At 49.2% G+C, this 57,671-nt stretch carries 46 protein-coding genes and 1 riboswitch (1 of these 47 running past the window's edge); of the genes, 25 read left to right on the top strand and 21 right to left on the bottom strand.

Features of this window, described 5'->3' with window-relative positions:
* Nucleotides 1-30 precede the first annotated feature (30 nt).
* The 7 genes from C7B65_RS17010 to C7B65_RS17045 all read left to right on the top strand — a co-directional run bounded on the left by C7B65_RS17010 (nt 31) and on the right by C7B65_RS17045 (nt 9,965).
* A complete protein-coding gene (locus C7B65_RS17010; protein WP_146135834.1) occupies nt 31-1,770 on the top strand; it encodes a hypothetical protein in 1,740 nt (579 codons plus the stop codon).
* A 588-nt stretch (nt 1,771-2,358) separates the two neighbouring features.
* Nucleotides 2,359-3,408: a glycosyltransferase family 2 protein gene (locus tag C7B65_RS17020; protein ID WP_073070403.1), complete on the top strand. Its 1,050-nt coding sequence runs from the start codon at nt 2,359-2,361 to the stop codon at nt 3,406-3,408.
* Nucleotides 3,409-3,461: 53 nt separating this feature from the next.
* Nucleotides 3,462-3,647 carry a hypothetical protein gene (locus C7B65_RS17025; protein WP_073070402.1) on the top strand — a complete coding sequence of 62 codons (186 nt, stop codon included), beginning with the start codon at nt 3,462-3,464 and terminating at the stop codon, nt 3,645-3,647.
* 294 nt (nt 3,648-3,941) lie between these two features.
* Nucleotides 3,942-4,388, top strand: a complete 447-nt coding sequence (locus C7B65_RS17030) for a Fur family transcriptional regulator (protein WP_073070401.1) — start codon at nt 3,942-3,944, stop codon at nt 4,386-4,388.
* 424 nt (nt 4,389-4,812) lie between these two features.
* Nucleotides 4,813-6,819 (top strand): hypothetical protein, encoded by a 2,007-nt coding sequence (locus C7B65_RS17035; protein WP_073070400.1) that lies wholly within the window; start codon nt 4,813-4,815, stop codon nt 6,817-6,819.
* Between the two features lie 43 nt (nt 6,820-6,862).
* Entirely contained in the window at nt 6,863-8,578 is a 1,716-nt protein-coding gene (locus tag C7B65_RS17040) for a DUF3685 domain-containing protein (protein WP_219898624.1), read from the top strand.
* Between the two features lie 571 nt (nt 8,579-9,149).
* The gene (locus C7B65_RS17045; protein WP_073070399.1) at nt 9,150-9,965 is read left to right on the top strand and encodes an SPFH domain-containing protein; all 816 of its coding nucleotides are present in this window, start codon (nt 9,150-9,152) and stop codon (nt 9,963-9,965) included.
* On the opposite strand, the gene folP is transcribed toward C7B65_RS17045, so the two are convergent.
* Nucleotides 9,958-10,833: a dihydropteroate synthase gene (gene folP, locus C7B65_RS17050; protein ID WP_073070398.1), complete on the bottom strand. Its 876-nt coding sequence runs from the start codon at nt 10,831-10,833 to the stop codon at nt 9,958-9,960. The genes C7B65_RS17045 and folP overlap by 8 nt on opposite strands.
* A 100-nt stretch (nt 10,834-10,933) precedes the next feature.
* On the opposite strand from folP, the gene C7B65_RS17055 reads away from it, so the two are divergent.
* Complete coding sequence (locus C7B65_RS17055) at nt 10,934-11,356, top strand: hypothetical protein (RefSeq protein WP_073070397.1); 423 nt, start codon at nt 10,934-10,936, stop codon at nt 11,354-11,356.
* Between the two features lie 224 nt (nt 11,357-11,580).
* Here the strand turns inward: C7B65_RS17055 and C7B65_RS17060 are convergent, their stop codons facing one another.
* The 5 genes from C7B65_RS17060 to C7B65_RS17080 all read right to left on the bottom strand — a co-directional run bounded on the left by C7B65_RS17060 (nt 11,581) and on the right by C7B65_RS17080 (nt 16,702).
* On the bottom strand, nt 11,581-12,033 hold the full coding sequence (locus C7B65_RS17060; RefSeq protein WP_073070396.1) for a hypothetical protein: 453 nt from the start codon (nt 12,031-12,033) through the stop codon (nt 11,581-11,583).
* 66 nt (nt 12,034-12,099) lie between these two features.
* Nucleotides 12,100-13,641 carry a nickel/cobalt transporter gene (locus C7B65_RS17065; RefSeq protein ID WP_073070395.1) on the bottom strand — a complete coding sequence of 514 codons (1,542 nt, stop codon included), beginning with the start codon at nt 13,639-13,641 and terminating at the stop codon, nt 12,100-12,102.
* 10 nt (nt 13,642-13,651) lie between these two features.
* A complete protein-coding gene (locus C7B65_RS17070; RefSeq protein WP_073070394.1) occupies nt 13,652-13,996 on the bottom strand; it encodes a hypothetical protein in 345 nt (114 codons plus the stop codon).
* A 2-nt stretch (nt 13,997-13,998) separates the two neighbouring features.
* Entirely contained in the window at nt 13,999-15,354 is a 1,356-nt protein-coding gene (locus C7B65_RS17075; RefSeq protein WP_073070393.1) for a tetratricopeptide repeat protein, read from the bottom strand.
* Nucleotides 15,355-15,430: 76 nt separating this feature from the next.
* On the bottom strand, nt 15,431-16,702 hold the full coding sequence (locus C7B65_RS17080) for a DUF4331 domain-containing protein (RefSeq protein ID WP_083582773.1): 1,272 nt from the start codon (nt 16,700-16,702) through the stop codon (nt 15,431-15,433).
* 302 nt (nt 16,703-17,004) lie between these two features.
* Between C7B65_RS17080 and C7B65_RS17085 the strand changes: the two genes are divergently transcribed.
* From C7B65_RS17085 to C7B65_RS17095, 3 genes are all read left to right on the top strand, one after another.
* On the top strand, nt 17,005-17,916 hold the full coding sequence (locus tag C7B65_RS17085; RefSeq protein ID WP_073070392.1) for a cation diffusion facilitator family transporter: 912 nt from the start codon (nt 17,005-17,007) through the stop codon (nt 17,914-17,916).
* Nucleotides 17,917-18,015: 99 nt separating this feature from the next.
* Nucleotides 18,016-18,402, top strand: a complete 387-nt coding sequence (locus tag C7B65_RS17090) for a P-type ATPase actuator domain-containing protein (RefSeq protein WP_280523188.1) — start codon at nt 18,016-18,018, stop codon at nt 18,400-18,402.
* Nucleotides 18,403-18,640: 238 nt separating this feature from the next.
* Nucleotides 18,641-18,853, top strand: coding sequence for a hypothetical protein (locus C7B65_RS17095; protein WP_181314419.1), 213 nt, complete (start codon nt 18,641-18,643; stop codon nt 18,851-18,853).
* A 69-nt stretch (nt 18,854-18,922) separates the two neighbouring features.
* Here the strand turns inward: C7B65_RS17095 and C7B65_RS17100 are convergent, their stop codons facing one another.
* The gene (locus C7B65_RS17100; RefSeq protein ID WP_073070391.1) at nt 18,923-20,047 is read right to left on the bottom strand and encodes a tautomerase family protein; all 1,125 of its coding nucleotides are present in this window, start codon (nt 20,045-20,047) and stop codon (nt 18,923-18,925) included.
* A gap of 153 nt (nt 20,048-20,200) precedes the next feature.
* On the opposite strand from C7B65_RS17100, the gene C7B65_RS17105 reads away from it, so the two are divergent.
* The 6 genes from C7B65_RS17105 to pgmB all read left to right on the top strand — a co-directional run bounded on the left by C7B65_RS17105 (nt 20,201) and on the right by pgmB (nt 30,735).
* The gene (locus tag C7B65_RS17105) at nt 20,201-20,995 is read left to right on the top strand and encodes an alpha/beta fold hydrolase (protein WP_073070517.1); all 795 of its coding nucleotides are present in this window, start codon (nt 20,201-20,203) and stop codon (nt 20,993-20,995) included.
* A gap of 394 nt (nt 20,996-21,389) precedes the next feature.
* A complete protein-coding gene (locus C7B65_RS17110; RefSeq protein WP_143162026.1) occupies nt 21,390-21,704 on the top strand; it encodes a hypothetical protein in 315 nt (104 codons plus the stop codon).
* 218 nt (nt 21,705-21,922) lie between these two features.
* Nucleotides 21,923-23,935 (top strand): molecular chaperone HtpG, encoded by a 2,013-nt coding sequence (gene htpG / locus C7B65_RS17115; protein ID WP_181314420.1) that lies wholly within the window; start codon nt 21,923-21,925, stop codon nt 23,933-23,935.
* Between the two features lie 204 nt (nt 23,936-24,139).
* A complete protein-coding gene (locus C7B65_RS17120) occupies nt 24,140-24,973 on the top strand; it encodes a DUF2382 domain-containing protein (protein ID WP_073070389.1) in 834 nt (277 codons plus the stop codon).
* Between the two features lie 355 nt (nt 24,974-25,328).
* Nucleotides 25,329-27,740 carry a sucrose synthase gene (locus C7B65_RS17125; RefSeq protein ID WP_073070388.1) on the top strand — a complete coding sequence of 804 codons (2,412 nt, stop codon included), beginning with the start codon at nt 25,329-25,331 and terminating at the stop codon, nt 27,738-27,740.
* 37 nt (nt 27,741-27,777) lie between these two features.
* A complete protein-coding gene (pgmB, locus tag C7B65_RS17130) occupies nt 27,778-30,735 on the top strand; it encodes a beta-phosphoglucomutase (protein WP_073070387.1) in 2,958 nt (985 codons plus the stop codon).
* A 330-nt stretch (nt 30,736-31,065) separates the two neighbouring features.
* Here the strand turns inward: pgmB and C7B65_RS17135 are convergent, their stop codons facing one another.
* Nucleotides 31,066-32,184, bottom strand: a complete 1,119-nt coding sequence (locus tag C7B65_RS17135) for a class I SAM-dependent methyltransferase (RefSeq protein WP_083582771.1) — start codon at nt 32,182-32,184, stop codon at nt 31,066-31,068.
* A gap of 228 nt (nt 32,185-32,412) precedes the next feature.
* Nucleotides 32,413-32,574: a hypothetical protein gene (locus C7B65_RS27885; protein WP_181314421.1), complete on the bottom strand. Its 162-nt coding sequence runs from the start codon at nt 32,572-32,574 to the stop codon at nt 32,413-32,415.
* A 35-nt stretch (nt 32,575-32,609) separates the two neighbouring features.
* A riboswitch (Glutamine riboswitch) is annotated at nt 32,610-32,687 on the bottom strand.
* A 155-nt stretch (nt 32,688-32,842) separates the two neighbouring features.
* On the opposite strand from C7B65_RS27885, the gene C7B65_RS17145 reads away from it, so the two are divergent.
* The 4 genes from C7B65_RS17145 (at nt 32,843) to C7B65_RS17160 (ending at nt 38,255) form a co-directional block, all read left to right on the top strand.
* Entirely contained in the window at nt 32,843-34,957 is a 2,115-nt protein-coding gene (locus tag C7B65_RS17145) for an AAA family ATPase (protein ID WP_073070385.1), read from the top strand.
* A 416-nt stretch (nt 34,958-35,373) separates the two neighbouring features.
* Nucleotides 35,374-36,048 (top strand): YkgJ family cysteine cluster protein, encoded by a 675-nt coding sequence (locus tag C7B65_RS17150; protein WP_073070515.1) that lies wholly within the window; start codon nt 35,374-35,376, stop codon nt 36,046-36,048.
* Entirely contained in the window at nt 36,029-36,589 is a 561-nt protein-coding gene (locus C7B65_RS17155) for a Pvc16 family protein (protein WP_073070384.1), read from the top strand. Before C7B65_RS17150 ends, C7B65_RS17155 begins: the two co-directional genes overlap by 20 nt.
* Nucleotides 36,590-36,596: 7 nt before the next feature.
* A complete protein-coding gene (locus C7B65_RS17160) occupies nt 36,597-38,255 on the top strand; it encodes an eCIS core domain-containing protein (RefSeq protein WP_073070383.1) in 1,659 nt (552 codons plus the stop codon).
* Nucleotides 38,256-38,329: 74 nt separating this feature from the next.
* Here C7B65_RS17160 and C7B65_RS17165 read toward each other — a convergent pair whose 3' ends face one another.
* The 4 genes from C7B65_RS17165 to C7B65_RS17180 form a co-directional block, all read right to left on the bottom strand.
* Entirely contained in the window at nt 38,330-39,742 is a 1,413-nt protein-coding gene (locus C7B65_RS17165; protein ID WP_073070382.1) for a 1-acyl-sn-glycerol-3-phosphate acyltransferase, read from the bottom strand.
* Nucleotides 39,743-39,852: 110 nt separating this feature from the next.
* A complete protein-coding gene (locus tag C7B65_RS17170) occupies nt 39,853-41,181 on the bottom strand; it encodes a recombinase family protein (protein WP_073070381.1) in 1,329 nt (442 codons plus the stop codon).
* A gap of 43 nt (nt 41,182-41,224) precedes the next feature.
* Entirely contained in the window at nt 41,225-41,584 is a 360-nt protein-coding gene (locus C7B65_RS17175; RefSeq protein ID WP_073070380.1) for a VOC family protein, read from the bottom strand.
* Between the two features lie 22 nt (nt 41,585-41,606).
* Complete coding sequence (locus tag C7B65_RS17180) at nt 41,607-42,200, bottom strand: hypothetical protein (RefSeq protein WP_106254076.1); 594 nt, start codon at nt 42,198-42,200, stop codon at nt 41,607-41,609.
* An 87-nt stretch (nt 42,201-42,287) separates the two neighbouring features.
* Between C7B65_RS17180 and C7B65_RS17185 the strand changes: the two genes are divergently transcribed.
* A complete protein-coding gene (locus C7B65_RS17185) occupies nt 42,288-43,487 on the top strand; it encodes a sigma-70 family RNA polymerase sigma factor (protein ID WP_073070378.1) in 1,200 nt (399 codons plus the stop codon).
* Nucleotides 43,488-43,709: 222 nt separating this feature from the next.
* Nucleotides 43,710-44,834, top strand: a complete 1,125-nt coding sequence (locus tag C7B65_RS17190; protein WP_073070377.1) for a DUF1822 family protein — start codon at nt 43,710-43,712, stop codon at nt 44,832-44,834.
* On the opposite strand, the gene C7B65_RS17195 is transcribed toward C7B65_RS17190, so the two are convergent.
* From C7B65_RS17195 to C7B65_RS17205, 3 genes are all read right to left on the bottom strand, one after another.
* Entirely contained in the window at nt 44,831-46,651 is a 1,821-nt protein-coding gene (locus C7B65_RS17195; protein WP_083582770.1) for a peptidoglycan D,D-transpeptidase FtsI family protein, read from the bottom strand. The genes C7B65_RS17190 and C7B65_RS17195 overlap by 4 nt on opposite strands.
* Nucleotides 46,652-46,656: 5 nt before the next feature.
* Nucleotides 46,657-47,154 carry a hypothetical protein gene (locus tag C7B65_RS17200; RefSeq protein WP_073070376.1) on the bottom strand — a complete coding sequence of 166 codons (498 nt, stop codon included), beginning with the start codon at nt 47,152-47,154 and terminating at the stop codon, nt 46,657-46,659.
* 319 nt (nt 47,155-47,473) lie between these two features.
* Nucleotides 47,474-50,260 carry a sensor histidine kinase gene (locus tag C7B65_RS17205; RefSeq protein WP_073070375.1) on the bottom strand — a complete coding sequence of 929 codons (2,787 nt, stop codon included), beginning with the start codon at nt 50,258-50,260 and terminating at the stop codon, nt 47,474-47,476.
* A gap of 239 nt (nt 50,261-50,499) precedes the next feature.
* Between C7B65_RS17205 and C7B65_RS17210 the strand changes: the two genes are divergently transcribed.
* Entirely contained in the window at nt 50,500-51,633 is a 1,134-nt protein-coding gene (locus tag C7B65_RS17210; protein ID WP_073070374.1) for a quinone-dependent dihydroorotate dehydrogenase, read from the top strand.
* 196 nt (nt 51,634-51,829) lie between these two features.
* Here the strand turns inward: C7B65_RS17210 and C7B65_RS17215 are convergent, their stop codons facing one another.
* Together C7B65_RS17215 and tmk are read right to left on the bottom strand one after the other, a co-directional pair.
* Entirely contained in the window at nt 51,830-52,762 is a 933-nt protein-coding gene (locus C7B65_RS17215) for a DNA polymerase III subunit delta' (protein WP_073070373.1), read from the bottom strand.
* Between the two features lie 9 nt (nt 52,763-52,771).
* A complete protein-coding gene (gene tmk / locus C7B65_RS17220) occupies nt 52,772-53,473 on the bottom strand; it encodes a dTMP kinase (RefSeq protein WP_342353008.1) in 702 nt (233 codons plus the stop codon).
* 204 nt (nt 53,474-53,677) lie between these two features.
* Here tmk and C7B65_RS17225 point away from each other — a divergent pair, with 204 nt between their 5' ends.
* On the top strand, nt 53,678-54,025 hold the full coding sequence (locus C7B65_RS17225) for a hypothetical protein (protein WP_073070372.1): 348 nt from the start codon (nt 53,678-53,680) through the stop codon (nt 54,023-54,025).
* Between the two features lie 25 nt (nt 54,026-54,050).
* Here the strand turns inward: C7B65_RS17225 and C7B65_RS17230 are convergent, their stop codons facing one another.
* The 3 genes from C7B65_RS17230 to C7B65_RS17240 form a co-directional block, all read right to left on the bottom strand.
* The gene (locus tag C7B65_RS17230; protein WP_073070371.1) at nt 54,051-54,479 is read right to left on the bottom strand and encodes an FHA domain-containing protein; all 429 of its coding nucleotides are present in this window, start codon (nt 54,477-54,479) and stop codon (nt 54,051-54,053) included.
* 387 nt (nt 54,480-54,866) lie between these two features.
* Nucleotides 54,867-55,289 carry an FHA domain-containing protein gene (locus C7B65_RS17235; protein WP_073070370.1) on the bottom strand — a complete coding sequence of 141 codons (423 nt, stop codon included), beginning with the start codon at nt 55,287-55,289 and terminating at the stop codon, nt 54,867-54,869.
* A 222-nt stretch (nt 55,290-55,511) separates the two neighbouring features.
* Nucleotides 55,512-57,671: the 3' portion of a heavy metal translocating P-type ATPase gene (locus C7B65_RS17240; RefSeq protein WP_073070369.1), read on the bottom strand. The gene runs 276 nt beyond the window's last position; only the last 2,160 of its 2,436 coding nucleotides appear in the window; its start codon lies beyond the right edge, outside the window; its stop codon occupies nt 55,512-55,514.

A 57,671-nucleotide genomic window follows, 5' to 3' on the forward strand; every position in this document is an offset into this window, starting at 1 on the left:
ATCAGCACCCTCAAGTTCCTCAACAATCTTTTGAATGCAGCGGCGAATAGCGTAGCGCTCAATGAACCGCGACTCGCTAGCAGTGGAGGCGGGTTTAATCCACGCGGCGATATTCGTAGTGCCCAGTTTATTCGAGAGTTGATGAAGTTTGGCTTTGAGGTGGCGAAGGTCAATCCGATCGTGACCACAACAGGGGAGATGGTGATTTCAGAGTTTCTCAATACCTTATGGAGAGGTGGAGACGATCGTAAAGGGCAAGGAGGCTTGAATCAGTTCTTTGAGGGGGCGAAGAGTGGGAGCGATCGAGTGAAGTTATTGGAATTTGGCGACAGGCTGGTAGATGCCGCACAGCTATTGCAAGACTCAGGACTGCAAACTGAGAAGAAAGATGCAAGATTTCTGAGTCAACTACTGAACTTAGGAAGCAGCTACGTAGCATTAAATCCGATTGCGGCGGCAGGAGATCAACCGCTCAATTTCTTTCTTAGTACAGCATATCAACTCAGTAATACGCGGTTAACCGCACAGCAGTTAGACAGCTTTTTACAGTCGGTGACGAATCCTGATGTTGTTCTCTTTGCCAACTCCGATCGTCTCAAGACACTCAATAAAATCACTGATTCAAGTCTTCAGGATGTGAAGCGAAGCAATGAATTCATCTCCAAAACGATGGGAGTTGCCCTAACTGAGAAAGCGATTAGTTTATTCAATATCAGAGATTATAAAGGTATCAAGAATCAGACAAATCCTCTGGCATTAGTGGGCATTGATCGGTTCATTGATATTGTGGAGAAGGTAGAGGCAGTGTACAAAAATGATACTCCACAACAAATCATTACTCGTCTTCGTAGGCTTTACTACCCTGGTAATAGTGGTTTAGACCTGCTTGCAGGCATTAAGAATCAACAAGCATTTGCGCTTCTACCACATGCTCCAAACTACTTGCAGGGTTCTGCTTCCGACGTTTTTCCACCTGAGAGGAGGATAGATAAAGCGTATTTAAATGAGGTAGACAAAAGCGCATACGCTATTCTGACGGCTAAAGCAAATGAAAACGGCATAGAAGACAACCCCTCACCCTATATTGTGATTCCTGGACGCAACGAGATGATCGACATTGGGCATATGCTGTTGACGTTAGATGCGTTGCTGCATCCAGGTTCTAACGCACCTTACTCTGATCCCTACTACAATGTGCCGACCATTGACCCTGCTTCTTGGGTTGCCGATGTCAGTATTGGGTCTGTTTGGCTAACGCTTAAACAGAACGGAACTTCTCAGGAGGGAACTCCCATAAACTTGAAATTGTCATCTAGCATTCCCACGAAAGAAGAAATTGATGAGTATTACAAAGCCTCAGCTCCTGAAGCTGATATTCTTGGCGATGTCGATGGCTTTGGCTTATTTGATAGGTTCAATAGTCCAGACAGAAAAGATCAGCGTCTATCTACTCATCTAAAAGAGTATTATCTTCAAACGGGAAATGACATTAAATTTAGTATTCGTAGCCGATGGAAAACGTTTGCTGCCAAATTTCAAGCCACACCCATCGAGGCAACGTTTGATGCTGATGAATTAACAGCACCAGTAAAACAAGCATGGGTTGACCGAATCAACAGACTCAATAATCTTTTTGGCGATGGAGGGATCGCTGCGACAATTGCTCCCGTGCTCCGAAATCCGAACTGGAACTGGACTTATACAAAGGCAATGTTTGATAGGTTTGTTGAATACGTTCAGGAGCAGCTTAAGAACGAAAGAAAGCCTTGACATAGGCTTTTGAAGGTAACGCATATTTCTTTCGATTATCGTAATCTTATGTTCTCACCTATGCATGGCTTCAAAGTTCTTTCTACTTCCTTAATCTGGTGTATCCCTAGTTCAGCAGTTATACACTTTTCGGTTGTTTGGCTGGTAAAGATCTACCCTTTTTTGCTTGCATCTCCATCTTTAGGGAAAGCTGTACTAACAGTTCTATTTGTAGGCGTGTTCATTGGGTTTTTAAAAGCTCTATTTGTCAGCGCTATCGCTTCTCAAGTGGAACCCTATTTACGTTGGCGGGTGATCGTCATGACTACAATGATCTTAACTCTACTAGAGGGATGGATCTACTACCAACTTTGGACGTGGACGTTTCCTTTCGGCTAACTCAACCGAGTTCTTTGAAATCGCCTGACATCCTCTTTCAATAACTTATTTGCCAAGGTTTACAGACAGATCGATATGGAGTAGCTGGGTCAATGCAAAGCAGTTTCTCTCTCCTGCTAATCATCCTTCCATTCGCCTCAAGCCCCTTTGGTTGCCTCCAGCTAGAACGGGCACTCTAAGCCAGATATCTCTGCTCTGGCAACCTTTTCCATGTCTACGCTCATCTCTCTCATCACCACGGTCTACAACCGCTCATCTTTCCTCTGTGCAACGATCGACAGCATCCTCGCGCAAACCTACCCCCATTTTGAACTCCTAATTTGGGACGATGGCTCTACTGACAACTCAGTAGAGATTGCCCAGCACTACGCCCGCTTAGACCCACGAGTGCGCGTCCTCGTCTCCCCCATTAACCAAGGAATCTCGATCGCCACCAAATCGGCGATCGCTGCCACCACCGGGCAATATTTCGGCTTAGTAGACAGCGACGACCTACTCGCTCCGACTGCCCTAGAAGAGACGATCGCAATTCTAGACCAGTCACCCCATGTCGGGCTGGTTTACACCAACTACCACTTGATCGACGAGCAAGGACGAGACTGTGGACTCGGTAAACTGTGCCGCACCCCCTACTCAAAAGAACAGTTGCTCGTGGACTTCATGACCTTCCACTTTCGCCTCATTCGTCGCACAGTTTATGACCAAGTAGGTAGCATTGACGAGTCATTAGCGGTCGCCGAAGACTATGACCTCTGCCTCAAGCTGTCCGAAGTCACCGACATACATCACCTCGACCAAACTCTTTATTATTACCGTCGCCACTCTAATAACATCATCCGCGATCGTCTCAACACCCTGCACTGGACTCAAAAGGTGATTCGTAATGCCCTCCAGCGACGCGGACTCGATCAGCGCTATGAGCTTGACCTGCGCGTCACCGCTCACTTTCTCCTCCAGCCCAAATCCACTCTTGCACGACCGCCAGAACGTTTACCTCTTCAGACTCAAACGCTTGCCCCGATCGTGTCGATCGTCATCCCGGTCTACAACGCCGCTCCTCGCATTGCTGCCTGCTTAGAGAGTTGCTTTCAGCAGACCTACCCTCACTTGGAAATCATCGTCGTGGATAATAACTCCACGGACGACTCTTTGGCGATCGTTAAACGGTACGCCGAAACCTCTCCCCATCCCCTCAAAATTGTTCAATGCCCTATTCAAGGCGCAAACTTCGCTACGGTCAAGTCGCAGAAGCTTTGGTGACGATCGTGCAGGGGTCAAAAAAGAAGGTAAATGAAACTGAGGGAAGTCAGTAGATGGAGTTCGATTCCCTTGAAATCACGCTGAGTTCTGCACTTATCAATGCTCCGATTCAAACACTGCCGTTTGTGACTGAAATCCCGTTATTCACACCTCTTTTCAGCCAGGAGCGCTTCGTGGTTTATCGCTTTTTGGAGCAACTGGGGCAGCAAGGTTGGTTCGCACAAGTGATTCCCGGTTAAGCTCAGATTCAGCCAGGGCATTAGAACTGTCACAAGCGCAAACGTAAATTGCTATTTGATCTAGACAACTAGAAAACTGAAGAATCAAAAATAGAGACTAAGATAAAGTTGTAGCGAGTTTGCTTTAGCATGTGATAGAACTAGAGCAGGTAGGTGTCGAACTGTAATCTACCAAAAGGACGTAAAGAATATAATTGTTCAGAACCAGAAATTAAAAATATAAACATCTGTTGTTTTTAATTCTGAACCCCTCAGAGTAGATTAGGCAATAGATAGGTCAACCCCCTCTAAAGTATGCAAAGCGAAGCACCCATTTCAAAGCCCATTCGATCGCTGGATGACGCGATCGAACGCTGTCAGATTTTAGGAATGCGCCTGAGCCGTCAGCGTCGTTTTATCTTAGAGCTACTTTGGCACGATCAAGAGCACCTATCTGCCCGCGAAATCTACGATCGTCTCAATCGCCAGGGCAAAGACATTGGTCACACTTCGGTTTATCAAAACCTAGAAGCCCTCTCTGAGCAGGGTATTATCGAGTGCATTGAGCGCTCAGACGGTCGTCTCTATGGCAACGTCAGTGATGCTCACAGCCACGTCAACTGCATCGACACCAATCAAATTTTAGACATTCACATCGACCTGCCCGAAGATCTGATTCGTCAGGTAGAGGCACAAACAGGCATACGCATCACTGAATATCATATTGATTTCTACGGCTATCGCGCCGAGCAAAACACTTAGAGCTTTTGCCTGCAATTTGGGGTTGCTGAAGTCATGAGTTTGGCGAGTTCATAGCCGCATTCATCAACGCCCACACCCTTAATCTATTTGGGGATCGCCCTGAGTTGCGTGATCCCCAAATTTTAGGTTTCATCTCCTAACTGCTCCTTGGATGAAGTCAACCGAAATTTGGCTGATTTGATGGCGTAATTTTCTGATATTCGTGATTCAATAGCCTCAAACGCTCTGCAAAAATCCCTCAGTGCTGGATTGTCTTATTCAATCGCTTATCACTTTTCTGGACATTGCGCCCGGAAACCCGCTATCTCTGAGGGGATATTGAAGCAGCCACAAGCAAGTAGGGTTGAGCTTGCAAAATCGGCTCAATCAAATGCCAAAACTGACTGTAGAATAGCCAAACCTGACCTGTGAGATCGCTGAATTCATGGCTAGAAAACCCTCGACACCCTCCTGGCTTCAGGTCTTTCAAAAATCTAAATCTGAGGATGCAGACCATTCATTGCCTTCTAACCCGTCGCAGAATGACCAACTAGAAGCCGATCTAGAAGTCATTCACGAAGATGTTGAACCCTCTACTCAACCCGAAAGGCAGACTGCGGAAAATCGTTTTGTCAGACTTCAGAAAGTCGCTGCTCGAAAGATCTCATCGGGCACTCAAGGCACCTTTCAAACGTTAAGCCCGATCGCAAAGGCTTGGAAGTGGCAGCTAATCTGGTTAGGCATTCTCGGTGCCGCAGGCGGAACTGCGATCGCAGCCTTTATCTGGCTCTCAAAAGTTCCCCCAGCCGTTGACTGTAAGCAAATCTCTACCTGGTCGGCTGAATCTGAACGGCTGTTTTGTGCCCAACAAAGTGCAGAGTCAGGAAACCCAGCGCAAATTTTAGAAGCGATTAAGCTGGTCAAAGATTGGACACCAGAGCACCCGCTCTATGGTCAGGCGAAGACGCTGATGCAAGATTGGTCAAATGCCCTGTTAATTTTGGCGCGCGATCGAGTCACTCAAAAAGACCTCAAAGGGGGCATTGCGTTAGCCAATCAAATCCCGGCATCGAGCGCAGTTTATAAAGAAGCTCAAGCCGCCGTTAAACGTTGGCGAGAAGAATTTAATAAAGGGCAAATTCTCTATGACAAGATTCTTGTCGCCCTCAAAAAACAAAACTGGAATTTAGCCTCTGAGCATATCGCCTCACTCAGCTTGGTTAACGATCCCTCGTGGCAAGATCGGCTAGGTGAGATTCGGCAGCGCACCACCGACGAAAAAGTCGCGTGGCAATATCTGAAAGACGCGCGAAGTTTTGCCAAATCGACTTCGCCTGAGCAGTGGGGACGGGCGATCGCCATCACCGATCCCATCAATCGTAAAACCTTTGTCTGGGCACAAGCCAAAACCGAAGTATTGAAGTGGCGCAATACCGTCTTTGGGCTAGCGGTAGTGCGTTTAGACAAGCAGGATTTAGTCGGGGCTAGCACGCTGGTTAGCTCAATTCCGGCTAGCGTCAAACTCACCTCAGACAACCAAGACTTAATTCGCTTGATTCGGGCAAAAGAGATTTATGCCGACACTGACTATCGACAGCCTGCTTTAGAGCGCCTCGCTCCGCTGTGGCTGGCGACTCAGCTATTGAGACAAATTAATTCGCAGAGTCCTTTCTATGCTCAGGCAAAAGCACTCTTGCCCCGATTAGACCTGCAAGCTCAAGGGGTCGTGCAGCTCAATGTCGCCAGCACTTTGTCAAACGTGCAGCAGTTGCCCGTGCTGAAAATGGCGATCGCGCAAGCCAAACAAATTCCGCTCAAGCATCCGCGTCGCCTTCATGCCCAAACGCTGTTAGCCCAGTGGGTAAAAGAAGCCCAGTGGATGGAAGACCGCCCCGTGTTGCGGCAGGCTCAACAGTTGGCAAAAACGGGCAAGCTCGACCCGCTGCGATCGGCAGTGGCGTTAGCGAGTTTAGTAAAGCCTAGACGGGCACTGTCTCAAGAAGCGCAATCGAGCATTGTGGACTGGACGGTGCAGATCCAAACGATCGAAGACAAGCCGATTTTAGATGAAGCCAAAGCCGTGGCAAACTCTGGCAAATTGGGGCAGGCGATTCAAGTGGCTTCGAGGGTGCGATCGGGTCGAGCGCTCTATGGAGATGCCCAATATCTGATCGGGGAGTGGGTCTATCAGATTCAGATTGTCGAAGATCGTCCGATTCTCAATCAGGCGAGTAGTTTGGCAAACGGCGGCTATTTAACGCGGGCGATCGACGTAGCCTATCAGATTGCACCGGGACGCGCCCTTTATCGAGAGGCTCAAGGTGCAATTGCGCGCTGGTCAGTTGAGCGAGCCGCAATCTGGAGGGCACGAGAGCAAGAGGCAGCAAGGCAGCGTGACTTAGAGCCAGAGCCAACGCCAGAGACATCCCCGGAGCCAACTCCGCCACAGTAAGGAGTGTGGGATTATGGAAGTGATGGAGTAGGAGAGGGGGTCTGTGTCGCTCGATCGTCCGCCAAGTCGTTTGTTACAACTGATGCTAATCGAGGCAGACCCCATTTTGCGGTTAGGGTTGCTGACTGGGCTGGGCCGATTTGCCGATCTGCAAGTGGTGATAGCAGAGACTGGCGCATCGGCATTGAGAACTCTGGCGGATCGCAAGCGGAGCGGCACTCCGCTTGACCTGATTTTGGTTGACTTGGAGAATAGCGGACTGTCCTCGCGATCGCTCTTAGACCTTGAGTTACTGCGACAGCTCAAAACTCAGCATCCTGACTACCCCATTTTGCTGATTGGGTCATTGCCTGACACCAAGCTGATAGAAGCGGTGCAGAGAGGCGTTGAAGGATATTGTCCTAAAGGAAGCTCGATCGCAGAGTTGGTGACGGCGATTAGGCAAGTGGCGGCGGGTCAGCCTTATTGGGATATACCTTTGACGATCGCCCCTTCACCCGCGCAGTTACGTCCGTTAAGACGAGTGCGAGAAACGCTACGATCGTCCAGCCTTCAACAAATTGAAGCGGCACTGATCGAACTCAACGCCCAACTTGCATCGCCTGGGCTGTCACGGCTCGACAAAACCGTTCTCTCTGGGCGACGTAGAGAACTTAAAGCGGCTCGATGGTTGGTGAAGCGAGTCCTTTCTAGCTCAGATTCAGTGCTAGAGCCAGCGAGAATTTTACCACCTGAGTTGAGCGGGCAACGGCTGCGATCGCTTCCCTCCAGTGTTCAACTTGTGCCCGCTCAGCCTCCAGAAATGACGGCTAGAGATCTTCAGGAACGGTTGTTTGATGACATCTCCGCCAAACTGCAATCGAGCTTAGAGAATCTAACCCATTTGCCGTTAGAAATTGACATTTTCCGTGCAGAACGCAAGCGAGAACTGTTCTACATTATTTTGCGGCAGATTGAGGCGAGTTTAGACGAGCTGCGGTTTTCTCAAATTCAGCCCGGTCAGCTTGCTGAAAAACACCTCGTGATCTTGCGAGATTTGTGGCAAGCCATCACGATCGACTTCTTCGGCAGATATTACACGTTGCGCGTCAAAAACCAAGAAATAGAAGTCGTGACGGCATTACTTCAAGATGAAGAAACGGTTCAGGCAGAGATTCTTAATAAGATTCCTTTAGTCACCGATTTGTATGCTCACTTACTATTTCAGACAGCCTTAACGATCGACAATGCCGACGCTCTGATCGGCTCTCCTGAAGCGATCGCTCGTGCCGCAGATCTTTTAGAAAATCTCACGATTCAGCTTGCCAACGCGGTCGTGCAACCCTTGCTGAATCGGTTTTCAGATTTAGAAGTCATCAAACAGAGTTTTTACGATCGTCGCTTACTCTCGACCCGCGATATTGAACGCTTTCGGAATGATCTATCCTGGAGATATCGTGTCGATCGCTATGTTGCCGAACCGACCGCCATCTTTGAGAGTCAACATCGACTATTTGTGTTTACTCAGTCAGGAATTAGACAAGTCTTAATCTATGCACCACGCCGCGGTGAGCTTGAGCAATTAGCAGGTGTGCAATTAGCTGTGACTCTGGCATTAGAAACGCGAGATGCGATTTCGCCTCGATTAAAAGCCGCGATCGGGTTTGTCGGCAGTGGTGTGATCTACCTGCTCACCGATGTGATTGGGCGCGGACTGGGACTGATTGGGCGCGGCATTGTCAAAGGAATTGGGAATGCTTGGCAAGATAGCAAACGATAGACCACGATAAATAACCTGAGTTCGGGATAAGTTCCTGCTCCGTTTCAGTTCCCTTCGCCCCCTAAATCCCCCAAACTTGGGGGACTTTGAAGCAGAAAGATCGACCGCGTTCAAGAAATTGTGCCCATTCCAAGTCCCCCATCATGGGGGATTTAGGGGGCGAGACGCTCGGCATTGGACGATCAAACTATCGCAGGCTGCACAGGAGACTAGGTTCAATCGCTAGGCAGGCAATGATTAACCCGAACTCAGGTTAAATAGACTTCCTGCATGAATCTGGATAGCTCTCATCCCCAAGGAGAAGGGAGCCAGAACTCTCCTGTTCCCTCTCCTTGGGGAGAGGGCTAGGGTGAGGGCAGAGTATTTATACAGGAAGTCTAATCAGTGTAAGTTTTGACTTTTGAGTCTTGAATCGTAAAAATGTCTGTAGAATGCACGTTATAGCGTTGCATAGTCAGAAAAACCGCCTCTGATTTTGCACGATCGCGATGAAATGAGTCACTTTTTAAGAGATCTCACATTTTTCTACTTCTCTCTTTAGTCTCTAATTAAGCTCAACGGGAGCGCACATATGATTGAGTCCCTACTTGGTGCATTCACACTGATTATTCTTGGATACATGATTGGTTCTGTCAGAATCATTGACCAGGGTGACGAAGCTTTGGTGCAGCGATTAGGGCAGTATAAACGCACCCTAAAGCCAGGGCTAAACTTTGTGATCCCGTTTCTAGATACCGTTTTAATCGAAACCGTTCGAGAACAGCTCTTAGATATTGATCCTCAACCCGCGCTGACAAAAGATAACGTGCCGATCGAGGTGGATGCGATCGTCTTTTGGCGAATTTTAGAGCTTAAAAAAGCCTATTATGCGATTGAAGATTTAGAAGAAGCCCTCAAGCAACTCGTGATCACAAGCCTGCGTGGAGAAATTGGTCGGCTCTCTCTAGCGGAAGCCGTTTCATCTACCGATAAAATTAACACTCAACTCCGTAAGCCTCTTGACGAAGCGGCTCGCAAATGGGGCATTGAGGTGATTAGTGTGGAAGTGCAAGCCATTAACTTGTCTTCTGCTTTGAGAGAGTCTTTAGAGCGAGAGCAGATTGCCAAGAATGAGAAAAACGTAACGCTTACGAGAACAGAAGCAACGGTGAAATCGATCGAAGACCTGGCGCGAGCATTGCAGGCTCAACCCAACGCGCAAGACGTATTGCGTTATCTAGTCGCAAAAGATTATGTCAACGCCAATTTAGAGATTGGCAAGAGTGATAACTCCAAAATTGTCTTTATGGATCCTAAAGCCTTGAATGAGGCCATTACAGATTTGATTAGACCCTCTGAATTTGAGCAGGGTTCCGGCAATTCTTCGCGGGGAAATGACACTAATTGATGGGGCAGGGTCGCCAAATGGCATCTGCAACGCGGCAAGCGTCGTGCATTTCTGCGACATCGTGAACTCGTAAAATATCGGTGCCGCCGACGATCGCGCTCACACACGCTGCTGCCGTTCCCAAAACTCTTGTCTGTGGATCTGGCTGGTTAAGAATTTGACCGATAAAGCTTTTGCGAGATACGCCGACCAAAATCGGACACCCCAACGATCGAAAAACGGAAAGCTGGCGCAGAATTTCTAAATTCTGCGCTGTTTTTTTGGCAAAGCCGATGCCGGGATCAATGATGATTTGGCGGCGATCGATCCCCGCCGCGATCGCCGCCTGAATTCGCGCTGCTAAAAATTGCAAAATCTCGCCGGTCAGATCCTCATAATCAGTCAGCGTCTGCATGGTTTTGGGAGTGCCACGCGTGTGCATCAAGACGATCGGCACTCCCAGCTTTGCCACAGTCGAGAGCATTTCTGCGTCAAACGTTGCGCCAGAGATGTCGTTGATCAGATCGGCACCTGCGGCGATCGCAGCCTTTGCCACCTGCGATCGAGTCGTGTCAACCGAGATGGGCACCTGAGAAAATTCTGAGTGTTGCCGCAAGGTTTGAATGATGGGAATGACGCGATCTAGTTCTTCCGCTAACGTCACTTCCTCCGCATTCGGTCGGGTAGATTGTCCGCCAATATCTAGAATGTCGGCTCCACTCGTGACCATTTTTTGCGCTTGATTGAGGGCAGATTCCAGGGTGTTAAACTGTCCGCCATCGCTAAAGCTATCAGGGGTGACGTTTAAAACACCCATCAAATAAGTTTGCTGACCCCAACTAAAGGTGCGATCGCGCAGAGTCAAATCTGAGAAAAGAGAACGAGTCATTCCGTACACTTTATCCTGTCCATCGACTTACTTCTTCACAACTGTACTAAAACGTCCAGATCGACACGGTACACTGGGGAAACCCCTTGAGGAAACGTTAATGGCACGAACACACGCTGATAAAACCGAAACACCTGCACAGGAATTACCTGTGATTTCAGACACTAAAGAATCAGACCCTCAAGACACCGAAGCGATCGACGAAGCGTTACCCGAAGTAGAAGAGTCACCCCAAGTAGAAGACCCTCAAGATGTTGATAGCATTTTAAATGCTCTCAAAACCTTGTTGAGTACCGTAGAAAAGCTTCAAAAAGTGCGGCAAGAAGTGGGTGACATCAAACCTTTGCTCGTGCGAATGTTAGACGGAGAACTAGTAGCTGAAGATTTAGAGCAACTTAAAACCGGAGTTGGTGGTCTTTTTCGCTTAGTTCGCGCCTACGGTGATCACCAATCTGCCCTCGCAAAAGCGCAGCCAGCTAGAAGTCTATTAGATGAAGTTCTAAAAACGCCTAACGTTCGCTGAGAGGGAGTTTATCGAATGAAAAGCTGGCTCGATCGGCATTCAAAAGTGATTTCTATCTTGAGATAGACACTATGAGCCGAGATTGAGCCAGAAGAGAGCTTCAGCGTGAGACAGGCTGACTTCAAAGTAGCCTACGACACAGAGAACTGTGATTAAAAAGATGAGGCTAAATCGCTTCATAATTTGTTTCCTCAAACCTATTTTTTGCGGGTTGAAATTGTTGACTATTGCCAATCTTGAAAGCTAACACTGAGTCCGCTAGTTTGTTGTTGCAACTCAGCTTTGTCAAACAGCCCACTTGCGAGAACCGACTGTCCGGGGTTTAGGGTTTGGTTCATAAAAATGGGAACGATCGTAATAGGCATATTGGCATGATTAATCTGTAGTCGAACCACTTCTACTTGAATGGGAGAACTGCTGCGATTGGTGACGATGGCTTTAACCTTTGATGACAAAAACTCTTGATCTTGAACTTCTAAACTGAGGTTAGTCACCACGATCGGGGCGAGTTCAGCCATGTTTGCAAGATTGCACAATGAGGTGAGGTTGATCGTCTGATGAGTTGAGCTAACCATATAGCACAGTGAGTCTTGGGCGATCGCAAAAGGCGGCTCAGATGAAACTGCGGGGTGAGCAAACAGAACGATCGCGGTAGATGCAAGAATTTCTTTAAGCATGACTGTCTCTATTTGAGGACTTTAATCAACTAATTCTCTCGTTGCTTTTGACGTGATTTGTTCAGGTTATAAAGTGTGATCGAATAGCGCTTTTGTCGTAATGCCTAAACCAATCAGCGTCATAAATAAGGCACTCATCGCCGGAAACAATTTGCTTTTAGATGCCTGAAGGGGCAGTCGCTCAAACCAATCTTTGGCGTAGACTAGCGTTAATCCAATTCCGGTCAAAACTGCTGCTAGACCTAAACTAAACGCGGACACCAATGCCAGCCCAAAGCCGATTCGACCCAGCGCGATCGCGCTTAACAACACCACTAATGCCGAAGGGCACGGCAACAACCCACCTGAGATTCCGAGTGCTAAAATGCTCGACCAGGTGATCGGAGAACCATCAGCACCGGGCGGCAGATGAGAATGTCCGTGATTGTGATTGTGATGATGATCGTGACTATGAGTGTGATCATGATTGTGGTAATGTTCGTGACCATGATCGTGTTTCGGTTCGGACATCGATTTTTGGAAGAGTTGAGAAATGCGCGATCGACGAATCAACAAATTCAGTCCAATTCCTGTGACTAGCACACCAGAAATTACGTTTAGCCAAGGATATAATTCCTCAGTTAGGACAAACTGAGAGGTGCCAAGCGTCACTAGCCCCAACGCAAAGATACCAATGGTATGAGTCAGCGTTACGGTGAGTCCTAGAAAAAGGGCGTGATGAACTTTGCTGCGAGAACCTACCAAATAGGCACCCACGATCGTTTTGCCATGACCTGGAGACAGCGCGTGTAAGCCACCCCACACAAACGCGATCGCTAGAGCAAGCAACGTTGCAGGAAGGCTGTGTTCTTCTAAAGTGATCAGGCGAGTGAAGGCATCATTACTTCTGCCGCTCAATACCTGACTTGTTGGACTAGAAAGCTGTGTAGGCGATCGCGCGATGGATTGATGACTGGGCAAAACCGGATTAATTGTCAAAGAAATCTGGCGCTGATTGAGCGGGCTACTCAACAGATCAGATGGATAGTCTGTCAGGCGTTTTGTCAGGCTAGAAGCAATGAAGTTGCCCCCAACCGGAACGTTAGACGACACCGTGATTTCACGCCAGCCCAGACGCTGCGGGTAGGAAGTGTCTTCAAACTCGATCGTACTCGGTGATGCGTTGTTAAGCAGTTTTCCCGGCGCGGTTCCTGCGGAGTTGCGCTTTGCGCTAATCGCCCCTTCAAACCCACAAGTCAGCCGTAGAGTCTCCAACCCGCCCACTCCAGGAGGAAATTCGACACTTGAGCGATTTAGAGAGAGTGCTAGCGGCTTTTTGTTGAATCGCAGATTTAGATCAGAATGAATCTCACGGCATTTATCAGCCGGATAATCAACAGTTTCTATCGCATCTGCTTTGTGGTTGCGATCGCGATCGAGCTGACGAATCTCCTGAAAAGCTGGAATCTCAGCCATGTCTAGAACATAGTCGATCCCTACTCTATCTCGCGAAATTTGCAGCCCTGCATAGTGATTGATGGTGAAATTGCCGAGCGGATGTGCCTCTGCAAAAGGCATCCAGAGAAAGACGAGAGCGATCGCAGTTAGGCACTTTAGCAAAGTTTTCATAACAATCTGATTAGTTGAGAAGAGATAAGTGAGTACGCTTCGGTTCCTTAAACAGCAACTCAGGCTCTGAGGCTGACAGCACTTCGAAGCCTTTTACCTTAGCCAGCTCTGCCTCAGTCAGTCCCCCATATTGTTCGTTTGCCTCCGAGGTCATAAACACATAGCGCTCTATTTGAGTACCTGCAATACAATCCATCACAAACACCCCAGGCGCACTCTGAATTAGATAAGTGAGATTTGTCCCTGCCACCTTGAGGTCAAACTCTAGTTGCCACAGATCCTCGATCGTTTGAATTTCGCCAAAGATCACTGCAATGTCAGACGGGCTGTTAAATCCATAAAAACGTCGTTGCATTGTTACTCCACTTCAGAGGGTGATAGGTTGGCTAAAGCTTGACGCGCCTCAGCCGCATATTTGTGATGAAATTGAGGATTGAGACGCAGCGCCTCGCTCAGTTGTTGAATGGCAGTCTCGCGATCGCCGCAGTGCAGTGCAATTATGCCGTGATGAAACCGCAGCAGCGCGTCCTCGGTGCCATAGCGCGTCGCTTGCTGAATTGCTCGTTGTGCGGCTTGCCATTGCCCATTTGCGGCGGCTGCCCAAGCTAAGGTATCTTCGGCATAGATATCATCTCGAAGGGCAACTTCTCGTTGAGCAATCTCTAACGCTTCGGGTAAGTGGATACGGTGGTCGAGATAGTAGACGGCTAAGGCACGATCGTAGATGCCTTTAACCTGACTCAGACGTGCCACCACTTCGATCAGTTCTGCGGTGGCGGCGGCTCCCTGCCAGTCTCCAAGCGCTTGTTGAGCGTCTGCCTTATATGCCAACGTTTCGACGATGGGCACCCGATCGATCCCCTGATTAGCGGACTCTAGCGCTGGTTGCCAGCGATGCTGTGCAGCATAGAGTCGAGCCAGCCCTGTAAACGCAGCCACATCGTCAGGAAAGAGAGCGATCGCTTCTCGATATCGCTGCTCAGACTGGGTGAAATCGCCAGCTACAAATGCCAAATCTCCAGCCCGAACATGAAACCAAGCACGAGTCTCGGCTGGGTTTGTGTAGAACCCGTCCATTTGCTGCATGGCTGAGTCCATCAGTTGCCGCGCCGATGATAAGTGTCCGGTTAACTCTAAATATCGGGCAAGTACCGCACTGTGACCTGAGTTTTCATCTGATTCATCAGTCATTTGCAAGAATTGACGGGCAGATTCATAGTCGCCCAACTCCATCTGAATCGAGGCTTTGAGAGCGGCTAAACTGACATCTCCTAACGCCGATTTTTGAGCCTCGGTGACGACTTGCAAAGCTTCTTGAAACCGATGCTGAGAGAGCAACGTTGAAGCGAGAAGCATCGAAGCCACTCCATTTTGACGGGGTTGAATTGCCAACGATCGTCGGGCTGCTTGTTCGGCACGGAGCAAGTCTTCTACATCTGCCCGTTCTCGAAAGCGCTTGAGATATTGATCAGTCAGCAATCGCAAAAGCAGAAAGGAATCAGGAGATTGGCGCACCTGCTGCTCGTAGTTGTTGATGATCCGATCGCGCTCTAGATAATCGGGAAAAACCAGATCTGAGGTCTTTTCAACCTGCGGCTGACGGACAGAAAATGGCTCTCCACCCATATTTAACGAGAGTGTAGATGGCTGTCCTAATAACAACACAATTAAGCTAACTAGTCCCCAAAATAGCCCTAGCGATCGTCGAGTCATAATACCAATTTGATTTGTGAATGTAACAAATTCACATGAGGGCACGACATGCCGTGCCCCTAGCGCGATCGTTCCTCTAAAGGGGGTTGCCTAAATAAGGAAATTTGGGCAGAAAGTTGGCATCATTGGCACCCACGTTGTCACTGGTCAAGGCAGGAATGGCACCGTCTTTAATTCCAGTCACTGCGTCACCAAAAACAACTGATGCCGTCACATCAATCACGTCGTCTTTGGGTCGTCTGCCGCCAAAGTTTTGACCTAACTGAGTGCCAAAATAGCTCCCGGTTGGTTTAGACAAGTCGGCTTTGATAACATCAGGAATCGCGACAGAAATAACTGCATCTGCAATGCCTTGGGGTCGTCCGATCGTTTTCACAAACGTGCGAATAAAACTAGATTGATTGCCAGCATCGCCAGTCGGGGTCTTAAGGTTACTGTTGTTATGCGCTTTAAAGTCCATAAACAGTTCATTCAGCGCTGGAACTGCTAACCGCTCAATCTGGGCATAGTTGCCGCTTCTGAGTTTAGGAGTCTGAACGCTGGTGGTCATCCACGCCCCAATTTTCCCTTTTCCTAGAAGATGTCTGGGTAGCTCGACCACGATCGAGTGAACATTAAACGGAGCAAGCGTATCTTGGGCTTGACCCGGCGGTCGAAACGAGACGACTGTAAGCGGTGGGCCAGGGTTGGGTTGAAGTTGATAGTTACGATCGGGCAAAATCTTAAAGAACTGCTCTAGATCAAAGAAGAAGGGATCTTTGCGCGTTCCAACAAAAACTTTCAACCCCTTGCGGGTCGAAAACGCCTGATTCAAAGCACCGACACCCGTTGCGCCTACCAGCGTTGACTCAGTTCCAACTTTGCGAGGGCGACCGGGGCCAAACACCGACACAGATTGCTTGCGTCCTCTGCCATTCACCCGAAATTGCAGCACTAAATCTTCAACATTGTCACCCGTATTATCAATCTTAAATTGATAGAGAACAGCAGGGTCAAATGGTCTGACCTCACCCCGCGTGATCAAGGGGTCAAAGTCCATTGCTAAGACAACTTTGTTGGGATCGCTAGGACTCTCAAACACATACAGATCGGTGAGATCGGCGGCGGTCAGCTTGTTAGCTAAAAAGGTCGTATCTTGGTGATCCGAAGCCCTAGCAGGAAGGGCTGAGTTAAAAAACATCGTCAACAACACGATCGCACCGATTCCAGTGATGCGAACCCAGCGTTTAGTCAGTTGCTCAAGGGTCTGCCTAATAAAGGCAACCACACGATCGCGGGCGCAGTTCTCTAGGAAAGAGCCGCTCTGATTAATCAGGGTATAAACGATACCCCGAACACTAATTCTCATAGTTACCCTCTTTAACACTCTTCATCTTTGATGTGAACTCGGAAACAGCATTCTGAAAACATTCTCAGAAAAAAGGTCGCTGTTCTAAGAAGACATACGCAGGTATATACGCGGACGAATCTAAGTTGGATTCGTAAAAAACGAAGAGGTTTGTAAAAAATCGACGAAAACGATCAGCTCTAGAATTTGCTAAGTTGATGATTTACTCAACCTAGAATGCTACCTGAGATAGATGAACTAAAGATTTGTGAATGAACCAGAAGTTTGATTTTTGTTGGCAAATCTCACAGTAGGCTACGGGAATGAGTACAAAATCTGCCCGTTCTTATATTGTTCTGTCGATCGTCGCCGCGATTGTCACGATCGCCCTAAAAACATCGGCTTACTTCCTAACCGGATCGGTCGGCTTGTTATCAGACGCACTTGAATCGGGAATCAACTTAATTGCAGCACTTGTCGCGTTTTGGGCCCTCTCCTTTGCCGCTAAACCGCCCGATGCCGAACACGCCTTTGGGCATTCTAAAGCTGAATATTTTTCGAGCGGGTTGGAAAGTGCCTTAATTATGGTGGCTGCTGTTGGCATTGCCATTGCTGCATGGGGAAGACTGTTTGACCCACAGCCGATCGAGCAAGTCGGGTTAGGACTTGCACTATCACTAGCGGCGACTGCGCTCAACGGCGGCGTTGCTGTTATCTTGCTACGAGCGGGGAAACGGTTACGATCGATTACTTTACGTGCCGATGCCCATCATTTGTTAACCGATGTCTGGACTTCAGCAGGGGTGGTGATTGGAATCTTGGTTGTGGAGTTAACGGGTTGGCTGGTTCTTGATCCGATCATTGCGTTAGTTGTTGCAGCAAATATTATTTGGGCAGGATTTCGGCTCCTTCGCGAAACGGGTTCGGGCTTGCTGGATCGATCGCTACCTGCCGATGAACAACGAGTAATCATGGATCTCCTCATGCCCTACCAAGAAAAGGGAATTCAGTTTCATGCGCTGTTAACACGAGTTGCCGGATCGCGTCGCTTCATCTCCTTTCACGTCTTAGTGCCCGGAGAATGGACAATTCAGCGAGGTCATGATTTGTGTGAAGAAGTTGAGCTGGCGATCGCGCAAACCCTTCCCGGAACTCATGTTCTCACGCACTTAGAGCCATTAGAAGATCCGTTATCCTGGGATGACCAGACCTTAGATCGAACCTCTAGAAATTAGCACCACAAGCATTGACAAAATCTTGACTCGCTTGCCAATGCTCTACATATATTTAAAAACGTCTGAACATCTATTCAGATATTAAGATAATGCGGTACTATGATGAATCAATTCGGTGTTCTCACAATCAAAACGACCAAATTGTTTGGCGAGTCGTCGATCGCTCGGATTTTAGAACTGGTCGAAAACGCCAGCAGCAAGAAAGCCGAAACTGAGAAATTTATCCGCAAATTCGCCAAAGTTTATACTCCGATCGTGGTCTTTCTTTCATTAGCAGTGGCAATCATTCCGCCCTTGTTGATGACTAATCCGATCGATGCCGATCGCTTTCATTGGGTTTATAACGCTTTAGTTCTACTTGTCATTTCTTGTCCTTGTGGGTTAGTGATTAGTATTCCGCTTGGCTATTTTGGTGGTGTTGGCGGTGCGGCTAAACGCGGCATTTTAGTTAAAGGCTCAACCTACTTAGGAACGTGGATTTATTAAGGTGTAACTTCTCGCCATCTCCCTAAGGAGCTACGGTGTACACCAATCTTTGTCGCTGCGTTTGGGTCGGCTTCAGCCCCCTAAATCCCCCATTCTGGGGGACTTTGAGCTAAGACTCTGGTTTCAAAGTCCCTCACTCGTGGGGGATTTAGGGGGCAAAAGTCTCGGCGATGACAAATCAGAGGACTTTTACAGGTTATTTAATCCACGATCCTTAGACACACTGGCAGTCGTGATCATGACCGATGCTCCATCCAAAATTGCCGAGGCGATTCTAATGGGCAGAAAGACCCACAGAATTGTGATTCAAAACATTGTCATGGCAATGGCGATCAAGGCGTTTTTCATCTTGCTGGGTGCATTCGGGCTTACAACGCTGTGGGAAGAAGTGCTTGCGGATGTGGGGGTTGCGCTGCTTGCCGTCCTCAATGCGAGTCGAGTTGCAAAATGAAGCATCTTTGGTGTGTTGAAACCTAGTCGCCATCACCCGATTGTTTCTCTCACTTGAGGCAGCACTGATTTAATTTTTTGAAGTATCCAGTTTTGTCCATGCCTGAATCACCTGCTGCATCGCTTTAGGAAGATGGGTTGTCTCTAAATCAACATACTGAGTCAGGCTCCCCGCGCTTTGCAGTGTGGTCGTGGGATAATCAGCTAACACTGCCTCAGTGAGATAGTTTAGACCATTAAGATTGAGAAATCGCTGCGCTTGTAGCACCTGCTGAAACTGCTCAATCTGTTGCTGAGACAATCGCTTGATCACCACTGGGCGAGAGCGAATATTAGGAGCCATAATCGACTGGGTAATGGCACCATCTGTCGTTAGCGTAATCTGTGTGACTTTGCCAGTGAAATCGCCGCTAACGATCGATCGAAAAATCACACTCGGCTCGATCGGAGGCTTATTTTCCTCTAAAATAAACGCAGGCACCAAACCGCCTCGACTGCCACTTGCGGTAGGATTTTGAGCCATTCGATTTCCGTCTTGATCGAGGTGATAAACCCAACTGCGCTTGTTGCCCGCGACAATCACCTGCCACCCTTGCAGAGCAATTTTAGTGCAGCCTCGCCCCGGCGTAAAGATGCCTAGACAGCCATCCCAAATTGCAGATTTCACCTCGGCAATTCGCAATCGAGCTACTGGAACGCGCACATCTTTTGCCACCTGGCGGAGCAACCGTTGGCTGACGATCGGGGGCAATCTAGCCGTTGACTGAGGCTCTAGCCGAATCACGTTAGCAGTTTTATCGGTGCGATAGATCCAAGTCTGCTGATTGGCACTGGCTTCGACGCGCCAGCCCTCGACTTGAGCCTGCAAGCAACTTTCGGCAGCACCTCCCAAACCCAAACAGCCGTCTGACCAGGTTTGCGGCGTAAAGCTAACAATCGTGATGTCCTGTGGCGTGATGTCCTGTGGTGGGATGTTGAGCCGCTGGGAGAGATCTTGGCGAACGGCTTGTTCGACCGATCGCGGCAACTGCACCGATGATTCAGCAGCGACCAGATTAGAGGACTGCTTAGAGACGTGCGAAGCCATTGCAGATTGGTTTGAGACTCCAGTGCTGGTCATGAGCATCAACCCGGTTAGCGCAAGGACTGCCATTTGCCGAGGAGACTTTAGTAGGGTTTGTTGAGTGCGAGTCATAACTTGAACGGTTTAGAAACATTTGAATGATGGTTCTAACTTAAATCAAGCGATCGGGGCTTCTAACTGCCGTTGCCAAATCTGTTACGCTATGTCACTTTGAAAAATAAACCGATCGGCCAGTTTGCTCGTTTCAACGTCAAAGGGGTGAGTATGCAACGAATGATCTGTGATCAGCTCAATATTATCGAACGAGGAAAAGGAACTCCATCGCTCATATTTCTTCACTACTTTGGAGGATCATCAGCCTCGTGGTCTGAGGTGATCACTCAACTTCAAGAAACGGCTCACTGCATCGCGCCTGATCTGCCTGGCTTTGGCGAGTCAGAACCGATCGTTGAACGCACTGTAGAGGCCGTTGCAGCTATCATTGCAGAAATGATTCGTCAGCTTGATCTCCAGCATTACATTCTCGTTGGTCACTCAATGGGCGGCAAAGTTGCGCTTGCATTGGCGGCCACTCAACCGCCGGGGTTACAATCACTGATTTTGCTGGCTCCTTCACCCCCAACACCAGAGCCGATCGCCGCGTCAGAACGATCGCGTCTGCTGCAAACTCACGGAAACCGATCGGCAGCCGAAGAAACCGCTCACAAGATTACGGCTCAAGGCCTAAGTGAGGATGCCTTCGAGCGAGTCGTTCAAGACAATCTCCGCAGTTCTCAAGAGGCGTGGCAAGCCTGGTTAGAATGTGGCAGCCGACAAGACATTTCAGCGGCAATAACCACTATTACGGTTCCCGTTCTCGTGATCGTGGGGGCTGAAGATGCTGTGATTCCTCAAGCGTTGCTTCAGCAAGAAGTTGTGGCACCGCTTACAGAGCGCAACTCCGCAGGAACCGCCAATGCCCAATTAGTAGTTGTCCCCAATGTAGGACATTTGCTGCCGATCGAAGCCCCTCAAGCGATCGCTGATTTGATTCAAGCCACATACTCCAATCCTGCGTGACTAGAAAAGAAAATTAACTAAAACCCAGTAGCCAACAATAGTTCCTAAAACACCCAACCAAAGATATGCCTGGTTCATAAGAAACAAGGTGATAAATTAGTCAACAAGATTCTTTAGTTCTAGAACAAAAACGAGGGGTGAGCATCTCTCAAACAGTAGAAATCGTGATTTGCATAAATCTGGTTTACTTGTAAGCAACGCTGGTTAGGATGGGGACAAGACGCTTTTTTGTAGAGAAAAGACACAATCTTTAAGGAAACTCTCCCCAATATATCCTTACTGTATTGATTGAGGTTTTTACGCAAAATCACGTATAAATACTTATCGATAAAGAACAGAAAAGTCATATACCTGAGGAGTAAGTCAGATTTATAAACAGGTGAAGATGATCGGTGTGAAAACTACTCTATTGACATTGTTAACTTTAGCGTCTCTGCTAGCTTTTCCTCGCACAGCACTCGCAGACTTTATGGCTAACAGTGGTAGCGGTGGCTACTACGATAAAAACACAAGCCAATCGTATCGCTATGAATACGAAGTATGGGCAAACAACAACAACACAGCGTATACATTAAAAGTTTGGGATTCACAAAACTATCCCAACGGTTCGCCCTATAGATCATCCAGTTTTGAATCTGCTCGTCAGGCATTAGATTACTTTGATTGCCACTACGCTCAAAAACAAGACATTTGCAGACAGATGAGATAGAAGTCACCGTCATCAAAGAAACCGTTCTCATTTTGTAATTTATGGTGGAGAGTCAGGAACCAGCAGCTTTGCTTTTCTGACTCTTTTTGGTAACAGCACACGGCAGGCTTTTAACCCGATCGTTAGTCATCGGCAACGGCTACTGATTACAATGAAAGCGATTGTGTCATCCTCACCCAAAATAGGGCTGAGGGCTTTTAAGTAACCAGGACTAGACTATGACAACGATTTTGGAACAGGGAAACATCAGTATTCATACTGAGAATATTTTTCCGATTATCAAGAAGTGGCTCTACTCCGACCACGAGATTTTCTTGAGAGAGCTGGTGTCTAACGCCGTAGATGCCATTCAGAAACTCAAAATGGTGTCTAACTCGGATGAGTTTTCGGGTGAGATCGGCGATCCAGAAATCGTGATCACGATCGATCCCGAAAACAAAACGCTTGCCGTCTCTGACAACGGCATTGGCATGACTGCCGATGAGGTGAAGAAATATATCAACCAGGTGGCGTTCTCTAGCGCTGAAGAATTCGTTGAGAAATATAAAGCCAGTGCCGATCAGCAAATCATTGGGCACTTCGGACTCGGTTTCTACTCGTCCTTTATGGTTGCAAAACAAGTCACGATCGATACTCTGTCTTACAAAGCCGACTCGCAGGCAGTGAACTGGTCTTGTGATGGCTCGACTGAGTTTAAATTGTCAGAGGGCGATCGCTCAACTCGCGGCACTACCGTTACCCTCGCACTGCAAGACGAAGAACACGAGTATGCAGAACCCTATCGAATTCGGCAACTGATCAAAACCTACTGCGACTTTCTGCCCATCCCAATCAAGTTAGAGGTGATCGAGCCACCCAAAGAAGGCGAAGAAGCCAAAGCGCCCGAACAAATCAACCGCCAAAAAGCGCCTTGGAAAGAGTCGCCCAAAAGCCTCAGCCAAGAAGACTATTTAGAGTTTTATCGCTACCTCTATCCGTTTCAAGAAGAGCCGTTGCTGTGGGTGCATCTGAACACAGACCATCCTTTTGTCGTCCAGGGCATTCTCTACTTCCCGAAGCTGAAGCCCGATGTTGATGTCTCTAAAGGACAGATCAAACTATTTTGCAATCAGGTGTTTGTCAGCGAAAACTGTGAGGAAGTGATTCCCAAGTTTCTGCTGCCGCTGCGGGGTGTGGTCGATAGCGCCGACATTCCGCTGAATGTGTCGCGGAGTTTTTTGCAGAACGATCGCACGGTGCGCCGGATCGCAGACTACATTGCTAAGAAAGTCGGCGATCGCTTAAAAGAATTGTATCGCGACGATCGAGCGCAATATATCCGATCGTGGCAAGATCTGGGCACCTTTGTTAAATTTGGCTCGATTAACGATGACAAATTCAAAAAGCAAGTCGAAGATATCCTGATCTATCGCACAACATCTAATCTGAGCGATGACATCCCGAAAGTAGAAGTGCAAACCGCAGATGGAGACGCTTGGGAAGACACTTCTAACGCAGTCAGCAACACGGTTGATGGCAAATCTTACACGACGCTAAAAGAATATCTAGAACGCAACAAAGAACGTCACGAAAATCGGATCTTCTATTGCACCGATGAAGTCACTCAGGCAACTTATGTGCAGCTTCACACCAGTCAGGGCTTAGAAGTCCTGTTTATGGATTCGTTCATTGACAGCCACTTTGTTAGCTTCTTAGAGCGAGAATATTCGCAGGTGCAGTTTTCACGAGTAGATGCTGAGTTAGATGACACGCTGATTGACAAAGAACAGGCTGAAATCGTCGATCCTAAAACCAATCAGACTCGCAGTGAACAAGTCAAAGAACTGTTCCAAAAAGCGCTCAACAAGCCGAAGCTGATCATTCGCACCGAGGCACTAAAAGGAGACGATCCTGCTAACATGCCTCCCGCGATGGTTCTTTTGCCAGAGCAACTGCGCCGGATGCAAGAGATGAATGCGTTGTTGCAGCAGCAGAATATTCAATTCCCTGAAGAACATATTTTGTTAGTCAACACGACTCATCCGATGATTCAAAACTTGATTAACCTCAGTCAGGGCGCGATCGTCACTAAAGGTCAATCGCCTTCAGCAGAACTCGCTGACATGATTTGTCATCATGTTTATGATTTGGCGCTGATGGCACAAAAAGGCTTTGACGCTGATGGCATGAAAGCGTTTGTCGAGCGATCGAACCAAGTGTTAACCAAGTTGACCGATCGGGCGGCTCACTAATTGATGATTCGCAGTTCGCAGTGCTCTGATTTTCATTGCGGACTGCAATCTGCTACGCAAACCTCCGAGGTTTTGGAAATGCGTAAGTCCTGCTTTAGATTGAGCGCCTTTAGATTGAGCGTCTTTCAGTCTTTTGGCGAATGAAGAAATAATGCTTTGTCTCTACCATCAAGGCAATAGTCTAGAAAGATGGAGAACAATCTAATGCCGTTGATTACATTAGAAGATTTTTATCCGACCTATCGAGAAGGACATTCTGACAGCAAATCTGAAATCAAAGGGTTTGAAGCTTGCACACAGACTGGCAACAAGGTTGGCACGATCGCAGATATTCTAGTAGACGATCAAGCAGGGCGGTTTCGATATCTAGTCGTCGATTTGGGGTTGTCTGGCTCTAACAAAAAAGTGTTGCTGCCGATCGGGTTAGCTCATATTAATTACACTGACGATCGCGTCTATGTAGATGGTTTGAGCAGAGAGCAAATTGAACATTTACCCGAACTCAACAATTTAGAATGGATCGACCATCACTATGAAGAACAGGTGCGAGATGTCTACCGTCCTGTGGCAAAGACGACCCAGAAAGCGGTGACTCCGAGTGTGCATCACTATGAGCAAGACCCCGATCTGTATGCGGTGAATGACACTCAGCACCAATCTTTAAAGCTCTATGAAGAGCGGCTGATTGCGAACAAACAACGGCAAAAAACGGGAGAAGTGGCGATCGGGAAACACGTTGAAACAGAAACGGCGAGGGTTTCGGTTCCGGTTGAGAAAGAGCGAGTTGTAATCGAGCGGGTGGCTCCGGTGAGCGAAACAACTATCCCGCTTGGGGCAACTGTCTTTCAGGAGGGGGAAGTGGCTCGGATGGAGGTTTATGAGGAAACCCCAGATGTTCACAAAGAAGCGTTTGTGCGGGAGGAAGTTCGCGTGACGAAGGTCGTCGATCAAGACACCGTGATGGCAGAAGAAACGCTGCGACGCGAGGAGTTAGATGTAGATACGCAAGGTCATCCAGTGATTGATCAGGAGCGATAAATTTCAGAGATTAGGTTCTGGGAGTCTATTCAAAATCCTGGGTCGGTTGTCGCGGCTCGCTACGATCGAGTCCACCAGGAATTAAACAAGCCTCCTCAAGAGTGGGCACAGACTCCTTTGCCCGCCTCTCTTTGCTAGTCTCAACTATTGTCACACCCTTCCATTCAGCAATCCGCTCACCCTCTTTCTCGGAGATGAGATGTATCCCTGATGGAAGCGGATCAAACGTGTGCTTTTTTGTTCCATAGGCATAAAAGTTGCATCTATCGATAGAGGGTGAAATTGGGGTTCCAACTTATTCTAAAGGTAGATTTCTACTGAGTTTCTACGCCCGATACTTTACACCTTTGTTTCCATGCATGAACTGGTTCACGCTGTGCTTGACAGCGACGAAAAAAAGGATCTCCATCAAGTGATTGAGGCGCTCTCCACTTCAGAAAAGCGCTACTTCCTGAGAACTGAGATTCTGCAAACCTTCGCAGATTATTGTCACCAATCTCAAAAACCTGCCTACTTTTTTCACGCCTCCTCGATCGGAGAATTTCTGCACCACACGCACGAGATCATTCTCCAAGACAGGGAAACCTGGTTTGTGCTGCGACCCTGGATCGGCAGTCAGGAGATTTGGCGGTTAAGCGCTGATTTTAGGAAGTTTGAGAAGATGACCCCCGAAGCGCTGTTAGAAGTGCGCGATCGCTTTGTTGATCGCGCTCAACCTCGCATCTTAGAACTTGACCTGCGCCCATTTTATAAAGATTCCCCGACGATTCGCGACCCTAGAAATATTGGGCAAGGGTTGGCCTTTCTCAATCGCTATTTGTGCGACGAATTGCTCAACGACTCGTCTTATTGGCTAGAGGCGTTGTTTAACGTGTTGAATCGGAGCCATTACGACACGATCAAGTTATTGATTAACGATCGCATTCGTTCAGGTCAAGAAATGGCGGAACAGGTCAAACAGGCGCTGCGCTTTTTGCGATTGCGCTCAGAAGACGAGCCTTATCGCGACGTGCATGAACACCTGCAAGAATTGGGATTTGAGCCAGGGTGGGGCAATACAGCGGGGCGCGTCTCTGACACATTGGAACTGCTCGATCGTCTCATCACCAATCCTGAGCCTGCCATTTTAGAAGCATTTGTCAGCCGCATTCCGGCAACATTTCGGGTGGTGCTCGTCTCGATTCATGGATGGATTGGGCAAGAAAGCGTGTTAGGGCGACCAGAGACGACAGGACAGGTGGCCTACGTTTTAGATCAAGCTCGAAGCTTAGAGAAAAAACTGCGAGAAGACATTCACCTTGCAGGGTTAGACTTGCTGAATATTCAGCCGCAAGTGGTAATTTTAACTCGTCTGATTCCTAACTGTGAGGGCACTCAGTGCGGGGTGCGGCTCGAAAAAGTAGATGACACCGAAAACGCCTGGATTCTGCGAGTGCCGTTTCGAGAATTTAACCCCAAAGTGACTCAAAACTGGATGTCTAAATATGAGATTTGGGGATATTTAGAAAGTTTTGCGATCGATGCCGAAGCCGAGATTCTGAAACAACTCGGCAGCAGTCCCAATTTGATTATTGGTAACTATAGCGATGGAAATTTAGTTGCATTTCTATTATCTCGTCGTCTCAAATCAATTTACTGCACCATTGCTCATTCTCTCGAAAAACCAAAGCGGCTATTCAGTAATCTCTATTGGCAAGATCTCGAAGAGCAGTATCATTTTTCCGCGCAATTCACGGCAGATTTGATTACCATGAATGCGGCAGACTTTATTGTCACGTCCTCTTATCAAGAGATTGTGGGAACTCCTAACGCCATGGGGCAATATGAATCCTATAAGTGCTTTACGATGCCACAGCTTTATCATGTGGTGGATGGTGTTGATTTGTTTAGCCCCAAATTTAATCGAGTGCCGCCCGGCGTGAACGAAAAGTCTTTCTTTCCCTATAGTCAAGTAGGCGATCGCGATGCGGGTTTGCACAGCCGAATTGATGATTTGCTGTTGGTTCGTCAAGACGCAATGGCATTCGGGGTACTTGCCGATCGCGACAAGCGCCCAATTTTAGCCCTCGCGCCCATGACCCCGATCAAAAATCTGACCGGGTTGGTAGAGTGTTTTGGCAAAAGTCAAGAACTTCAGACTCACTGTAATTTGATCATCGTCACGAATAATCTCGACTTTAATCAGGCGAGGAGTTCTGTAGAAGCCGAGGAAATTAAAAAGCTATATGCCCTTCTCGATGAATATCACCTGCACGATCGAGTTCGGTTGGCGGGGATGCGGCTGACCAGTTTAGAATTGGGCGAGATTTATCGCACGATCGCCGATCATCAGGGAGTTTATGTCCAGCCTGCTCACTTTGAAGCCTCTGGGCGCACCATTTTAGAGGCAATGATTTCGGGGTTGCCGACCTTTGCGACTCAGTTTGGCGGGGCGTTAGAAATCATTAATGACAAAGAAAACGGATTCCATATTAATCCAACGAATTTAGAAGAAATGGCTCAAGAGATCTTGAATTTTGTCACCCAGTGCGAGACCGATCCGCAACTCTGGCAAACGATTTCCGATCTCGCCATTAAGCGAGTGCAGGAGCAGTATAACTGGCAGTTACACACCCAGCAACTTCTCTTGTTGGCAAAAATTTATGGCTTTTGGAACTATGTCTCCCGCGACGATCGAGAAGCCCTATTGCGATATCTAGACGCGCTATTCTATCTACTCTATAAGCCAAGAGCCGACTTGATTTTAGAAGCGCACATGCAGCGCTAATCTCTACCATACACCTCCTCTACCCAGTGTCGTGACGATGGCTAACCCAGTTCCTACTTCGCCTTTCATCTATAAAGATTGGCTCCTAATCGAGCCGGACTTTGACCCCAATCAGTTGCATCACCGAGAAACGGTCTTTACGATCGGCAATGGCTATTTAGGAACGCGAGGCACCTTTGAGGAGGGCTATCCGCGTGCGTCACCATCCACTTTGATCAACGGCGTTTATGACAGCGTTCCGGTGATGTATACCGAGTTGGTCAATTGCCCCGACTGGTTGCCGCTCGTGGTGATTATCAACGGCGATCGCTTTCGGATGGATCAGGGCGAGGTGTTGAGCTATGAGCGGCGGCTGGATCTGCGGCGAGGATTATTGAGTCGATTGGTGCGGTGGCGCAGTCCTGGAGGCAAAACGGTTGAGTTAAATTTTGAACGGTTTGCGAGTTTGGCAGATCAGCACGTGTTAGCTCTGCGCTGTCAAATCACACCGATCGATTTTGACGGCTTTATCGAAGTGCAAGCGAGTATTAATGGCTATCCTGAAAATCAGGGGTTTAACCATTGGGAATGGCTGAATCAGGGCAAAACCGAGCATGGGGTTTGGCTACAGGTGCGAACTCGTAGCTCTCGGATTGAGCTATCAATGGCATCCGGCATCACGCTGTCAGGAGTCGAGGCATCGCAGCAGGTGTCGAGCGTTCCGGGCTATCCCACATTGACAGCAACCTTTATGGCGACGATGGGACAGACGGTGACGATCGAGAATCTGCTCACCGTGTTTACCTCGCGAGAAGTCGAGTCGCCTGTCACTGCCGCCCAAGAAAAGCTCGCCTCTCTGCCCGATTATTCCATGCTGTTGAGCGCTCACGAGCAAGCCTGGAATCAAAACTGGGAAGCCAGCGATATTGTGATTGAAGGCGACGTGAGAGCGCAACTTGCCGTTCGATACAACCTATTTCAGCTTTTGATTGCGGCTCCTCGTCATGACGATCGCGTCAGCATTCCGGCTAAAACGCTGGCAGGATTTGGCTATCGGGGGCACGTTTTTTGGGATACCGAAATTTTCATTCTGCCGTTCTTTACTTACACGCAGCCCGCGATCGCGCGCAATCTTCTCAACTATCGCTATCACACTCTTCCCGGAGCCAGGCGTAAGGCAGCATACTACGGCTATAAGGGCGCAATGTTTGCCTGGGAAAGTGCCGATACGGGCGATGAAGTCACGCCGCGCTGGGCATCGCCGAACGATCCTTATGCCGAAGATATTCGGATTTGGTGTCGCGATCGCGAGATTCACATTAGCGCTGACATCGCCTATGGTGCCTGGTATTACTGGAAGGCAACGGGCGACGATGAATGGATGCGAGACTGTGGGGCAGAGTTAATTCTCGACACGGCAGTGTTTTGGCGCAGTCGCGTAGAATGGAACACCAAACAGGAACGCTATGAGATTCGCGAAGTAATTGGCGCGGATGAATATCACGAACATGATGTGCATAATAGTGCTTTCACCAATCGGATGGCACAATGGCATCTCGAAAAAGCGATGTTTGTGTTCGATTGGTTATTCGATCACTATCCGGACAAAGCGATCGAGCTACAGAAAACCCTGCAACTTACGTCTGAGCGACGATCGCGCTGGCAAGATATCATCAATAATCTCTTCATTTCCTACGACTCGACGACAGGATTAATTGAGGAATTTGAGAACTTCTTTAAGATCGAAGATATCAATTTAGCTGACTATGAACCGCGTACCAAATCCATGCAGACCATTTTAGGCATTGATGGAGCCAATAAGCGGCAAGTGCTCAAACAGCCCGATGTGCTGATGCTGATTTATCTAATGCGTCAGTCACAAGAGTTTCCCTACGATCCTAAAATTCTCAAAGCCAATTGGGACTATTATGCCCCGCGCACCGATATTACCTACGGCTCGTCGCTAGGGCCGGCGATTCATGCAATTTTGGCCTCCGATTTGGGCGACGTGCAAGAGGCATCCGATCGCTTCTGGCAAGCCGTCTTAGTAGATATCGAAGACACGAGAAGCAACGCCGCAGAAGGCATTCATGGCGCATCTGCGGGAGGCATTTGGCAAGTGCTTGTTTGGGGATTTGGCGGCGTGCAGTTGACCGAAAATGGACCGATCGCCCATCCTCATCTTCCGCCAAACTGGACGCGCTTAAAATTTAAGCTACACTGGCGCGACCAATGGCACGAATTTGATTTGAAGAACGAAGCCAACAACGCAAACAGCGAAACAAATGCAATGACAGATTTAACCGATTCCGCATCCCTTCCTGCAATTCAAAATTCTTCAGGCGTTCAAGGATTTATTTTTGATTTAGATGGCGTTCTCACCGACACCGCAGAATTTCACTATCGGGCGTGGCAACGACTTGCAGACGAAGAAAATCTACCGTTCGATCGTCAAGCCAACGAAGCGTTGAGAGGTGTGTCTCGTCGAGAATCACTGCTTAAAATCGTCGGTGACAGACCTTATTCAGAAGCCCAACTGCAAGCGATGATGGATCGCAAAAACCACTATTATGTCGAGTCGATTCAAGACATTGCCCCAACCGATCTATTGCCCGGAGCGCGAGAGTTGCTCAACGAATTACGGCAAGCCGGAATCAAAATCGCATTGGGTTCGGCAAGCAAAAATGCCCGTCCGGTGATTGAGAAATTAGGCATCGCTGATTTAATGGATACGATCGCCGATGGTCACAGCGTAGAACGTCCGAAACCTGCTCCCGATCTCTTCCTGTTTGCCGCCAATCAGCTAGGATTGCAGCCCGATCAGTGTGTGGTCGTCGAAGATGCGGCGGCCGGAATTGAAGCGGCGATCGCAGCAAAAATGTTGACGATCGGGTTGGGCCCAGTTAAGCGGGTTGGAGCGGCAGATGTGGTTTTACCCGATCTTGAAGGCGTTCACTGGGCAGACCTGCAAGCGAAATTAAATGCAGCCAAACGACAACCCGTTTCTCAAGTGTGATCGGTGACAGCGATCGGTAGAATCGCCATCACTGCACTTTGTATACTCACCCTATTTCGCGATCGGAGTAGGGTTTTTTTGTGGGAAATCCAACAATTTTTTGACTCGTCCGGAACTTTACGATCGACGAGTGTTTTAAAGTTCACCTTCACAAACGTGTGCCCCCTGAATAACTCATTTGTTCATTCGGTCAATTTGTAAAGGAATCCGAGATTATTTCATTTCTGTTGTTGATCGCGTTGCATAAACTTCAACCGTTCAACGTACAAGGCATCAGTTAGCAATCAATCATTGGTTGCTAACTGTTTCTGACGGCTTAATCGAAGAGATCTAGACTCCTAGCGGAATCTCTTGCTGCTCAGAATTCTGTGCAGACTGATCTTGAGATCCTTCGGCAGGCTTATGAGCGACGAGATACTTACTCATAAAGTGCACCTGCGTCGAGACATCTGTGAAGCCAGCACTATGAAGACGAGCAATCAAGTCATCATTCATGTAGTGACGATAATAAGGCTCATGGAAAGTATCTGAGAAGCCAGCCATCACTGGAGCCAATTCTGGCGAATCGCTGACTTGAACTGAATCACAGATCACAAAGGTGCCACCGGGCTTAACCACTCTAAAGGCTTGATCAATCACATTCTGACGCGCTTGCGGCGGCAACTCGTGGAACAAAAACACACAGGTTACTGCATGAAAATAGTTCTCTAAGTAAGGCAATTCCTCAGCATTGGCTTGAATTAATTGAGGCAACTCTCCCGGAATCTGAGAGAGCATTTGATTTGCCTTCCTCAGATAAGCAGGCGAAAGATCGACTCCATAGAGAGATGCTTTAGGCAACATCCCGCGCAGCATTCTCAACGTGCGACCCGTGCCGCTGGCAAGATCTAGAATCTTGATCTGACGAGGCTCGATCGCGCTAAACGTCTGCAACTCTTCCTTTAATGGAGCCAAGATCCGACGACGCATCGCATCTGCCGCACCGTTAAACAGCAACTCTACCTGCAAATCATAGAGGTTTGCCGACATGTCGCTGAGATAGCCATCAGTCTGGTGATGAAAGTTTTGCACATAGTAGCTAGGGTAGCCACTCGTCTCAACATTAGATGAAAATTCCTGGTAGCGCTTTTGGTTTGCCCGCTCCCAAATCTGGGGCATATCGAGCCAGACAGCCGGATAAAACCGAAAGAAATCTTCCCAGGGGTTATCAAACAACATACTTTCTGGATAAACGCCTTTTTCTGCGTCTTGCCAGTCAGCTTCCAGAATCTGACTAAATCGTTGCTGAATTTTAAGCAGCAACTCAGGCGGAAGTGAAACTGTTCTTTTCTCGGACGGAGGAGCCAGGAGATTAAGCACTTGCGTACTCAACACTTTATGCGCCAGCCCAAAATAACTTTTGCTTTGCTGAAATGTTTGATAGGCCAGCTTTGTGATGGTGTCGGGCATGATGACTTAAGATACTGCGATCGACGACTGTAACTAAGTGTAACGAATCTCAGGAGCCAGTTTCACTCACTATTTGCAGATTTATTCACAAAAATGGCGATCGCTGAGTGAAGTGCGATCGCCAAATTCAAAAAGTTAAACCGTGAACCTTTCAAAACCTCGGAGGTTTAAGCCCCTCTGTCGGTCACAATGCTTGATGCTTGGTTGAAACCTCCGAGGTCTGCGGCTCTACTGCTCGGTGACTCTGGGTTGCTGATGCCGATTCTTATACCACTTGTACCAGCTACCATCTGTGGAGAAACCGTTAGACAACATAAAAGCAACGGTTTCGTCGCTCACGTCGATGATCTGAGACTTGTTGGGTTGATTGGGTTGGTTAAACCGTTTCATGGCGCTTACCTCTTGAAAAAGTGTAGTGAACAGGAGGCGCGTTCCTTCGGGAGAGTCCCTACTTCCGTCTCTCTAAAAGCCAAAAAACTTGGTTCCTGGAGGAGATGAACGATTCATTTCTGTATCCAATTTAACAAAATTGAGCTTGAATTGCATTACATTTGCAAAACTTTACAATTTAGCGGCTCATCCCCCTTTGATTTACGATTCGATAAGTGCAGTTGTCATTAGGCGTTATATTTAGGCTGACTTTGTAGCTAGTAAAGCGATGGCTAAACAGAAGCTAGTCCAAGTAGCGCAACTTAAGGACATGCTAAGAGCGTTGCAGCAACTGGATCACTTGCTGACCGATGCCATCTCTAGGGCTGAGATTTTGTATGGTTCAGAAGCGGCGGCTGATCCTTACCGCGGGCTTTACATTAATCGAGAAGAGATCGATCGACTGTTAGCGCGGAAGGTTGGAGAACCTACTCTGCGATCGCACCAGTCAGAACCCGATCTCGCTGAACAACTTAGTCAACTTGCTCCATTCAACTGGTTGAAACACACGTTTGGACTCTCTGAGTTTGACCTCAGCGTTGTTTTGATTTCGCTAGCGCCTGAGATTGACTTGGGGTATGAGCGGATCTACTCTTACCTTCAAGATGATGTGACCCGCAAACATCCCAGCGTCGATTTAGCTCTGAATTTGCTGTGTGCCACCACCGAAACTAAAATGCAGCAGCGCGATCGATTTGCGCCTGCTGCCCCGTTGATGCAACACGGGCTACTGCATCTGATTGTAGACCCAAATCGGGCGCAGCCACCGCTCCTGTCTTATTTTCTCAAGCTGGACGAGCAGGTGATCCGGTTTCTGATGGGGCAGCAGGGCTTAGACTCTCGACTTGCACCATGCCAACTGATTCAGCCCACCATTTCGCTAGAGGATCTGCCGCTCAACGCCCCGATCAAGCAGGCGCTGCGCTCGATCGCGCACACAGTGCAACCCTTACAGCTTTATTTTCAAGGGGTTGACGCGTTGGAGAAACGCCAAACGGCAGAAGCGATCTGCCATGAACTGGATGCGTCGCTTTTGATCGTCGATCAGGCGATCGCTGCCAGTCCTGATCTTGAGCAAACGTTGCGGCGGCTGGGTCGGGAGGCTCGGTTTCAAAATGCAGTGTTGTATCTTGACCAGCGAGAGGGATTGGACAACGCCCAATTAAGCGCGATCGAACAAGCGTTCTCGATGTTTTCAGACGAGGCTTTGCCGATGATTTTGGCAGGTACTCAATCTCAGCGGCTGTCAGGTTGTACAGCCCGCTTCATCCCTGTTAGCTTTCCTAAGATCAGCTTTGCTCAACGGCGAACTTGTTGGAGTGCTAATCTTGCGGCGCTGGGCATGGAAATTGTCGATCAGGAATTAGATGGACTTGCCGATCGTTTTCGGTTAACGCCCCAACAAATTGCGGATGCGGTACTAATGGCGCAGCATCACTCGCGTTGGCAAGCAGCACTGCAATCTCAAGAGGGCTGGGATGTTCAGCCGCCGACGATTGAGGAGCTTTTCAGGGCTGCCCGCGCTCAGTCGAGCCAGAAGTTGGAGGGGCTAACGCGCAAAATTACGCCGCGATACACCTGGAAAGATATTGTGCTCCCGGCGGATCAACTGGCGCGATTAAAAGAGATTTGTAGCCACATTCGCTATCGCCACATTGTTTATGGAGACTGGGGTTTCGATCGCAAACTGTCGCTCGGTAAAGGGCTAAACACGCTATTTTCGGGGCCGCCGGGGACTGGCAAAACAATGGCGGCAGAAATTATTGCCAACGAGCTACGGCTTGATCTCTATCAAATTGATTTATCGCAAATGGTGAGTAAATATATTGGCGAAACCGAGAAAAATCTCAATCAAATTTTCACGGCTGCCGAAAGTGCCAATGCGATTTTGTTGTTTGATGAAGCTGATTCGCTTTTTGGCAAACGGTCTGAGATTAAAGACGCGCACGATCGCTACGCCAATATCGAAGTCGCTTATTTGTTGCAGAAAATGGAAGAGTATGAAGGCATTACGATTTTGACGACGAATCTGGTTCAGAATTTAGATGAGGCGTTTACACGACGGTTACGATTTATTATTGAGTTTCCCTTCCCCGATGTGGAACATCGCTTGAACATTTGGAAAGGCGTTTTTCCTTCAGAAACGCCGATCGCGCCATTCGATTTTGAAGCCATTGCTCAACAATTTAAGTTAGCAGGCGGCAACATTGCGAACATTGCACTAGCGGCTGCGTTTCTGGCGGCTGAATCTGGGCAGAGTATCAACATGGCGCATCTGTTGCAGGCAACCAAACGAGAATTGCAGAAGATGGGACGGTTAGTAAGTGAAGAAGAATTTTTGTAAAACAAGCCGCCCAACTATAGCAATTCTAAGTAGATAGGACTTACGCATTGACAGAAAACAGTAATATGCACTCTTGATATTTGGTCTCTAAAACTACAGTTCCTACAGGCTTTCAAGTGATTTTGAACAAAAACTCAGGTTCAAAGCCGTTTCTTAGAAACGCCGTAACCCAGAAATTGCGTTAATGCACATCTGCATTTTCGGGTCAATGCGTAAGTCCTAGTAGATTGTGGGATGGGCATCTTGCCCGTAGCTAGAAGCCTGTCCCACTTTTAACTGAAATAAGATTGCTACACGTTAAGAATTAGCTAGGGAAAAGTGGAAATGTGTGCAGCGTGAATTAGACTCAAAGACAACTCCAGAAGTGTTTGTCTAAGCAGTCGCCCCAGTTTCACGTAGCCATCATTTCTTTGCCGATGAGCCACGATCGATCCCCATCAGACATACCTGATTCGAGCCAGCAGTTGGTGCAATTTTCTGACATTGCGCGCGGGCTGGCGTATCTTCATACTCGCGTGAATGCAACTGCGGGTCGTTCACTAGAGTCGGCGGCGTTTGTGTATGCGCTGATTGATCTGCTAGTCGAAACGGGAGTGATCACGGTTGAGCAAATCGACGATCGCAAGCAAGAATTCGTCGATCGTCTACTCCAGCGTTATCAACAACACGATCCGGGGGTTGCCCTGCAAGAACCCAATCAAGATAAATATACGTTTGTCCAGACTGCAAAAATTGACTGCGAAAATCGAGTCCACCTGTGCAAAGCTGCCTGCTGTAAAATGGTGTTTCCCCTGTCGCGACAAGACATTGAAGAAGGCGTGATTCGATGGGAGCTAAACAAACCCTACGTGATTGCTAAAGGCGCAGATGGCTATTGTCATCAGGTCGATCGCACGAGTTTAGGCTGTTGTGTTCATACTCAGCGTCCTATTCCTTGCCGCGCCTATGACTGCCGAAATGACGATCGCATCTGGCTCGATTTTGACAACGGCGTGATCAATCCCAAACTCGCCGATCCCAACTGGCCGCACAACTTAACGCCCGACGAACTGTCACTGCCGGAGGTTGCCGATGATTCATCACTTGGATGACACGCTGAGAGAATTGCTCCGGCAAAAAGTGCCGATCGACGACGCAGCGATCGACATCAAGTTTGAAATGCCCAATAGCGACTGGGAAACCAAGCTGACCAAGCCGACGGTCAATCTCTTTCTATACGACATTCGCGAAAATCTGGGGCTGCGAAGCAATGAGTCTTCCCTCGTTCGCAATGGCGCGATCGGCACCGAAACTCCTGCGCCGACTCGCGTTGACTTCACCTACCTGATCACTATTTGGACTAAAGACATCGCCGACGAGCATCGACTATTGGGCAGTCTCCTAAAAACGCTGCTGCGCTACCCCAATCTACCGCCAGAAGTGCTGCAAGGCGAGATGGTCAACCAATCGCTGCCGCTCCGCAGTTGGATCGCTCAACCCGATCGCACTCCCAACGTCTGGGATTTTTGGGGCGCACTCGACGGACGCTTAAAAGCCGGAATTAGCTGTGTAGTAACGCTAGCAGTTGAACCGTTCCCACCAACAGAAGTCGGTTTGGTGACGGAAACCATACTCAAAATTGGACAAAAGTGAGGGAGCGATGCGCGAACAAAGGACAAAAATCCAGTCTCGCTCCTCAAAAAGCGGATTGCGCCCGGCAAAAGCAACCCCGATTCAGAGTTCCTTGTCGCTGCGTCGGGTCGATCGTGCCCTATCTGCTACCGCTCACGGGGCGATGCAGTCAACTGTGGCGCAAAATCATCTCCTTCAATTACAGCAGCAGTACGGTAACAACTATGTACAGCGAGTATTAGCGTTATCGAGATCGGCTCCATCGGCAACAGAAGTTGCTCCGGGTGTTGAGTCGGCGATCGAGCAGTCTCGCGGCAACGGATATCCGCTACAAAACCCTGTGCGAACTCAAATGGAATCCGCGTTCGGTGTAAATTTCAGCGGAGTACGAGTTCACACTGATTTGACCGCCGATCGATTGAGTCAAGCGCTAAATGCCCGTGCCTTTACAACCGGAACCAATGTTTTTTTTCGTCAGGGCGAATATAGTCCAGAGAGTGTCAGCGGTCGGCAACTCCTCGCCCATGAACTGACTCATGTGGTGCAGCAGGCAGGGGGCACTCAGGGCAAGACAACTGTTCAGCGCAAGCCAACAACTCCAGCAACCAGTTTGGGAGCAATTCCAGCAGTCGATCGGCGGGAGATGCAATCCAACACGCTCCCAGTTCCTTCAGTCTTGACCAGTCAGCTTACTAGCCTGTTTGCGACAAATCCGGCGCTGGCAGGTGGAGCAACCGCCGCCTATCTCGTCAGCGCTACCGTCAGCTTTTCAGCGAATATCCCGATGGCAGGAAGCGTTACGGGCTATGACCTACATCGGGGGCTAAGGAGCGTGGGCGGTTGGTTGATGGGTCAAACGTCTCCGATCATTCTGCCGCTCAATACGACCGTAGCGCTGGAACTGGATTTGACTGCGTTTGGGGGCGATCGTGCCATCTACCGATTTAGCTACTACGATGTCGGCACAGGCGCTAGCTCGGTTGAACATCTGCTGATCGAAAACGTTGCCACTGTTCCCGCAGCGCCTACACCGCAACCCGTGCCAGCAGGAACCACGTTTCAAGTCGGTGGGCGCAATTTTCGGTTAGGCTCTGGCTGGTCGCAAACAGAGTTTACGCTTCTGCATCAAGCTTTGGGTTTGTTATCTGGCTCGGCGTTACAGCAAATTGAAAACGTTGAATTCCATCGGGCGGCTACGGTGGCTGGCAGTTCAGAAGCAGGAAACTATGACTCGAACACGAATACGATTACCATTCGCACAAATGCTTTCAACACTTCTCTCTCCCGCTTTGGCACCTCACCTGACTCTACCCGCATCATCCTTCATGAGATTGGACATGCACTCGACTACGCCATTCTGAATCGGGCATGGAGCCGCTACTCTAGTTCGGGGAATGCCCAGCAGCTTTTGGGCGCTCGATCGCTCTCTGGATTGGTTTATCAGCTAGATGCCAGCGGCAATTTTGCGATCGTTGCCGGGGCGCAAGCCACTGCCTATCGTCAGGCGGTTGAGAGAGATCGGGCACAAGCGGGAGGTCGATCGATGCCAACCAGCATTACCCCTTATGGCGCTACAAGCTGGGAAGAAAACTTTGCTGAAGCCTACTCACTCTTCGTCACCGATCCAGCCACCTTTCGGGAACTGCGCCCCAACACTTATGCTTATTTCACTCGACAGTTTCCTTAGGAACGCGGATTAAACTGCCCCAATCTTGAGGGATTTAGGTAGCTCTCCCAAATAGTTCTTAATGCTGACCAGGGCTATATAATCAAGCTCTCCAATGCAGTTTGCAGGTCTTGAGTCAGATCAGAAACGGCTTGTTTACCAGCGCGGCGATTGCTGTGATAAGTGTCCCAACGATCGGAGACTGAGATCGGTTGTCCGATCGTCACCAGCCCACACTGCTGACCTAACATCGGACGCTTGAAAGCATTGCCGCCTTTGATTTTGGTGATCACATCCCACATCAGCAGGGTCGTTTCGGCAAAGCGTTCGGCGGTGGGTTTTTCTAGGACGTATTTGCCAGTGACGGCGACAAAGCTCTCGACTAAGCGCATGTGCCAGATGCGGAGACTGGCTTCTTCGGCGATGCGATCGGCGAGTCCGCGTTCGAGCGGTGATAGGGTTTCTAGATGCAAGTCGTCGCGAAAGACATAATCCCACCCGGCTTGTTCAAGTTTGCGGCAGCGATCGATGACGCTTCCTTTCGGCTGAATGTTGAAATATTGTTCTGCTACTTGCAGCGCCACATTCAGCAACGCCTCTAACCGGACGGCAAACTCTGCGTTTGAGCCAGGAGAAACGCCTTCAATCTCAGATGATTGAGCGGCGGTGGTCGGCAAGGTTTGGTGATAAAAGCGCGTATAAAACTCTTCCATCACCGTTAATAAATGCTCTGCTAACTGATATAAACGCCGATAAAGATGTCCTTCTTTTTCATCGTTGGCTTCTCTCAAGATTCCGCTATCAGCTTCTAGGTCACTTAGCAGTTTCTCAAGGGCTTTCCAGGGAGGTGTGATGTAGCGATATTGAATGCCGATCGGCACAATTAAGACTTTTTCCGATCGTCCTGCTTTAATCAAATCTTCGACACACCAAAAGCCGATTTGTGCGATTCCTGGCTCTAAGGGGCTAATGGTTTCGTTGTGTCCGTTGGTTGCGCCTTCGGGAGCCGCCAAGAGCGGAAATGCACCATTGGCGAATAGGTCACGAGCCGATCGCAAGCCGACGCGATCGAGTTTGCCGCGATGGATGGGAGTGCCCCCCAGTTTGGAATAAAGCCAACCTGCCAGCGACCCTGCCCACAGCGGAATGCCGCGATCGTACATAAAATGTGCGTGGGTGGGAGGCTTGAGCCGAATGCCTTGTTGTTTTGCCAGTTTGGGCATCAAATAATGGAGCAAATAGCCCATGCAAATCGGATCTTGAACGCTAGGATGACGAAATGCGAACAGTAATCGCACCTTGCCTGATTGAAATTGCTGATAGAGATCGATTAGTTGCTCGACATTCTTAGCTTCAACGCGGGTCAGAGGCGTTTTGAGACGCATCCAAAGCGGCAGCGCGAGTTTCACCAGCTTAACTACATTGAGGTTAATATCTGGCGCGATAAACTCTAGCGGGGGTTGAGCCTGGTTGGGCGATCGCGAAGCAGATTTGCGAAATCGGGGCAAAGCGATTCTCCTGGCGTAGGGTTGAAGGTGATATCACATTAGTATTTTCCTCCAAAGTACCTAAAGCCGAATGGACAGTGGCTGATCTGCTACAGATCTCAACACAATTTTTAGAAAATAAAGACGAGTTTGAGTGTCCAGTTCGTGTTGTCGCGAATGAGTTCGATTTGCCGAATAAATTCGCGGAAGTAAAAGCGGCGTTCGGGTTCAGACAAATCGAGCCAAAATTGAGGAATGGACACCGCCTGAGCGATCGCCGTTAAATTAACAGGCGGCAATTGGGCGAGTTTGCCTTGTAGTTGAGCAATCTCGGTGCGGAGATTATAGGCGCGAAGTTCTGCGCTTTCAGAGTCGAGAATGCCACTTTCAGTCAAGCCAGGAAGCTGGGCCAAAATCGTTTGCTTGGCAGCGATCGCGCTCCCAATTCCCTGCTTAACCAGGTTGATGTCGGGCATATTGACTTCTGCAACGGCACGAGGCAAATCATCACAAATGCGCCCGATCGTGGTCTGCAAAATTTGCTCATAGGCGATCGCTTTACACGCGGGTTTGTTGGGGCAGCGAGTGGGACGCAAATACAAATATTCTTTGGTGTCTTTGCGGGTCGATCGAGATGCCACACGAGTTACGGTCATCGGCGACTGACAGGTTTCACAGATCACCAATCCCGCTAGCGATCGCGGGGCACTAGCCGTTCGAGACGGCAGACGACGATTTCGCCGCAGTAAGCGATCGATTTGAGCCGCTTCGTCACGAGAGAGAATCCCGGCATGAGCATCGGCGATCACATCCCCGGTTTGATATTCTAAATCGCCTCGATAAACAGAATTAGTGAGCCAGCGCTGCCCCGTAGAAACCGAAATCTTCTTGCCATATTTTTTCTCTAGATGCCGCACTGCACCTCGCAAAGAGCCATATAGCAGAAATTGCTCAAAGAATTCTTTCACCACGGGGGCAGTTGCCCGATCGACCACATAGCGGTTTTTGCTGCGTCGATAACCGTAGGGAGCTTTGCCGGGTGGTGGCATTGCTTTGACCCGATTGCGGGCATGCCCTTGACGAATGCGCCGACTGCGTTGATTAGTCTGCACTACTTGTAGCAAGTTGAGTAAGTCAGCCCGCAAATCAGAATCAGCGACGATCGCACCCTCTGAAGACGAAGCCTGCTCGATCGTGACTAAACGAACGCCGATCGTCTCTAGCGCTGCGAGGCGATCGCTGACTTCTGGCACTGAGTCGCCCAACTCTTCCAATCGCCGCACTAGCAAATAATCGGCGGGTTCTGTTTGACAATCCATCAAGAGTTGCTGTAACTGCGGACGGGTTGCTTTCTCGGTGGCAATATCTTGATAAACTTGATCAACTTCCCATCCCCATAAAGCGCGATCGGGCGTTGGTTCTAGCAACGGATCGCTGTAGAGATAAGCAATAATTTTCATGTATCTGGTCGTTTGATTGCTGCATTCTCTGGTTCGTTTGATCTCACGATCCTAACTCGATTACGGTGCCATCAGGATCTTGTACAAAAAGCGCCGATCGTCCCGATGCACTCATCTGAAACTCACATCCATATTTGAGAAGCTGATCTTTAGCCGCGTTCACATCCGCAACCAAAAATGCTAGATGACGATTGCGTCCCCATTTCTCGACGTTTTGCAACTCCGATCGGGCAGATAGATCGGTGATTAAGTGAATTTGAACGCCATTCGCTTCATACCAGGCTCCGGGAAATTTGAGGACACGATCAAGCTTTACCAGTCCTAAAATTGTGCCGTAGAAGTGTTCGGCTTTTTCTAAATCAGAAACGAGAATCGCCGCGTGGAGAAATTGTGTGATTTGCATAACAGATTCAAAAGCTGTGCAGTTATCTAATCACAGGATAGAACCCTGCCGGATTATTTTGGTTATAAACCGGAGTTTGATCGATCGGAGGAGTCGATCGTGTCTGAGGAATTAATGGGCTAGGCGGTTGCTCTCGGACGGGTGGAGTGGTCTGCGTAGGTTGACTTTGCTCTTTAGCTTGAGGGCGAATAATGTTAATAAACACAATATTCCGTTGGGTATCGATGCAGCCAACAATGTCAGGATTTTTCGAGCCGTTGGGCAACTGAAAAGAGTTCAGCGATGAGCCACCCGGACGCGGAAAGTCGAAATTGTTACGGCTCGATCGCGGAAACTCGTACCCACTCTGCCCCCCAGGATGCGGAAAATCAAAGCCATCCGAGATTCCCAACCGTGAGCCATTAAACCCACTTCCACAGGCGGCATCTCGATCGGCAAAATTGCGAATGCGAATCACAATTTGACTGTCCGAATTGCGAAATGATTCACTTTGTTGAAGAAGTATTGGAGGTAAGCCAAAGTCTTGTGCCCTAACAGAGGTCGAAACCAGCATTGAGGCGATCGACCCGGCTAAAAGAATAAATTTTGTCGGTGTAGATTTCGATGTAGATTTCATAGAAACGCCTTCTTTGGGTTAATACTGACTGCTAGGGCAACCCCTGACGCTTTATGCACTTGTTTAAAAAATTTCAACCTTTATCCCATGCGTTCTCGTCAAAGCCTTTTAGAAATCTTCTCAACGTTCCTCCAATTTGAGGGCGATCGCGTGTCAGTTTGGGCGATCGATGCTCGACTCCGACGCAGTATGCAGCAATGTTTACAGCAGTCCGATAACTCTGAAACCTCTGGCAATTTTTGGGCGCTTTATTGGTACAAAGTCTGGCAAGAAGACGAGGGAAACGACCCAAACTCTTTTGCTCACTTAATCGCCTATTTGCAAGAAACCTGCTATTGGTCAGCCCAGAAGACGATGACGAATTTTGCGTTGACGCAATACACGCTGCCCGACTGCTTTCAGGTGGCGATCTCCAAAGTTCAAAAAATCTTAAGCGGATTCAATCCACAGCAGGGATTCAGTCTCCAAAATTATGCCAGCGCTATTTTTGCCAGCACGATTCGAGATACGCTGCGTCAACGCCAAGAAGTTGATATCTGCACAAACTGGGCATTGCTCCGAAAAGTCAGCCAAAAACGCTTAATCGAGTCTTTGCAAAATGCTGGACTGTCTGCGGAAACGATCGCAACCTACATCCTCGCCTGGAATTGCTTTAAATCGCTCTACGTTCCCACCCAAGAAACTGCAACGCGCAAACTTCCTCGCCCCGATGAGGCAACTTGGGCAGTGATCGAGCAACGCTACAACGCCGATCGTCGTCAAGTGCCTTCTGCCCCCGCAGCCCAACCTGAAACCCTCGAAAAATGGCTGAATGTCTGCGCTCAAGCAGCACGATCGTACTTAAATCCCAACCTTGTCTCGATCAACACACCTAAAGCAGGTCAAGACACTGGCGAACTGCTAGACGATGTGCCCGAAAGTTCTAGAGAATCGCTGCTGGCTGATCTGATTGCTGATGAAGAGGATCAGACTCGACAGGATCAGCGATCGCAGCTAAATCAGATTTTAGAAGCGGCGATCGGGCAGCTTGACCCCGAACTTCAGGCAATCTTGCACCTTTATTATCGAGAAAATTGCACTCAACAACAGATGGCAGAACGGCTAGATATCAAGCAATACACCGTTTCTCGCCGTCTCACCAAAGCCAGAGAACAGCTTCTTAAAAAACTAGCGCTCTGGAGTCAAGAAACGCTGCATATCTCTCTGACTTCAGCCCTACTTCAATCTATGAGTCTGGTGATGGAAGAGTGGCTTCAACAACACTACAAACCGAGTTCATCAGTATAGCTACTTAAATCAACGTGAGTTCGACGAGTTTTTTCGCTTCGCTCTCAGCGGCTTCTGCCCCCTAAATCCCCCAAAATGGGGGACTTCAAGCCAAAGTTTCCGGTTCAAAGTCCCCCATTTTGGGGGATTTAGGGGGCTTCCCGAATTCATAATCGGAGTGAACCACTTCGGTCGAACTCACCTTAAATCAAAAATTTCTCGCGCTCGGAGTCGTCTTAAATTATGTCTGACCTTTTACTCAACCTTCCTGAAGCTGACCAGCAGCAGATTTGGCGGCAAACTCAGCCCTTTGTGATTCCACACGATCGCTGGAACGCCTATCTCAATCAACTTTCTGTCAACGCTCTGCTGCCCTGGCTGCGTCAAGAATCACCCCAAACAAAAATCTGGACAAACGCGGCAGCACTTTCCAGCATTTGGTCACTGGTGAACGGAACAGCATTCACCCTCAACGGGCTGCGATTGGTCGTGATACCAACCGAAGCGATCGACCATGACGAGCTTCGCATTCCTCAAGAGTGGGTCGATTTGCCGAGTTGGGCAGCCGACTATTATCTGGCAGTTCAGGTCGAACCCGATGAAGGCTGGGTCAAGGTTTGGGGCTACACCACTCATCACACGCTCAAGACACGAGGACATTTTGATGCCGACGATCGTACCTATTCCCTCAGCGAAGATGATTTGATTTCAGATCTCAATATCCTATGGCTCTCGCGTGAATTAGAGTTATCAGAACCGACTCGCGCCGAAGTTGCTCCGTTACCTGCGTTATCTCTAGAACAGGCAAATAATTTGCTCGATCGGCTTGCAAATCCTGCGATCGTGCCTCGGTTAGCCGTTCCCTTTCAACTCTGGGGCGCACTCTTAGAACACGGCGGCTGGCGGCAACAGCTATCTCAACGTCGTCAGGGTTTTCCTGCCCAAACCTCTGTGTTGCAATGGCTGCGGACGGGTGTTTCTGCCCTGGCTCAACAGATTGGCTGGGAGCAAATCGAGCTTCAACCCGCTCTTGCAGGCGCACGCGGGTCAGAAACGTCAACACCCACCCCAGCTTTGTCGCGGCGATTAGCGATCGCGGGTCAAATCTACGAGCTGCGAGTCATTCCGCACCCCGAAAATATCTGGCGATTTGAGCTTGGCAATACGGCTCCGGGTGGCTTGGTGCCAGGTGGCTTTAAATTACGGCTATTGACCGAAGATTTGCAGCCGTTTGAAGGCAACGAAGCGATCGCCCAAACCGCTGTCGAAGTGATCGCGATCGAGGTTGCCCTTGAAGCAGGAGAAGGATTAGTTTGGGAGACAGAGCCGATCGCAGAAGGGTTCGATCAAGAAATCTTACGCTTCTAGGGGCTGGGAGTCGGAGTCGGCATCGTGACGGGTTGGCTGGGAGGAATTTTGTCGATCGTAATCAATGTTTCAATCACCGATTTGACGATCGGAGCCGCCACCGTCGAGCCAAAAGCATCTTCACCTTTCGGTTCGTCAATCACAGCCACCACTACATAGCGAGGGGACTCGATCGGAAAAATTCCCACAAAGCTCGTAATCTTGGCAGTTGCTTGATAGCCACCGCCCGAACTTGCTTTTTGCGCCGTTCCAGTTTTTCCACCAATGCGGTAGCCCGGAATTTGAGCGCCTTTCCCCGTTCCCTTAGAAACGACCAATTCCATCATCCCTAAAACCGTCTGAGCCGTGTTAGGCGAGAAAATTTGTTTAGGCGACGATTGGTAAGGTTGCCAATAAGGTTGTCCGTTGCTGTCATAAAGCCCCTGAACCACATGAGGAATCAATAACTTACCGCCACTAGCAAGAATTCCGTGCATTTGCAAAAGCTGAATCGCCGTCAGCGAAAAGCCTTGCCCAAAGGCGCTGGTGGCAACATCAACCGGAGACTGCACAAACGAATTGTGATCTTTTAGCTGACCTCCGATCTCAAACGGCAGATCAGAGCCTGTGTTTTGCCCTAGCCCAATGCGTTGCAGCCAACGGTAATAAACATCGGGCTTCATCTGCTGCACGATATGCACCATGCCCACGTTGCTAGACTTCTGCAAAATCTCTGAAACGCTGACTGGGCCTCTAGCGCCAGCGTAAGAATAATCAAAGTTTTGAATCGGCCAACTGTCGATATAAATTTCGCCTTCATCGTTAAACACTTGATCGGGCTTAATCGCGCCTGCCTCTAACGCGATCGCCACATTCAGCGGCTTAAAAGTTGAACCCGGCTCATACAAATCAGTCAACGCCCAGTTTTTAAACCGCTCAACTTTCGCCTTGTAATATTCATTAGGGTCATAAGAAGGATCGCCGACTAATGCCCGCAGAGAGCCGTCTTGAACATCCATTACCAAGACAACGCCCCGTTTTGCCGCGAATTTTTTGACCTGTTGCTGAAGCGCAGACTGAGCCGATCGCTGAACTCGACTATCGATCGTCAACTGCAAATGCAAATCATCAAGGTGTAAAAAGCCGCCCGGAACCTGATCAGGCATGACGGTGCCCATCCCAGTTCGACTGAGACGCACCGCTTTAACCGATCGTTCCAGCAGGTTTTTATGGCTATATTCCACGCCCGCTTGCCCCACTTGATCGACATCCACATATCCGACCACATCTGCCGTTAGGTTTTGCTGAGGATAAAGTCGTTGCTGCTGTTGATTTAAATCCAAACCGTCGAGTTGCAGATCGCGAATGCGCTCAGCGGCGTTTTCTGCCAGCGAATATTCCAAGCGAATGCCACTCTCCGCCGAGTCAAACTTGCGAGTCAGGTCAGCGACCGAGCGACCGAGAATCGGGGCTAACTTTTCGGCAACGGTTGGCTTTGGCAGCTTAAAAGCGTTGGGGTGAGCATAAAGCGTGTAGACCGGATGGTCGATCGCCAGCATATTGCCATTGTGATCGACGATCGGGCGACGCGGAATAAACGGACGCAGATAAGAGGTCTGTTGCGATCGTGCCTGTTTGAGCAAATCGGGCGCTTGCACGACTTGCAATCTCACCAGATTAAGCATCAGTAAAAACGCTCCTCCCACCAAAATCGCCCAAACGATTAACAGACGGCGATAGGTAGATTTAGCCTGCGGAATGGGCATTTGCCGCAGCGACTTGACGACAGCCGCCAAGCGACGACGTTTAGAGCGAGACGGGTGGGAGGGGCTGCCCATTATTATTAATAGCCGAGTGGGGCGATCGGAGACGCTTGCGGAGCCGGACTCGCGGCAGGAGGAGGATTTCGAGCCGGGGCAGGCTTGAGAAAAATCAAGCTATCAGGCGTTTGGGGCACCAAAGTCGTACCCGGACGACCTGCTTGATCGGCAATCTTATTTTTCAAGATCTCGCCGTTGGTCGTCATCTGTCGCTCACTGCGCCGCAACTGCTCTAATTTTTGATATTCCTTTCCCCAAAGCTGTTGGGCATAAACCGTCCAGCCATAGACGAGCAGCACCGCTCCTGCCAAGGTGAATGTGGCAATCAGCGAGGCTTGCTGCACTCTGATCAGCGATCGCAGCCAGCGAGGTGGAGCATCGGGTGAAGGCAGTCTTCTCACTGCCGTCGAGTTGACCGATCGCAGCGGCACGGGCTGACGTTGGGCGCTAGCAGAATTTGCAGACGGCAATCGCGATCGATTGCGCTTAGAAGGAACCGAAGGTTTTAGCGCGGCAGACATAGACTTTAGCAGCACTCCGATAGCAACACACTCACACCCAGGTTTGGCAAAACCTGGTTTTAACGTCAGTTCGACGAGTTTTTTCGCTTCGTCAAGAGCGGCTTCTGCCCCCTAAATCCCCCATTCTGGGGGACTTTGTTTTGGCTTGAAGTCCCCCAGAATGGGGGATTTAGGGGGCGCGATGGACTGGTAACGAAGTCGTCGAATTCACGTAGTTTTACACCCGCTCCGATCGGTCACGCAATCCCAAATATAGTTTTAGAATAAACGCGACCCAGAACGCCCCTTATTGTATCTGGAGTCTTCGATTGTGGAGACTTTATTTGAGAAACTGTCCGCTTACCATCGGCAAGACCAGCCGACTCATAATCCGGCCGTCTTCTAACCGATAGAGATTAAATTCTGCACCCATCTGCCTCATCAAAGATTGACAGATGGCGAGATGCAACCCTGGCGGTTTATCTAACGCTGAAGGAGCCAGTAGATCAAGCGCCCTCCCTGCCTCTAAGTCTTCGAGCAGACGCGGCTCGATCGTGCCGTCATCGGTAATCGATAGCTCAATCCAACTGGGGTCAAGTTGGCGACACCAGAGATCAATGCGCCCTCCGGGTTGCGATCGGTGACAGGCAGTCAGCAGCAGCTCATATAGCACTAGCTCAATTTTGACAATATCGCCCGTGATCATCGGGTTATTTTCGTTGTGGACTTGTGACCAGATCTGACGCTGTTTGATCAGGGTATCGACGCGATCGAGGGCCCGTCTCAGTAAGCTGACTAGCGGAACGGTTTCTGTCCTAGCCTGCAACTGCCACTGTTCATCGCGGATGACTTGCTGCATCGGGCTGATCGCATCACTCAACTGACGCAAAATTTGCTGCTGGCGAGTCGCCACAAGCGGATCTTTGGGCGGAGTCGGAACCTCTCCTAATCGTTTGACTCCGGTTTTCACCGATCGATAGAGATCTTCGAGGCGGCGCTGCTTATACCAGCTAAGACGCTCTAGCCGTTCTCGCTGAACTTTGAGACTGTCTGACAGCATCAGATATCGACGTGACCAGGCAAGCTGCCTGACCAACGTTCCTAAAGCGTTGAAATGGCGATCGACCCAGCGGCGATCGAGATGATCCGCAATGATCAAAATAGCAGTCGGCTCGTGCTCTGAAGCCGTTCTTAGCGCCATTACCAAAAGCTGACCGATGCCAGGAGCGTTGAGCCAGTGTCGCGTCTCGGCGGGGATATCGTCGATCGACAAGGGTAATAAGCCTTCGTGCTGTAAAGCTCGATTGACTAGCGTATCGGTATAAATCGAAACTTTGAGGACGGGATGAAAGCTAAAGTGCTTTTCGACGTTGCTAAGTTGCACTAAGCGCCCTGTGCGACGACCGGGAAACCACGAAATCAAAGCCGCCATCGGAGCTTGGAGAATCTGCGTGATATATTCCAGCGCCGATCGCTCTAGCAATTCCAACTGCTGGGTTTGTTGAATCGTCGTTAACCCCCATTGAATGGTTTGGTAAATCTTTTGCTGCTGGTCATTTTGCTTTTGTAGCTGCCATTGGCGCAAAATCAAGCCGATCTGCTGGGCAACCACCTGAGTCAGCTCACACTCTGGGTGACTCCAAGCGCGAGGAGCCTCGTGACAGACCAAGACCACTCCTTCGAGCGACTGCCCTGCGGCAGTGTTGCAAACCATCAGCGATCGCACGCCCAACTCTAGCAGCAGATCGCGCCAGGCTTCTAATCGCAGATCTTCGTCTAAGGTCTCGATCGGAATGGTTGCCAGATTGCGTTCTAGCATCTGCCAATCGAGTGGGGCGAGCCGTTTGAGCGGACTAGATAGCGGACGGCGATTGTGGGGATGGCTTTGATAGCAAACTTCAAAGTGATCGACCTCTGGGTCGTATGCCAAAACCACAAAGCGATCGGTCTTAAGACGTTTGCCCAAGAGCGCGGCGGTGTTTTTGAGCGTCACCTTCCAATCGTTGGCACTGTAAATTGCATGAGCAATTTCGGCCGTTAACACTTGATCGAGCTTGGTTTGCTCAACCGTGGCTTCCATGTCTTCGAGGGGGGCAACCAGGGCAATCAGTTGGGCAGCCGCCCGCAGGTAGTTTTTCTCTTCTTCTTGCCAAATTCTGGCTTCGTTGCCTTCTGCGGCTAGAAACCCCATCAACTGGTTTTGATAGAGAATGGGAGCCGCCATCAGCGATCGAGCATTAATATGCTGCATCAGTCGGCTCGTCGTCTCTGCTTTAAACGAACTCAGCGCCTCGCCGATCGACACCACCTGATCAGAGGCTAGCGCTTGATAAAAGCTGCTCATCTCTTGCACCGTGATCCCCGAAGGCGGTTGGTTTTCTGCTAATGCTCTAGAGGAGGGTTTAGCGTTGGTGACTCGTCGCCAAAAATAGCGCTGTTGCCGCTCAAACCAGTAAACGCTAGTACGCGATGGCGCGATGAATCGGTGGCTTTCTTCAACGATCGCTTCCAAACGTTGACCGAGATTAGGCAGCGATCGCAACTGACCCAGCAAACTGAGCAACGGCTTTTCTGGACGCTTGATCTGTTGTCGCTGCCATTCGGTTTCAACCGTTTCTAAGACTGCTGCTAGACTTCCTAAAACGATTGACATTTGGGCTTTTTCATCGGTTCCCGGAAAGTTTCCCCACAGCCGCGACCCTAAGATTGCCACGCCAAAGCAGCGATCTTTATAGCAAATCGGAAACATCATCGTGCCCTGAATGGCATACTTTCGAGCGAGTTTGCGCCATTCACCTGCGCGCACTTCTTGTCGCAAATCGGCGATCGTCACCGGGCGCTGCTGAATCACCACTTGCTCTAGCAAATCGCCCGAAGAGAGCGAAAACCGTTGTTTTAGAAAGGCAGATTCACCTTCGAGCAGTTTGCCGCCTTTGCCAAACAGTCGATGATCGATACGATCGTAAAACCCAACCCAAACTAACTCGTAGTCAAAGCTGCTTTTAAGATAAGTCAGTGCAGCCTCGACCAAGCCGTCAATGTCGGTTCCCTCACGCAAAACTTGCAGCACACGACCCAAGTTAACGAGTTGCTGTTCACAGGCATTTGGCTCTTTCGACTGACCCATGATATGCACGGCGGGGATACAAACAATAAGCGAATTTAAGCAAGAAATCGACCGTGGATGCCCCTAAAAATTGATCAGCTAGACTACCACAGTGCAGACCCTAAGAGTGCCCTCAGAATAGCCTTTTTTCACGATCGTCAAAGGTTTGTGTTTACTAGTAGCCAACAAATCTTAGAGGGATGACGGCTCAAAACTCCCTAACCCGTCACAATAAATAGAGTAGTCGTTAGACTTTTGCATTGACAGATATCTATCCAACAATCATTCGCCCAATTCTCTTTTCTGGTTTGAAAGCTGACCCTGAGTGGCTTCACCAACAAACTTTACGATCGCTCAACTGGCTTGATGTCAGGGCACCTCTAATTGCCAAACAGTGGGTGTTGTCTCGGCTAAACCAGTCTTATTGTCTGAGAGACGATCGACTGAAGCAAACGCTGTGGGGACAGGATTTTTCTAACCCGATCGGGTTGGCGGCTGGGTTCGACAAAGATGGCATCGCAGCAAATCTCTGGTCGGGCTTTGGGTTTGGGTTTGCAGAGCTTGGCACGGTGACGTTTCATGCTCAACCGGGCAATCCTCGTCCGCGGCTGTTTCGGCTGCCTGTCGATCGAGCGGCGCTCAATCGCATGGGCTTTAATAATCAAGGAGCCGCCGCTTTAGCCCAGCGACTTCAGGGATTGCACGATGCAAAAATTCCGTTAGGGGTGAATCTTGGCAAATCTAAAGTTACGCCGCTTGAAGCAGCCGCAGTCGATTATTTAGAAAGCTTCAAATTGCTGAAAAAGTGGGGAGATTATTTTGTGGTGAATGTGAGTTCGCCTAACACACCGGGGTTACGATCGCTCCAGTCTACCGACCAACTCGAACCCATTTTGTCAGCTTTGCAGGCGGAAAATCAGGCGCAAAAGCCTTTATTGATCAAGATTGCCCCCGATCTAGAGTGGGAAGCGATCGCTGACGTGCTCAGTTTGGCACAGCAATATAATTTAGCGGGCATTATTGCTACCAACACCACCATTCGTCGAGATGGACTAAAGACTGAGACGATTCAAGCCACCGGAAATTCTGTCGCTGAGGAGGCGGGCGGCATTAGTGGGGCACCGTTGCGGCAGCGTTCTACTGAGGTGATTCGATTTATTTATCAACAAACTCAGGGCAGGCTTCCGATCGTCGGTGTCGGTGGAATTTTCACCGCAGAAGACGCGTGGGAAAAGATCACGGCGGGGGCAAGTTTGATTCAGGTTTACACAGGTTGGTTTTATGAAGGCCCTGGCATGGTGCGCCGAGTCTTAGAAGGATTGTTGCAGAAATTAGACGAGCACGAACTCCACTCGTTGCAAGATGCGATCGGACTTGATCACTTAAAACCTTAGAATTCTGGATTAAATAACCTGTGACTTTTGACAAGCTTTGTTCATTGCCTCACTCGCCCGGAAACTAATTTCTGGGCGGACAAGCAACGCAGCAAAAAGCGCTGAACCTGAGCGTTGATGTCTCTAAAATTAGGATTTATTTAATTCTCGTTCCTTAGCATTTTTGCTGGGCAAACTAGACTCAACCTCGGTCTAACTAAAAGTGCATCATTCCCGTCAGCGTCACTTCCCAGACCAACTGCGATTGCACATAAGCAAGCAAATAGTCTCTCGCTTTTTCGAGCAGTTGCACAGGCAGAGCAGACTGTCCGCTTAGTTTAGCCTGGTGCCAATAAGTCTGTTGCAGATAATCAACGAGCCAAAGTTGGGCTTCGCTGTCTAGCGTTTTGGCGATTTGACGAGCGATCGCAAGGGTTTCTCGCAGTGACTTTGGCAAGTTTGTCACCGCTTGCAGCAACTCAGGCGGAACCGTCTGAAACTTTTGCCAATGGGCGATCGCTTCTCCCGGACTGCCCTGCGCCAACGCCAAAACCTGGGGATGAGCCAAAATCTCGCTAAATCCAGCAGTTTTCAAAACCTGAGCGATCGCGTCTGAATTCAACCGATAAAACGGAATTTTTTGACAGCGAGATACCAGAGTCGGCAGCAGCGAATCAGCGCTGGGCGCTAACAAAATCAGCGTGGCCCGTCCCGGTTCTTCTAAGGTTTTCAAAAGTGCATTCGCGGCGGGTTCTGCCATCGTTTCGGCTTGGTCGATGATCACGATCGAGCGATCTGCCTCCAAAGGTGGACGGCTCAAAAACCGCGAAATCTCCCGCACCTGTTCGAGACGAACTTGAGGTGGAGTTTTTTTCTTCACGCCTGCTGCTTCGGCTTCGACGGGTGAAAGCCGCTTGCCTTGATGTAAATAAGTTGGCTCAACCCAAAGCACATCAGGATGATTGCGCTGTGCCACCCGATGGCGCGAGTCAGAAACCAGCCACTCAACAAACGACTCAGCCGCCAGCCGTTTGCCCACACCAGGAGAACCCGCAAATAAATAAGCAGGCGCGACGCGATTTTGAGCGATCGCTTGAGTCAAAAGTTCTACCGCTTGCGACTGTCCGATTAACGAATTAAAAGATGTCATAATTTTTGGTTATTGAAAATTTCCTCCATACCAGCGAGTCAAATGCTGACTGAGCGTGGCTTCGATCTGTTCAGCAACCTCCAGTTCGCTGCGATCGGCATCAATTCTGACAATCCGATCAGGATTCTTTTCCGCCAAATGAGCAAATCCTTGCTGCACACGCTGATGAAATTCTAAAGTTGCTTGCTCAATGCGATCGCTGGCTCCCCGTTTTTGGGTGCGCGCTAATCCTCGTTCGACATCTAAATCGAGCCACAGCGTTAAATCGCTTTCTAGCCCATTAGTTGCCATTTGATTGAGTTGATCAATGAGGGCAAAATCGAGTCCTCGCCCATATCCCTGATAAGCGATCGTCGAATCGGTGTAGCGATCGCATAAAATCATTGCGCCTTCTGCGAGATGAGGGCGCAAAAAACTCTCGACGTGTTGGGCACGATCAGCCGCGTAGAGCAATAATTCTGCCCGATCGTGAATCAGTTCTTTAGCGGGATCTAGAAGCAATTGCCGCACCCCAACCCCCAGATCAGTGCCACCCGGCTCACGAGTCGCAATCAGTTGCTTTAAAAATCGTTTTGATTGCAGCGTGGGCAACCAGCCACTTTTAAGCAGCCATTGGCGCGATCGTTGAAGCTGAGTTGTTTTGCCGCAGCCCTCAACCCCTTCAAACACAATAAACTTTCCGCTCATGAGCAAATATTTGTCAGTGGACACAACCCGCGAGTCATCGTCGTCTTTTAAACCGTTACGAAATAAGTCAACTTTAGAAGAATTCGCTATAAAGGTCTTGAGGACTTCCGTATGAAAACACTTCAGACTAAACTGAACCTTGTGATCACACTAACCCAGAGTATCGCTTTAACGCATTCTGGGAACGTATCATAGAAAGGTTCGTTCGTCGCACGCTTGGGGTTGGCTATGGCTCGTTACACTTGTCTATTCACCGTCGGAATCGCTTTCAACAACTTCCAGCGGGTGCTGAATGAGACGCTTAAGTCTTGCAGTCTAGATATCATCTACGACACTGGTGATTACATCATGGCGCGAGAAACGCCGGGGCGAGTGTCCTTCCCGAAACTCGTGACCGTAGAGGTGCTGATTGATAAGACGACTGCCACTGATAAAGAAGTGCGGATGAACTTTGTGATTAAAAACGAAGAACTTCCGCTTCAGGTAGACAATCACTGCCGTCAAATATTTACCCAGGTCAGTCAAGCCGTGACTGACAACCAGCACTGGCAATTGATCGAAGCGGTTGGAGGTTGATGCCCGATCGCAGGTCTAAACTTAGCTATTCGTCTAAACTGTCTAGCTCTGCGGTGCCAGGGTTAATTAATGTAATGTCAAACTCATCAGGCGGCACCGTTGCATAGGCATCGCGTCTGAGTAAGTGATAGGTGATTTTTACTTGAGGGCCAAAAATCACCTCGTCGCGATCGCTTAAATCGTGCGATCGCAGCCGTCGCCCATCAATCAACAGCCCATTCGCGCTGGGCTTGCCATTTTGGTCGCCGTCTTTAATGTGATAAGAGCAAGTGCCGTCTGGGTTAACTTGCTGCTCGATCGTCGCGTGATAGCGAGAGACAAACTGAGAGATTAGCCGAATATCACACTCGGCATCTCTGCCCACCGAATAGCGAGACTCATTGAGAGGCTCTTTCCGCTCTCCGGTGTCATCTTTGATAATCAAAAAATGGTCTTGGTAAGGATCGGAAGGCATCGCAGTTTAAAAGATGAAACCTTTGGCTGATCAAAATGGGTCGGGTCAAGTGATAGTATATCGTGCTAGGCGGATTTACGGAGTGTGTGATTTGACTGGAGCCTGCTTTAGGATTCTGGATTAAATAATGTAACGACAGTTCGACGAGTTTTTTTGCTTCGTTTTGAGCGGCTCCAGCCCCCTAAATCCCCCAATTCTGGGGGACTTCAAGCCCAGAATGTAGATTCAAAGTCCCCCAATTTTGGGGGATTTAGGGGGCAGCCCGGATTTGCAACCGCAGCGAAAAGCTTCATCGAATTCACGTTAATGTAGGACAGCCGTCGCGGCTGTTTAAGTTAGGCAAGATGCCTGACCTACAAAGTTGTCGGAGTTATTAATTCACGATCCTTAGTCTTCTGGGTCGCCCACCATATTGGGGCTAATTAGCGTGATATCAAACTCATCGGGCGGCACCGTCAAAACAGCGTCACGCCTCAACAGATAATAAATCGCCCGCACTTGAGGGCCAAAAACTACTTCATCCTCATTTTTGAGGTCGTGGGTTTGCAGCTTTCGCCCGTTGATCAGCAAGCCGTTGGCGCTGGGTTTGCCCTTGAGATTGCCATCCACAATTCGATAATAATAAGTGCCATCTTCGTTGGGTAGCTGGATCAGAGTGGCATGGCGACGAGACACAAACTGAGACACCAAGCGAATATCACATTTTGGATCTCTTCCGATCGAGTAAACCGGTGCGTCAAGGACAAATTCTCGTCGTCCCTTATCGTCTTCGATGATTAAGAGATGATTTTGGTGCGGTTCTGAGGGCATGAAAAGTCAGAGGGTTGGCGAGTGACTAGAAACGAGGACTTGCAACCTATCTAGCTAAAAGACCCGACAGGGTTGAGAGTGGCCCGGTGCTAGTACTAGTTTAGGCGGGTTTTGCCAGTGATGAGAAAACCTCTAATTCATTAGAACATAGCCCTAGAGCGCTTTATAAGCCTTGAAGGAATTAAAGTTGAGACTTGAAAGCAGCGAGGTGCAGCCCATTTCTCAAGCACGAGGCGCAGAAAAGGATCGGCGCAAGAGAAGAGAATTTGTGACCACGCTAACGGAGCTAAAAGCCATTAAAGCACCTGCGGCGGCAGGACTAAGCAAAATTCCAAATTTTGGCAGCAAGATGCCTGCCGCGATCGGAATGCCCAGCAAATTATAGGCAAATGCCCAAAATAAGTTTTGACGAATTTTGCGAAAGGTAACGCGGCTGAGGTGTAAGGCTTCGACGACATCTGTGAGGCGATCGCGCATCAAGATAATGCCTGCTGTTTCAACTGCGACATCGGTTCCTGATTTGAGGGCAATTCCCACATCGGCTTGAGCCAGTGCGGGCGCGTCGTTGATGCCGTCTCCAACCATTGCGACGAGGGAGTTCTGGGTGGTTCCTTGATCGGTTTGCAAAGCGCGAATCACTGCCGCTTTTTGCTCTGGGCGAACCTCGGACAACACGTTTTCTAGGGGAATGTTTAGCGTTTTGGCAACGGTTTGGGCTGCCTCGTGACGATCGCCCGTCAGCAGCATCACCCGCAAGCCCATTTTCTGGAGCGCATTCACGGTTTCTTTGGCATCCAATCTCACCCTGTCAGTGACAGCAATTAGACCTATCAGGGTTTTAGAAACTGCCACATACACCACTGTTTTTCCGGCTTCTGCAAGCGTCTGCGCCTGACTTTGAGGCGCATCCTCTACCGTGACTCCATGTTTCTCCATCCAAGTCAGCGTTCCGAGCCAAACTGACTGAGGTTCTGAGTTAAGCAAAACCGTTGCAGAAACTCCCAAACCTGGCTCTGTGTAGAAATCTTGAGCTGAGAGCAGTGAGATTTCTTGCTGATTGGCGGCACGGATGATCGCCTCTGCAAGCGGGTGACGGGTGCCACTTTCGACGGTTGCAGCCAGTTGCAACATATTGAATTCTTTGTGATCAGAGGCTCTGAAAGAGATGCAATTTGTGACGATCGGTTGCCCAGTGGTGAGAGTGCCTGTTTTGTCAAAGACGATCGTATCCAGTGCGTGAACTCGCTCTAGCACATCGCCTCCTCTAATCAACAATCCGCGCTCGGCACCGATGCCCGACCCGACTAAAATCGCGGTGGGAGTTGCAAGTCCGAGCGCACAAGGGCAGGCGATGACGAGAACGGCGATCGCGAGTTTGAGACTGAGTAATAAAGGTGATGGGTGAAGGGTCAAGGCTGAAGGATCAAGATGGTGCATCGCGTGTTCGCTGCCCAACGCTTGACCTGCCATCAAAACGTTTGACCAAACGTGAGTGCCGATGAAATACCAAAACAGAAAGGTGAGGGTGGCGATCGTCATCACGCCGTAGGTAAAGTAACCCGCGATTGTGTCCGCTAACTTCTGAATGGGAGCTTTACGCGCTTGGGCATCTTCGACCAGATTGATAATGCGAGCCAGAGTAGTATCTTTGCCGATGCGATTGGCTCGAATGGCTATCGCGCCAGACTGATTAAGCGTTCCGGCTGAAACGCGATCGCCGGGTTGCTTTTGCACCGGAACGGGTTCACCTGTCAACATCGATTCGTCGATCGTGGTCTGTCCGGCAACGACTTCTCCATCGACGGGAATCTTCTCGCTCGGAAGGACTTGCAGCCATTCACCGACGCGGATACGATCGACCGAGATTTCAGTAAAAGATTGAGCGTTTAGGTGATCTGGAACGGTTCTATTTGGCTCGGTTTTGCCAATCAATCGCGCTGTTTGAGGTTGAAGGGCTAAAAGCGCTTGCAGAGAAGAGGCAGCCCGACTTCTTGCCCGTTGCTCTAGCGTGCGACCGAGGAGAATAAAGCCGACCAGCATCACAGGCTCATCAAAGAAGCACTCCCAGCCGAGTTGGGGAAATAGGAGCGCAATCAAACTGGCAGTAAAGGCGGTGACAGTGCCCAAACCTACGAGCGTGTCCATGTTGGGAGCGTTACGGCGTAAGCCTTGCCAGCCGTCGATAATCATTGATCGTCCCGGCCCTGCCAGAGCGATCGCGGCTAATCCACAGTGCAGCCAGATGTTGCTGAGTCCTGGAATAGTAATGCCTGTGAGTTGATTGAGGTGCCCGATCGTTGAAATCACTAGAAGCAAGATCGCGATCGTTAAACGACGAGTTTGCTGTTGGGCATCTAATCGTCGCCGTTCTGCCAGATCAAT

Origin of the sequence: Phormidesmis priestleyi ULC007, assembly GCF_003003695.1 — a bacterium.
GTDB lineage: Bacteria > Cyanobacteriota > Cyanobacteriia > Leptolyngbyales > Leptolyngbyaceae > Phormidesmis_A > Phormidesmis_A priestleyi_A.

Bases quoted from the DNA above. Each gene is read 5' to 3' on its own strand.
- C7B65_RS17020 (WP_073070403.1), top strand. From the start codon at position 2,359: ATGTCTACGCTCATCTCTCTCATCACCACGGTCTACAACCGCTCATCT.
- C7B65_RS17025 (WP_073070402.1), top strand. From the start codon at position 3,462: ATGGAGTTCGATTCCCTTGAAATCACGCTGAGTTCTGCACTTATCAAT.
- C7B65_RS17030 (WP_073070401.1), top strand. From the start codon at position 3,942: ATGCAAAGCGAAGCACCCATTTCAAAGCCCATTCGATCGCTGGATGAC.
- C7B65_RS17035 (WP_073070400.1), top strand. From the start codon at position 4,813: ATGGCTAGAAAACCCTCGACACCCTCCTGGCTTCAGGTCTTTCAAAAA.
- C7B65_RS17045 (WP_073070399.1), top strand. From the start codon at position 9,150: ATGATTGAGTCCCTACTTGGTGCATTCACACTGATTATTCTTGGATAC.
- folP (WP_073070398.1), bottom strand. From the start codon at position 10,833: ATGACTCGTTCTCTTTTCTCAGATTTGACTCTGCGCGATCGCACCTTT.
- C7B65_RS17055 (WP_073070397.1), top strand. From the start codon at position 10,934: ATGGCACGAACACACGCTGATAAAACCGAAACACCTGCACAGGAATTA.
- C7B65_RS17060 (WP_073070396.1), bottom strand. From the start codon at position 12,033: ATGCTTAAAGAAATTCTTGCATCTACCGCGATCGTTCTGTTTGCTCAC.
- C7B65_RS17065 (WP_073070395.1), bottom strand. From the start codon at position 13,641: ATGAAAACTTTGCTAAAGTGCCTAACTGCGATCGCTCTCGTCTTTCTC.
- C7B65_RS17070 (WP_073070394.1), bottom strand. From the start codon at position 13,996: ATGCAACGACGTTTTTATGGATTTAACAGCCCGTCTGACATTGCAGTG.
- C7B65_RS17075 (WP_073070393.1), bottom strand. From the start codon at position 15,354: ATGACTCGACGATCGCTAGGGCTATTTTGGGGACTAGTTAGCTTAATT.
- C7B65_RS17080 (WP_083582773.1), bottom strand. From the start codon at position 16,702: ATGAGAATTAGTGTTCGGGGTATCGTTTATACCCTGATTAATCAGAGC.
- C7B65_RS17085 (WP_073070392.1), top strand. From the start codon at position 17,005: ATGAGTACAAAATCTGCCCGTTCTTATATTGTTCTGTCGATCGTCGCC.
- C7B65_RS17090 (WP_280523188.1), top strand. From the start codon at position 18,016: ATGATGAATCAATTCGGTGTTCTCACAATCAAAACGACCAAATTGTTT.
- C7B65_RS17095 (WP_181314419.1), top strand. From the start codon at position 18,641: ATGACCGATGCTCCATCCAAAATTGCCGAGGCGATTCTAATGGGCAGA.
- C7B65_RS17100 (WP_073070391.1), bottom strand. From the start codon at position 20,047: ATGACTCGCACTCAACAAACCCTACTAAAGTCTCCTCGGCAAATGGCA.
- C7B65_RS17105 (WP_073070517.1), top strand. From the start codon at position 20,201: ATGCAACGAATGATCTGTGATCAGCTCAATATTATCGAACGAGGAAAA.
- htpG (WP_181314420.1), top strand. From the start codon at position 21,923: ATGACAACGATTTTGGAACAGGGAAACATCAGTATTCATACTGAGAAT.
- C7B65_RS17120 (WP_073070389.1), top strand. From the start codon at position 24,140: ATGCCGTTGATTACATTAGAAGATTTTTATCCGACCTATCGAGAAGGA.
- C7B65_RS17125 (WP_073070388.1), top strand. From the start codon at position 25,329: ATGCATGAACTGGTTCACGCTGTGCTTGACAGCGACGAAAAAAAGGAT.
- pgmB (WP_073070387.1), top strand. From the start codon at position 27,778: ATGGCTAACCCAGTTCCTACTTCGCCTTTCATCTATAAAGATTGGCTC.
- C7B65_RS17135 (WP_083582771.1), bottom strand. From the start codon at position 32,184: ATGCCCGACACCATCACAAAGCTGGCCTATCAAACATTTCAGCAAAGC.
- C7B65_RS27885 (WP_181314421.1), bottom strand. From the start codon at position 32,574: ATGAAACGGTTTAACCAACCCAATCAACCCAACAAGTCTCAGATCATC.
- C7B65_RS17145 (WP_073070385.1), top strand. From the start codon at position 32,843: ATGGCTAAACAGAAGCTAGTCCAAGTAGCGCAACTTAAGGACATGCTA.
- C7B65_RS17150 (WP_073070515.1), top strand. From the start codon at position 35,374: ATGAGCCACGATCGATCCCCATCAGACATACCTGATTCGAGCCAGCAG.
- C7B65_RS17155 (WP_073070384.1), top strand. From the start codon at position 36,029: ATGATTCATCACTTGGATGACACGCTGAGAGAATTGCTCCGGCAAAAA.
- C7B65_RS17160 (WP_073070383.1), top strand. From the start codon at position 36,597: ATGCGCGAACAAAGGACAAAAATCCAGTCTCGCTCCTCAAAAAGCGGA.
- C7B65_RS17170 (WP_073070381.1), bottom strand. From the start codon at position 41,181: ATGAAAATTATTGCTTATCTCTACAGCGATCCGTTGCTAGAACCAACG.
- C7B65_RS17175 (WP_073070380.1), bottom strand. From the start codon at position 41,584: ATGCAAATCACACAATTTCTCCACGCGGCGATTCTCGTTTCTGATTTA.
- C7B65_RS17180 (WP_106254076.1), bottom strand. From the start codon at position 42,200: ATGAAATCTACATCGAAATCTACACCGACAAAATTTATTCTTTTAGCC.
- C7B65_RS17185 (WP_073070378.1), top strand. From the start codon at position 42,288: ATGCGTTCTCGTCAAAGCCTTTTAGAAATCTTCTCAACGTTCCTCCAA.
- C7B65_RS17190 (WP_073070377.1), top strand. From the start codon at position 43,710: ATGTCTGACCTTTTACTCAACCTTCCTGAAGCTGACCAGCAGCAGATT.
- C7B65_RS17195 (WP_083582770.1), bottom strand. From the start codon at position 46,651: ATGGGCAGCCCCTCCCACCCGTCTCGCTCTAAACGTCGTCGCTTGGCG.
- C7B65_RS17200 (WP_073070376.1), bottom strand. From the start codon at position 47,154: ATGTCTGCCGCGCTAAAACCTTCGGTTCCTTCTAAGCGCAATCGATCG.
- C7B65_RS17205 (WP_073070375.1), bottom strand. From the start codon at position 50,260: ATGGGTCAGTCGAAAGAGCCAAATGCCTGTGAACAGCAACTCGTTAAC.
- C7B65_RS17215 (WP_073070373.1), bottom strand. From the start codon at position 52,762: ATGACATCTTTTAATTCGTTAATCGGACAGTCGCAAGCGGTAGAACTT.
- C7B65_RS17225 (WP_073070372.1), top strand. From the start codon at position 53,678: ATGGCTCGTTACACTTGTCTATTCACCGTCGGAATCGCTTTCAACAAC.
- C7B65_RS17230 (WP_073070371.1), bottom strand. From the start codon at position 54,479: ATGCCTTCCGATCCTTACCAAGACCATTTTTTGATTATCAAAGATGAC.
- C7B65_RS17235 (WP_073070370.1), bottom strand. From the start codon at position 55,289: ATGCCCTCAGAACCGCACCAAAATCATCTCTTAATCATCGAAGACGAT.